The sequence below is a fragment of the Peribacillus phoenicis genome, assembly GCF_047238085.1.
In the GTDB taxonomy this organism is placed as follows: domain Bacteria; phylum Bacillota; class Bacilli; order Bacillales; family DSM-1321; genus Peribacillus.
In genome coordinates this window covers 1-57,671 of the sequence record NZ_JBDFMF010000008.1, presented here as the reverse complement: position 1 = coordinate 57,671, position 57,671 = coordinate 1, and the positions used below count along the sequence as shown (strand labels likewise).

The following is a 57,671-nucleotide window of genomic DNA, read 5'->3' as shown; positions in this document are numbered from 1 at the left end:
AAAAACAAAAGGATTGAAAACAGATCTAAAAATGGATTGTTAAACAAAACTCGAATAAACAGAACAAACGTTTGTATAATAAGGATAGCAAATGGTTCGAAAGGGGTAATTTTTTGTATGATTAGAGATCGAGGGAAAAATATCAAATGGCAAGGCTTTTTTATGCCGGAGCATATAAAAATGTTAAAAGATGCTGAGCAGGATTATTATAAAACTCCTAGACCTCAACTAGACGAAACACAAATAGAAGACAAGGCCAAGCTTTTATCGGAAAGCTTTGGCCAACAAAACATTTTTAGAAATCACTACATGGAAAGGTGGATTTTTTAATACAAGAATAGGATTTGTAAATAAAATTGTTCCCCTTAATAAAAAGATTCAGATCCAAGATGAATTAGATTCGTTAATAACGATCAATTTCTTTCAAATCATTAATGTAGTTACCAAATGAAGACCTCTTTCCTGAAGAAAGTAATGCAGGCTCAAGCCTGCAAGTTTTTAATGAATAACCCGAAGGATCTTTTTTACATACTCCAGAAATCATCATAATCCACGTTATAACCTGCTTTTTTTAATGCCTTTATAAGCTTTGAGGCGTTCTTCATAGACGGTTTATTTTCATCTGATTGTGTGATCCTGCTTATACTATTTCGATTTACCCCACTGACTTTACTGATCTCCTGTTGAGTAATCGCATTCTGATCAAGAAACCTCCCGAACTTAGACCTTTTCTTTCCTAACCCAAACATATGATGGATCAGCCTCCCGGTTAATTGTATGTTCACCAGTCTTGACTGATATTTTGGTCTTTATTCACATTTATGTGATTTTTGCAAAAGAAGTGTGAAATATGTACAAGCAGTCTCCATAGGCTTTATCAAGGTACCTAATTTGGTAGTTAGCAACTTCCGGCCAAAGTAATTACCAAAGTATCTATCAAGGTAAGCTTACCAAGGTAATGAACCAATAAAGGTTGATATAACAAGAAAACAAAAAGTGTTTAGAGAGAGCCGTAAGCCGAAAGACGAAGGAAAGGCGACCGATGCCCAATTTGCCCATTCTTTATACATGAAATGATTAAAAAAATAAAAAAAAGAGAGCGTAAAAGACACGTGTTCTTCCGAGGGTCCGAATGGAAATCAGCCCCTTTCAAAATGGTATATAAGTGGGCTATTTATTCTGAACCATCAAAGCTGGAAAGTGAAAATAAGGAGGGTTCGGAATGTTCATCAATTCGCCTTTTGTATCGAGGAAAGTTGAAACCATTGATTTTAAGACATTCATGAAGAAAGAACACAGAAAAAAAGGTTCACTATCGATTAAACCAATACCGGTTTTAGCCTTTATACCCTTGAATCCATCTGCAATGATTGATCCGTTATTTATTGCAATGGCTGCCGGCATTCTCTTGGTCGCTTTAATCGAAAAAGGTCTGGCTGACTCCGATAACGTTGGAATGGCTGCTTTTATCTCTGCTTTTCTACGTATCTCCTTTCCGATTGTCGGACTATCAGCTATTTGGTTTCTTGTAAATCAATTATCATTCTTCTTCAGGTAGGTGAGCATATGAAAATGTGGTTAGCAAAGCAACGTGCCAAGGCTGAACTAATGAAAGTGTTCCGAAATGGTGAAATAAGAATCCAGTATTCATACGGCCAATCCAATAACGGATTTACCTATCCGAAAATCCAAAACGTTTCTTTTAACTACAAGAAAAAAACGCTCACGTATGTTTTTACCCTTCCAACTGGGATGGATCCGAAGGAAATTAAGAAAAAGGAATACTGCTTCAAACAAGCGTTTGGGGAACGAATAGAAATCAAAGGAGACACCAAGAAATTTATTTTAACGGTTTTTACAGCTCCTATCCCAAATCTTATCCGTTACGATGCAGAACGCTTCAAGGAACAGGCGAAGAACGCAAAATTGCCCATTGTATGCGGAGTTGATATGAATGGGTTAAATGTGGTTTATGACATGGTAGATCACCCTCACTTATTGATTGCTGGAGAAACAGGATCGGGGAAATCTACTCAATTGCGTTCCATTTTAAGCTCATTGATTCAATATAAATCACCGGACCGTCTGAAGCTGTTCTTGTGTGATTTAAAACGCTCAGAATTCCCGATATTTCGTGGGATAAATCACGTTGAAGGCGTTTTTGTACAGCCAGCCGAAATGGTCCCGATGCTTAATTATTTACGTGAGGAAACAATTAGACGAGGCGACTTACTGGATGCACATGTATTAGCTCATATTGACGATCTTCCAGACCCGCCTCCTTATATTGTTCTTTGTATTGATGAATTTGCTCTATTGAAAAAAGAAAAGAAAATATGGAATTTGGTTGAAGAAATCAGTTCCATTGGAAGGGCTTTAGGAATCTTTTTAATATTGTCCGTTCTCCGACCTGATCGAAATGTTTTAGAGGGTGCGTTAAAAAATAATTTAACCGTTCGAATGGGTTTCAAGTGTGCTGATTTGATTAATGCGAGGATCATCGGTACACCAGGAAGCGAAAAACTAAAGGAGAACGGAAGAATGTTGTTAAAGTTGCAAGGTCAAGACGGATTGAAGGAAATTCAAGCCCCATACTTGGATTTAGACGAAGCGAAAATAATTTTGGAGAGTCATAAGTCCCCGATTACTAAAAAGTCATTTAAAGATCCTTCTATACGTTCTGATCATTCAGAAATAATAGAAGCGATATTCGAGGTGTTGGATTAATGAGAAAACGAGATTTAGCCATACTAGCCGACTTAGATCGGTTTCGCTGTATGACTCGAAATGACATTATGGACCTTCACTTTGCCGAATTGAAACACCCAGTTACATGCTGCAATACGGTTCTGAAGAGGTTACGAAGAGACGGCCACGTTGAAGTCAATACATCCCAGCAACCATACATCTACTTTCCTTCACCAGCTTCCATAAAAAAAGATTCTGCCAAAATTCTGCATTTCCTTAAAATCGTTGAATTTTATAAATCTCTCCTCAAATTCGAGGAACCAACAGCATTTACAGTCGAGCCCAAATACGGAAAAGGCTATATGGAACCAGATGCCTTCATGATCTGGAAGCGTGCACCGTTCTTTGTGGAAATACAACGTTCTGTCTATTCCGAAAAAGTTATGAATGAAAAATTCATGCGCTATGTCTCTTACTACATGAGTAATGAATGGCAGCAAGAAACTTGGCAACCCATAGATAAAAGGATCTTTCCTAAAATAATTCTGATCACAGACACCAGATATCAATTACCTCGGCATTCTGCTGTCCAATTCTTTCAAGTACAGGATATAAAACGGTTTTTAACCTTTGCCTCTAAAACTCGAGAAATTTCAAGAAATAAAAAAAAACCCTCCGAAGATGAGGGAATTCAGATAAATATCGGATGAAAAAATGGAGTCCTGAAATAGGGCTCCTTCCTAATTATAGGCCGTTTTTTTATAATTGACCTTATGTAATGTGTCTTTGATTATAATAACCAGGATAGAACATCCTATTGGCGGGGCTCTGACCCCTCATTGCCAGTCACTGGTCTTTATACGAGTTTATACCATTTAATTATCAAAAACCCACTTAGGCTTCAAGTGGCATAGGATACTTTTCATTTATAACTATATCAAAATATTTGTATTTGAAAATACTCATTGAAGATAATATATTAACTTTTTAACGATAGGATTTCCTGTTCCCTTGTTTTTAGCAATTCTATGTTAGAGGGAGATAATTCATCAAAGTGAATACTGTTAAGTAATACGAACGCTTCTTCTTTTGAATTGATATCTCGATAGGATACTAAACAGTTGTTAAACAAAGAAATTTTATCCTCGTGGCTCAAATTCTGTAATGTTTTAATCCCTTCTAAATATATGTTAATAGCTATTTCTTTTTCATTTTTCCAGCTGTGACTTAAACCAAGATTATTATAAAGTAATACAGCCAACGACTCTTTTATAAAATATAAATATGTCTTTAAGTGAGACAGTATTTTTATTGAATAATCTATGTGGCCATTGATATGTCAATGGAAGAATTGATAAGAATTTCAGTAATCTTTTCATGTTTAAAAAAATTATTTAATAAATATTCTTGTAAGTTCGAAAGGATGCTGTCAAGTTCATTTTTATCTACCAAGGTAACCTGTAGTTTTGATGCAAGATCTCTAGCACTTTTTGTGAAGGTCGATGGAGTAACAACTACTGCTTTATCGCATTCGTAAAAATATTTACCTGCAAACGCTTCTTGTACGGCTTTGTTACCAACCTTACCTGTAAACCTTTTGCATTGAACTCCAACTTTTTCGTCATCTTTATAAAGAATTATATCCAAACCTTGGTCACCGGTATTATTAGTTAATTCATAACTATATCCTTTTAAATTATATATTTCAGCAACAAATTCCTCAAAATATCTTCCATCCATATACAAGCATACATCGGAGGAAATCAGCAACAAAAACACCACCTAGCTGTAAAATTAAAATCAAGTTTGATTATTTATAAAAAGGGTATTTTATTATTCCAAATTCCTGCATGGCCTTTAATCTTGTCGAATTTCCTAATTTCCATAATCATACAACATATATAGATACTTCCGTAAGGTTAGTTTTAAATTTTGCTAAGTCACATCAATACCTTCAGTTACCTTTGTCGATTTCTACCCATTTCTTCACGCTTTCCAACAAGGCTTCGTAAAACTATGTAAGCAAAACCATAGGCAGACCTGAAGTCAGTCAGAACCAAAAGAAGTCCTAAGGGTAGAAGACTGACGGTAGAACCCACATCTTCATATATCATTTTAATGAGCTTAAAGAAGCTACTGTATCCTCTACAGCTACCCTATTTATATTTTAAAGAAGTTGCCGTACGCATATGCATCTGTCCAGTTGTTTGTGAGCTAAAGACATCATAATGAACGCTGCTATAGCATCACTTTCACTTGAGGGATTATATAGCTTAGGTGAGTGCGCTTGTGGATTCCGATACAAATAGCAGATTGCATTTAAAAGTGACTTTAATCCATTGTACTCACTAATTTCATCACTTGTATTTAATCGATTTTCCTGAATAATCAGTGCTGGATTTTTTATAACAAACGCTTCGTTTACAAGGGTATTCCCGTCCTTTGAGGATAATGTTAAACTCCTTATTTTATGAAATACGCCTTTACTAGCTTCGAAAATTGCGTGAAAGTAGTTTTCATCAAGTAACTCTGGAGAACAATATTTCAAAACATCATGGTGGATATTATGATTCTCAAGTTTTTCAAGCAGATTTTTAGAACGGCTTACAGCTTCAGAAAATGTCTTAGCTGCTTTTACAGACTTAATTTTCCCTCCATCTGTTAATTCGTAGCCATAAAAGCTTAGCGAGAAATTAATATTATTTCTATTTTGATCCCAATTTTCTTGTTCATTAATGAAATTTAGTGGGTCCATTATTTCTTCAATCATTGTAAAAAAGGGTTTAGGAGATTTAGCTTTGTTCATTTCTTCAATAAGAGAAGTATATATTCTTTTCCATTTTGTGCTAATTAATTTTTCGCCATAACTCGTATCATGGTCGACCCAATTGTATTTTGCAAAAATTTTAGTTATAACACTACCAGTTACTATTTCACCTAAGTATTTTGAAATAGTCTCAACACATTGATTATCAATAGGTCTCATTTACAAAGTTCCTCTCTAAAACCATTTAATTTCATACCATACTGAAATACTGTCACCCTCTATTATAACTGACTTTCTCTTTATTCTGTCTAGGTTTGAAGGAACGAGCAGAATTGAGAGTTGAAGCAATTAAAGATATAAAAAATGATAATTAACACCGTATTAATGTTACGGTGTTTTTTATTTGCTCAAGAGGTAATTGTCCTATTTTGGCGAAATAAGTAAAAGAAAAAGGAGAGTGCCAAATTGAATTTTTTTAAAGATATTTCCACCAATATAGGTCTTAATTTAGCAAACACTTTTGAAATTGCATCGGATTTAATACCTTTCGGTTCAGCACTTTACAATATTGAAAGAACTAGAAAGTTTAACAGGCTGGTTAGGAGAATAAATGAACATGAACCTGTATTAAAGGATATTAGTTATTATATTGGAATAAGCAAGTTCTCAAAAGCATTTATTGATGAAAAATTATCGCCTCTTGTTTTAACAAGTCTAATTGAAGAACATGAAGACGCTAAAATTACTTATCTTTTAAATGGGTATCGCAATGTTTTTATTGATGAAAACGATTATGAAAGCATGCTTTATAATTATATAGACACATTAAATAGTTTAAGATATGGGGATTTAAAAAGGCTAAACTATTTTGCTGAATTAGACACACCTGACGAATGGTATTATATAGGTAGTGAATATGAAATTTATATTAGGAGTATCGACTCTAAATTGTCTAATTTATATCTTATAGATATCATGGGGAGATACGGTGGATTTTCAGGACCAAGATTAGAAAACACGCTCGAAAATGTAAGGTTAAGTCCTTACGGAGCAAACTTTCTTAGGTTTATTAATTCCGATGAAGATATAAAAGAATACTTGAGTGATAAAATTACAAAATACTAAATTGCATCCTTTCGACGGTGTTTTTTTATGTTCAAGGTGGGAACGATTCGTTCGGACCTTCATCACAACCGCACCAGATATATCAGCATTGCGTTTTAATCAACTTTTGATCCCCTACGGAATCATAATAAAAACATCATATGGGACGACCAGTAATGTCATTTTCACGCCAAAAGTTTGATTAGGTCCCAGTGATGTTGAGCAGAGGTCAACTTGGTCCTCTCTTCTTCAGCATGTTTTTTCTTACACGGAGGCGGACGGGATATGTTAAAAAACTATTTATATACACTAATGGTTTATTTTCGAATATAGATATTCAACTTTTAGTCTGATATATGCAATACATAAACCAGCTACAGGTAAATACTTTTATGCAATTAATTCAGGAAATATCGAGAAAATATATGCAACAAACCTTGTAGAAACAACGATGTATAAAATCATGTATATTTGATAAAAATCGGAAGTCAAAAAACGTTGTTCCTATGAGGTTTCTGAAGGTGCATGACTTCCGATAGGTGGTATTATGCAAACTAAAAATCAATGTAATTAAAACTAGAACAACTATTAAAATAATTTTAATTATAATAATCTTTAATTCAAGGTATTATCTAAAACAGAAGTAAAATATACTGGATATTGTGAAAGATTTTCACGAAATTCCTTATGCTCTTTTTTAATCATTTTTATTAGGATTCTCTTACTTTTTGGAAGATCTTGATTTTTTAAAACTAAACATAAATCTAAAGAAATTACACGATCAGCGAATCCTAATTCATAAAACATAATACTTATTGAATTAGGTAAACCATATTTTAACCGTTTTTGTAATATCCTAAGGTCACCTATAATATCTTCAGTTTGATTGCCTGTTATGGAATCAGTTAATTCTGCTACGGCACCGATAAGAAGCATACCTTCGTATGAAAATGCATTGTCGCAAATTTCCACAACATGCTCTATTTTAAACTTTCTCCTCTGCTTTTTACTTCTGATTCTAATATCCTTTTCTTTAAGAATGTTAAATAACTCAACGTACGATTTGCCATTAATCCATCCTAAAGCTATATCCTTTAAGATTTCTGGTTTTTCACATTTATTAAAAATACTATTTTTAATATTCGTGGATAAGAGTGGCCATAGAACATTTAATAGTTCTTCAATGGTATTACAGCTCCTAAGCTCTTCTAAATGCATTGTAGACCATTTTTCAATCTCCATAGCTGTTTTTACTCCGTACAGCATCTTTCCAAACAGGTTCTTTTTTGAACTTTGGGGGATATTCACAGAAATGTTCTGAGCAAGTAATTTAAACAGGGCGACAATCTGTTCTTTTAACTGTTCATTAGCCAGAGAATAAGCGAGCGTTTCTTTAGCAAGTGCGCTTATATTAATTTCATCTATTTCTTGAGTGGTATCTTCCCAGTTGGCCATCAAATAACTTTCAATTGATGAGATAGCGTCTATCTTAGATATAACCTGTCGAGTCAGTCCATCCGTTGTGAATCCTTCAACAGCATATAATTTCGCAAGTCTTTCCAAGCCTTTGAAAACTTTATCAGGGTCCTCTAAATAAGCTTTAAAGAACTTCAGGTAATCAATTTCATATTCATACTTTTTATCATCGCTAAATAGGGGGTCAAATATTCTTAACAGTGAGCTTCCAATAGGCTCTGAGTTATCAGGATCTAATAAGTCCTTTACTTGCTGCCAACGCCACTTGTCTCTTCTACTGTTTCGTTTATCATAAATACCAGGATCTGCAAAAAGAATACTACCCTCTGTATGCATACCAGACCGACCGACACGCCCGATTAAATTATGAAAATCACGAACTTTTATTCTTTCAGTTCCTTGATAAAGGCTTGTTACAATAAGGTATCTGATTGGAAGATTAACTCCTTGCGCTAACGTTGATGTACATATAACAAATTTCGTCAAACCTTCTTTCATTGAATGTTCAACAGCAAGACGAATACCAGAAGGTATATTTCCATGATGTGTTAAAACCCCTAGTTCTGCACTTTTAGTAACTGCTTCCTCTGAACCAAGATGACACTTATACAGAAAATGCAGTTTCTTTATTTCACTTTTTTCTGAAAATTCATAGGGTTTTTTTAAGGCTAATCCCCGATCATAAGCATCAACAACTTTTTCACAAAGACTAGATGCACTGTTTTTCTTCCCACAAAATATGGCTACACTTCCATTTGAAATAAGCTTTAACCCTAAAAATAACGAAACAGTATTACCGTCGTTTTTTTCGGGAAAGATTCGTTCATTTTTTTCCCGTCCTTTTAGCCGCAGTTGTTGCTGTTCAATTATTCTTGGTACAAAAAACTCACCCTCTTCAGGATTTTCTTTATTTACAAATTCAAGCCTCCCAAGACGATCAAGCCAACTTGTAAATGCTACAGTACGATAAGTAGGAGAAAGATTAATTCCTGAAATTACTTTACTTTCTTCTCCATTAAGCCAAGAGCCTACAACTTCAGCATTACTTATTACAGCTGATATTAATACTTTTTGTACACTTTCTGGGACCATACCTTTTAATGATGTAAGAAGTAATTCATAATTAATTCCACGTGTTCCACTATCAAACTGATGACCCTCATCATAAATTAATAGCCCTATTCTTTTAGCCAACTCTGGAAAATGACGGAGCATGTAAATGAGCTTTTCTGGGGTAACAACCAGGATTAGTTCATCACTAAGTATTGACGCGAGTTCGAAATCAATTTGAAGTATATCAGACAACTCATCTATATTTATAGAATCATTTTGAAAAGACTTATTAAGACTGTCGCTAATTTCATGACATAAAGCTTTAAAAGGGGCTACAATTACAGCTAAAGATGTTCGATTTGATAGAAAGGCACTACGTATTATTACTTCTGTTGCTTTAGTCTTTCCTGCGCTGGTCGGCAACTGGACCACAGCTGATTCCCCTCTAAAAACACCATTTATCCCTAGTAGATGTTGAGCAGGCCAGAACTCTTGTATAAAACTCTTATTCTTTAAGATAGCTTCCCATTCTTCAACATCAAGACCAGAATAACTAGGTAAACATTTCCGGCTAGAATTTTCTATTCTTTTTTTTACTACTGCGCTAATTACATCAGCAAAAAGTAATTCTCTTGGAGTACCATACTGGTAAGCTTTATTCCTAAGAAGAGAAATAACTTGATGAATCTCCTGCTCATCACTACCTAAATCATAAAAATTACTTAGCAATTTTGAAATTTCTTGCATTTCACTGTTATATGTTCCTTCCATTGCCTCTAAATACGTTGAGAAATCTCCATTAAGAAGCCAAACTAGTAGAATATCTAAATTGGAGCACTCTAAGTTAAGATTATCTTTATTAACACGATTTACTAGAACAAAGGCGCTTCCTGGTAAGTCGCATAAATAATAAGAAGCTGATCCTAATAGTAAAAGGTATGTATCCAAATCAGTTCTAAGATTAGCTTGTAAATATGCATCGAAAAAATGCGCGGAAAATTGAAGGTTATCACGTAATTCCTTCACATGTTGCTCATTTGTATTCTCTGAATTTAACTGAGCAGATATATCACCTAGCAATCCTATTGCTAATGTAAAGAGAGTTGATGGATCTTTAGTAAGATTTATATAATATTCTTCTTCAACATTGTATTCATTCATCTTTGCTTTTGATCGAGTAGCACCTAACAGTTGTATGGATTGTCTCTCAGGCTTCATCTGCGGCTCTCCTATACAACTCATGAACAAGATTCATCATATCTTTACCATGAATAACTACTAGTTTCAGATTGTTATGATTTGGATGATTGTTAGTTGATGTTTTGGAAATTGCAGTAGGATCAACTAGGTTTGAAGAAAATAAAGCAACAGCTCCGGAAATTTCATTGTATGGACGATCAATCGGATTCTGAAACCTGTCGATACTGTTAGCCTCTTGAAGCTTTTTCTTATAAAATAGTTGTTGCTTAATTGCATTGAGAGATTCAGCTTTTCTAGTTTGATCCTTGACTGAATCATTAACAGCATCTTGAAGTCTCGGATTAGTCTTTTTACCAGAGAATTGCGCTTTGGCTTCAAAGATTGCTAGTGTATCCTCTGGTGTATCTTCTCCGTCTCTAATAATTTTAAAAGCTAGGGTATCGCAACCTTTAGTTGATTCATTACTAACTGTTTTTGAGCCGTACCGAGTACGGGGTACCCAGTAATTAAGGATAAACTCAAGATAATCAGCTACTAATATCTCACTAAAATCCCCAGCTCGTGTACTCGGACCTGGAGCACGAGAGGGGTCAGGAAATTTAATTTTATTTAGATATTCAGTTTTTGAGTAACCATAACCTTGCCTAAAGAAATCAATTTCATCATCTAAACAATAGTGTTGTCGAAAGTGTTTTGCCCAAAAAGATAAAACTTCTTCATCACTTTCATGTTTAAATTCCAAAACTTCGATATTTTCACCTTTAGAGGTTGTAATACTTTTACCCGTATTTGCAAACCATCTAATGTGTTCTGGTATAGTTGATATCATGTATGTCCATTCCTTATTAAATTATTTCGAAGATAGCATCGTTTAATTAACATTCTACCAAATAACTAAGACTATTGGTTTGATAATGGAAAAAATATGTATCTCTTTTGTTTAAAAAAGCATCCGCTTCTTTTTTTAGCAGACGCTCTATTTTAGATATGTTTCTTCTATGTCTTTCTGCCAGAATATTTTTTGGTAATGTCATACCATTCTTGAGGAATCTCTTTTTCGGCAGAATCTGATAAAACAATAAAAATACTTCGGACTTCATTTGTGAATCATCCCCATTAATCACCATCTCAAAAACGATGGTTTTTGACGCAAATAAAAAAGAGATGATTTTCCACCCCTTTTTTACGCATTATTTATATCAAAACTTATATCAAAATCTAACTATCTTATGGAGATTTTTGAAAACTAAGTATAAGAAACTATTCATCATTGCACTTTAATACTTTTATTGTAATTATCAATGAAATTCTTTCTATAATTCTCCATCTTATTAATTAGTTGGGAAACCAAGATATTAAGTTCTTCTAAATTGGCATCTAGAGTTTCATCTTTCCCATCTATTAGATGCCAAGCGCCATAACTGTCTTCGGTATATAATCTATCCCTTTGAGAGAAAAACATTTCTTCAATAATCTTTGAAACAACCTCATGAGCTTGTCTGATTTGAAAATATGTAAAACCATCCACATTTGTTGCTAAATCATACTGATCACTTAGATTATTTCTATCAATAATTAAAAATGGACCATTTTCCTTGTTCAATTTTAATTTAAAACCTTTGAGTTGAATTAATAGCTCATCTAACATTCTAATTTTCTCAGGAAATTCATTCACAAATTGTATATCATGCTGTTTACTAATAGTCCTATCAACAGCAAGTAACGTAAACGTCCCTCCAAGAATAGCACCTAGAAACGTACTCATAACGCTAACGATTATACCAGCTACAGTATCAGATAAATGATATAATTTTTGTGCTGAAACCGTTACAATTATAACAACAGCTATGAAAATCATCAGTAATGCAGCTATGACTACGTATATCTTGATTTTTTTTCTCATATATTCACCATTCCGATTCATGCAACCGTTCCTTGTTATGTTATAAACTAATGATTTACATAAATTTAATCTTTTTTTATGTACTATTGTGGGAGCTTTTTGCAGTAAAAAAAAATTAAAAGAGATTATATAAATAGAGGATCCAAAAAGTAAACCTTTCCACTAAAAAAAGTGGTACGGTTTAACTCGTTTTTTATGCTTTCTAACTTATAAAGTGGAACTGAATTTTCGGAAATGGAGTCATGCTCTTTTTGATATTAGGTATTACTAATATTGCAATAAGCAAATACAGCTTTTTTATTTTCACCTCGAAATATGCTGTGCAGTCTAGAGAAAATAAGATCAATATGAAAATTAATTACGGATTGATTCAATATTGATTATTGATTTAAAAAGAACTTCATGAAGCGAGTCCTTATTGTCAAATTATTGGTACATATCCTTTTCTTGTTACAGTTCATAGCAGTCTTACTAAATATGTTTTTATTCCTTAAATGTCTCTATTACATTATGTATATACATTCCTATTATTAAACGATCCTAAATAATTGTCTACAGTCCTAAATGCTTCTTCACAAAGGGATGCGAGCCACAATAGCTTTCAAAGTTCCGTATGTGAACATCAAACGGTGGAAGTTTCATATTGGATCTTCTCACCACTTCGTTATATTTTTCTTCCGCATCGGACCATCCTAACTTATCATTTCTAGCTGCCAAAATAAGTATATCCCAGAATGTTATAATGACTTTTTCATTCTTAGAATCAATTGATATTTGTTCTTTGGCGCCTTTATCATCACTAATAATTGCGTCAATCTCCATGCCCAATGAATAGGCATAACAATCCAATTCACCCGGATCCAAACTTGCTCTCAGCCTAGTTTTTGTTTGATTAACTAACTTTTTCTTTTCAGGCGGTAAACTTATAAAAAATTCCTTTGTTCTCTTCAAGAAAGATTTTCTATTAAGCCAAGGTAACAATTGTCCAAGAACTCCCTGATGTTTGTTCTTTAACTCTTCTTCTACTTTAGGGGGAATATATACGCTGTCAAAAATCATGGGAACTATATCAAAAAAAATTCCGCCCTTCACCATATGGACTATAATGTCCGTATCAGACATAACACCAGCATCGAATAAAGCACTCATTGACGGAAATCCTCCTCCACGTACTCAAGTATACTTGGCATCTTTAAAAGGTCTGCTAGATAAATTGCCTTCTTCCGTGTAATCCTTTGGTGCTTTATATTTTCAATAATACTGGCTTTAAACTTTGACGGAATACGACTTTCCTTGAGAGGAAGGATAAGTGACGGGTCGTAACCAGCATTTATTATGGCATCAAGTAATTGATTCGGATGCTCTTTAGAACTAATCTTATTTAACTCATCACGTTTACTTGCAGAGATGATATCATACTTATTGAGCATACGGGTTACTTGCCTGTAGCTTAGTTTAAAATATTCTTGAATACCCAATACCTCTTCCACTTCAATAGTTGAGAAATCCTTAATATTTGTAATATGTAAATGTGAAATCAAGGCTCTCTCTGGGATAAGAAAATAATCTGCAAATTTAAAAGCAAAATATTCCATTTTTTTAAATTCGATAGTTTTCTGCTCAACTGAATAATCTTCGATCTCTTTGATTTTATCTAAATCCCTTAAAATATGACAGTATTCATGCACTGCAGTATAGTATTGTCTCCCTAAAGGTTCTGATGCATTTAAGAAAACTGTATTTTTACCTTCCAATACACGAATAAATCCAGAAGTACTTAAATCTATAATTTGGAAAACAAGAATACCCTGCCTCTCCAGCAAGGGAATAACATCTACATAATCATTTTCAAGTATCCCTAACCTCTTACGCACTTCCTGAGAATACTCCCTAGCTTCTATCTCAATTTTCTTTTTTTCTAATTCTGAAAGATCATTAGTCCCCTCTGAGCGTTTAAACATCCTATTGCACCTCCCTTTGTTTATTGCAAAGCTCCTCTTGAGACAACAGTTCTCTAATTATATTTTCAGACCAATCGATTAGCTCATCCTCAGATAAATCATCTGTAACAAATCCTTCTTTTCGAAATAAAATAAGGGCTTCCAGTTCACTCTTATTTACATCAGTAAAATCTTTTAGTTCTAGGCCAAGAAAATTACAAATTTGCTCTGCATCTTTCAATGACAAAACCGTTCGTCCGGCCTCAATATTAGCAATTTGTGATCTAGTTAAGCCTACTCCTTCACCCAATTCTTCCTGGGAGATATCAAATTCTAAACGGGCTTGACGCACTCTTTTACCTATAACTTCATCCTTTAATTTAGTCATCATACATCGTCCTTTCAATTATAAATTTACTTCATTATACAACAATTACACAAAAAATGTGAAAAAATGTGTAATTATTGATCATTAGCAAATATTATGCTCATATAAATTAAGTATTATTCAAAAAATTCACTATTACCTTGTTTTTAACAACAAAGATGAGCTGCACTCAGCTTCTGATTGATGTAAAACTAACACAAAGACATGTATTTAATCATCTTGGGAAGTAGTAATAATAATCTCATCTTCTGTAACAGCAATTATGTTCATATTGAGCAGAGAGAGAACCATCCATCGTGCGGGCAGGCAGTCCATCCGTTATTATCCATTTTTATTTCGTATCCTCCGATATTTACCATTGGTTCAATAGTGAATACCAATTTTATCCCACATTGAATAATAGAATGCTGACCTGAATTAAACGACTTATAAAAAGCCGTCTTCTTTTTTAAATCTCTTTCGTATTCTTTAACCAACATATAAAAAGTCGTCTTTTTAACGTCTAATTCTCCCATTACTTTAACAGCTGTCACCTCTCCTACTTTCCAATGATTATATACTTCTTTGAATTCTTCTGTAGCCTGAACTTTTGGCCGACCAAACGTTGCGCCACTTCGTAAAGCCACATCAATTTCTTCGCGTTGCTGTTTCCGAATGCGATCTCGTTCTTCTCGTGCCATCCACGATAGAATCATCTGTAAAACAAGATCAGCAATGAAGGTGGTCAGGACTATCCTTAAATTGAGTCGTATCCAACAATGGCATATCCATATCCAAAACTACAATTATTTTTTGTGATGTCATTCCACTCCTGGAGAATCTCCTCTTTATTCCGACAGAAACGATCGAGAGAATGAATATAAAGAATATCTCCTTTACGGATAACTCATTTCAATAATTGGTACTGAACTCAATTGAAATCTTTTCCACTCTGTTTGTCCAAAAAGATGTCTCGTTCATTGACTCCTAATTGTTTGATGACTTCTAATTGTCCACGTTCACTTTGATCTTTACTGCTAACCCGTATGTAACCAAATTTACGAAAATCCATTTCATTACTCTTTATTCCATTCCCCCCAATTACTCTATCAAAAACATTCGTAAAATTGTATTTTCTAAATTTCATTAGAAATTTCTATTGGAAAGATTAATTTCAAAATCAAATGATTCAAATTGCTTCTTTTACTTTCCTTTTACAACTAATTAAGATTTGTATAAAAGTTGTAACTTCTAGACGCTAATGTTTAGAAGTTATTTTTTATGTATTTTTTAGTAGAAATCAGTCTAAAAGATAGTCTATAATCAAAGGTATAAAAGATTGTTAATTTATAGACAAAAGGAGCTTACTAATGAAAATTGGTTATGCGAGAGTCAGTACAGTTGGCCAAGATTTGGCCTCTCAAGAAGAAACCTTAAAAGAAAATGACTGCGAACGTATCTATGTAGAAAAAATTACTGGAACGACCACTAAAGATAGAAAAGAGCTAAAGAGGTTATTAGAAAATGTGAGACCTGGAGATACAGTGATGGTGACAAAAATAGACCGTTTGGCCAGATCGATTATTGATTTAAATAAAATTATAGCAACACTGCAAGAAAAACAAGTCGATATCCATTTTATCAAAGATCATTTATCTTTTAAGGTCAATGAAACAGCAAACCCTCTACAATCTTTATTATTCAATGTTTTAGGTTCTTTTGCGCAGTTTGAAAGAGATATAATCGTTGAACGAACATCTGAAGGTAGAGAAAGAGCAAAATCAAGAGGTAAACACATGGGTCGCCCTTCACAACCGAGAAAAAATATAGAAGAAGCTCTACGACTATATAATAGTAGAAACACGAATCGATTAAGTGTGAAAGACATTGTGAAACTCACTGGTGTGCCTAAAGCAACTTTATATGTAGAAATTAGAAAGAATCGTGCGAACAACCTAGAATAGTTGTTGCCCGTTTTGAATGTCTCAAATTACATCCATTACTATAATGCGTGTTCATATCATTTATTACTATGAAGCCCAACCGCCATCGATTTGTATCGTTTGATTCATTTCACCAGCTGAAATTCATTTGTTTTTTAGACAAGGATATAGTCACACCGAATATCGTTTGCTGTACATTTTTCTCTCTGAAAAAACGTTCGTAAAGGCACTTAACTAAAAGTGAACGTTCATAAAATATGTTTCAACTTTAATGAACGTTTAATCAATACAATTCCATCGAAAAATAACCCGTTCGTAAAAGTGTACTTTTACGAACTAATTCAGAAGAAAAACATTAGTTTTATTTAAAGTCATGGTTTCCCATAGTTTTAAAGGTGTTTATAAAGGTGTACTTTTACAAATGGGTAAATAGGGTCTTTATTTAGTTTTTACCAGCTTAGCTAGAAAGTCATTATTTTTCCCATTCTCTTTTTAGTGAGTGCATTTTCATTTAATCGTCCCTTTGTGAATCGATATTTGCATAAATAAAAAAAGACTTTCTACATCTGAATAATGTAGAAAATCTTATGTATTAAAGTGATTTCAAATGTTCAATACGTTTTTCTAATGGTGGGTGAGTAGAGAATAGTCTAGAGAATTTTCCCTTGCCACTAATTTTAAAAGCAGCAATAGACTTTTGGCTGTCATCAACCAAGCTAACGGTGTGTCTTAATGATTCTAATGCGTGAATCTTATTCGCCTTTCCACCTAATTCGGCAGCTAATTTGTCCGCTTTAAATTCACGTTTTCTTGAATGCCAAAAGATAATAGGACTGCTTAAAATGCTGAATAGAATCTCGAAAACCATAGAAGATACGAAGTAAACAATTCCAGCCACTTCTTCTCTTACAAAACTTGAAACAATTTTTGAAGCAATACGGGAGAAGAAAATAACGAATGTATTGATGATACCTTGCAATAGAGTTGTTGTAACCATATCACCATTCTTAATGTGTGCTATTTCGTGTGCAATAACCCCACAAATCGCATTACGATCCATCCTATCTAACATACCGCTTGAAACGGCTACTAATGAACGTTTTTTGCTTGGTCCAGTAGCAAAAGCGTTGACCTCCTGTGAATGATAAATACCAACTTGTGGCATAACTTTCAAACCAGCCATACGTGCTAATCGGTATGTTTCTTCCAATACAAAGCGTTCGTGATCGCCACGCGGAGAATGTTCATCAATTAATTGAACACCCATAACCCATTTCGCCATTATACGAGACATTGACAATGAAATGATGGAACCAGCAAAACCAGCGATGACACTGAAGGCAAGCAGGGAACCATAACCACCGCCACCAATATAACTTTCTACACCAAGCAACGTGGTGATAGTTGTAATGGTGATTAATACTAGAATGTTAACGAATATAAATAAGGAAATACGTTTTAACAATAAAGACCCTCCTGGTTTGTAATAAACTTTGTCCTAATTAGGTGATCACCAATAATGAAACCTACATTATATAACTATATACGAAAAAGTAAATAAAAAGTTTCAAAAAACAAAAAATATGTTTGTGATTTGGTTCTGGTGCAAAAACTTCAAGACAATTGCAAGTAATCTCTAAATCTTGGACATAGTGATACTATTACTCTAAAAAAGGTGCGTGATCAGTATGGAAAAGCAAAATTTATTCAAATGGAAACATTATTAGCCTAACATTATTTTGTTAACAGTGAGATGGTACCTGCGGTACAACCTGAGCTTTCGTAATGTAGTGGAGATGATGGAAGAACGTGGCTTATCGATGGCCCACACAACGATTATGCGTTGTGTTCATCAATATAGACCGGAAGTAGATGAAAGAATACGACGTCATCTTAAGCCAACAAATAACTCCTGGAGAATCGATGAAACATCTATCAAAGTAAAAAGTCAATGGATGTATCTGTATCGTGTAATTGATTCCGAAGGAAATACGATTGATTTTTATCTTAGTAAAACAAGAGACAAAAGGCTGTAAAGTGCTTCTTCAAGAAAGCTTTACGGTGGTCTTCTCATGTTTCAAAGCCTCGTGTTATAACAGTGGATAAAAATACGGCTTACCCTATCGCAGTCGAAGAATGGACAAAAGAAAAAACATGCCATCAGGCATGCAGCTCAGACAAAAGAAGTAGTTAAATAACTAATAGCGTAGAACAGGATCATCGTTTTATCAAGAAGCATGTTCGTTCTATGTTAGGGTTGAAATCTTTTCGTACAGCCACTTACATACTGAGTGGTATAGAAGCGATGCATATGATTAAAAAGAAACAGGTTTATCAAGGGGTGAAGTCTGCCCAAAATGAAGTGGAATTCATACATAGACTGTTCAGGATAACCATCTAAGGGGTTATCTGAAAGTGGACCTACAACTTTTTTCTATTTTGCCTTGGTAGTTGCACCAGAACCCTAAATACAATTAAGGTAAAATAAATCTTTTAATTCTAGATAGTTAATAATTTCTATTAGTGAAGCCTCTGCTTCTTGTGAAGTTTTAAAACCACTTTCATCAATGATTTCAAGAATTCTCCTGCTTTGATGAACAAGTTGAGGATGCTTTTCAATTACCATTTTATTAAAAATGATTGCATCCGGTGAAATATTTGGATTAATGTTTCTAAAATCTAATACTCTTTTAACGAACAAAGTCATAAGTAAAAATAAACCTGCTGGATTATTTCCTGTAATTTTCATTTGGATAGAATCAGATAATGTCAAATAAGATTCTAAATCAAAGTCAGATTTTAATAAACGCTCATTAATTATTGGGTCATAGACCATATCATTTAAATTCTTATGCATTATACTTTTGTTGTTGTGTTCAAGATTTTTAAATCGAACATGCTTATAACCTTCTGAACATAATACTAGATGTCCGATTTCATGCGCTACATGAATTGAATCCTCCACCTTTACTTGAGGATGTTTATTAACAATCATATAACCATCATCGTAAATACCAAATGAAGCTGAGGATTGTAAATTGTTGCTTTGCAAAAAGTAGACTCGTTTTCTAATTTTTTGTCTTTCAGAGAAATAATATTTATGAAAAGTTTTATCTTTTGAAAGTAACACCTTTAATGCAAAGGATTCATCATAATAATACAAGCCATTAGTTTCCAAGTCTTCCCACACACCAGAGACACCACAACAATTTTTGAATCTTTCCCCACTCATACAAGGACAAGGACTATTTCTACCAATCATCACGACAACCCCTCCTTTTCTGATATATACGACAAAAAAGGAGGAATTACCTTTTTTTAGTTACCGCACGGTTTCATCCAACTATTCGTTACACTACGGTTAAAACACGCCTTCGCTCGGTGCCCACTTGTGCAATCCTAAATTCGCGTGTTTTTCACTACTCATTTAATCCGCTCCCTTTTCGTAATTTTTGCGTCGGCATATTGTTCTTGCTCCAGTGTAAATTCCATTGATGCATACAAAAACTGGCGTTCTTTCTCTCCAAAATATCTGGCTTTGATAAAAACGAGCAGCATAAAGATATGCACCTAATTTTAATAAGCACAGGCAGCTAGTCCAGTATGTTCATAGAATAATAGTAATGTTTCAAAACTAAAAGTAAAGAGGTGACATATACTATGACTATTTTTCCTCTTGAAAGGCTTGTCAGTAATACAGGGGGTGTATTTCTTGGTACTGACAGGGATCAAGCTGCGATGAATGCAGCAAATAATACAGAAGATCATCCAGACCTTGTTGCCCGAAATCCTGGCTGGCCTTCATTGAAAAAATTTGATAATAATAGTGCTGTAAAATCTTTTTCCCCCTTCGGAAGTGTTTCCAACCCTGATTATATCTGGGATCAGCCTACATCAGATGGTCAAACAGCAGCTTTTGCTATTGCTTCTCAAAGATTTGAAGTTCCTTCACCAAATGAAATTAGCACATTTAGTGTTTTTTTGGTTGCCTTTACCGATAATTCCATGGAAGCAAAAATTGAACTTTTTGAAGAAATTGGAGGTACTTTTGTGAAGGTAGCCCCTCAACCTATTGGGTTAAAAGATTTTTTATTGGTGGCAGGCGATCCAAATACTCCTGCTGTCGGATTAACAATCGATAGTCCACCTTTTACCTTCCAGCACATTCGCGTTTATTCTACTCGTTTTTTTGCTCCTAGTGCCCCATCGAAGATTAGGACTTTTAAAATTGTTGTTTCATTTGAAGTAACCAATTACCTTATTAAACCTATTTATTCTTCCAATCCAGCCGGTTTGCAATTTATGGTCGATATCTATCAAAGTATAGACTTAGTTTAAACGTTTCAGTGAATGAAAAACGATTGTTGATACAGTCGTTTTTGTGTTAGTTAACATAATCGTAAATACAATACCGGAAGTGGTCAACAAACAAACGAATCCCTTGATATACATAAGATTCGCTTGTTTGTTTTTTTATCATTTATGAACGTTTTTATATATCGTTGATAAATCAACGTTTCAGGCTTCTTCAGAAGCCTCCCAGCTGCATAAAAAAAGAGAATTTTATGCAATCCTTGTTGAATTAACCTGCCAGTTGAATAAGGATATTTTTTGTTTAAAATGAATGTATGATTTAGCATAAGATCGTACATTCAAAAGGCCACCAATTTAGTGGCCTTCTTCTTTAACTGAAGAACCCTCGGATTCTCATTCAATTTAGGGATTTTCTAACGTAATGCAGTTGCATTCACAGTTAAAGGAAAAGGAACTGTATACTAGCCTAAAACATATATTGATTTGAAATCACTTTAGAGGAGATGATAATGTGTCTCGTGAACTTCGTGCCGTTTTGACTGGTCTGGATCCACAATACGCAAAAAGACTTGCTGATGCCCTTAATATATACTTGGCCAATCTTCATGTAGTTTCCGCCAAATTACGCAATTTCCACTGGAATGTGGTTGGTGTTGATTTCATTGATTTTCATGAAAAATTACAGGAGCTCTATGAAGAAGTTGCTCTTGAAATCGATCGAATTGCCGAACGAATCAAAATGTTGGGGTTTTTCCCTCTTGCCTCCATGCATGAATTCCTCCGTTACGCAACTCTAGAAGAGGCCCCTAGTTGTCCTTACAATACTTCGACTATTGCTTATGCTATTGTCAATGATTTCGCAGCAACGGCACGTTACTTGCGTGAAGTCGACAAATTCGTAAGAGAAACAACAGATGAATTTACAATAAATCTTTTCGGAGATGCAATGGGCTTTCTAGAGAAACATGTTTGGTTCTTCACAGCTTACTTAGAAAGAATGGATGGATTACGCGATTCTCAAAATCATGTAAATAAATAAAAACTATCCAAGATTAAAGAGTAGCTTTATCTGCTTTGTCACCATAACATGGAACTTTAGGAAGTGGCGATAAAACAAACCCCTTGGGCACCAAGGGGTTTGTTTTATACTATTCTCTTTAATTACTTATTTTACCTTGTTCAACTCTACTGCCACTTTAGTTTAGTTGGTCTTCCTCCGCAGTCCACGTATGGACAAAATCTCGGACAACTGATAAAGAGCCTTTAAAGGTTTGATCCAGATGTGAAGTGAACCAGGGAAGATTAACTTCTGTCAACAGAGCGGTTTCCACGGAGGTGATAATGTTTGCAGGCAAGGTAACTTGACTTGAGTCCCAAGGTACTCTCCGAAAATCTTGAGCTTTGTCCCATGGCAAGGAATCATGATACCCCTAATCTATTTTCTCTGATCGTTTTTTATGTTCCACATATAATTCTCAGATTTGGGGTTCTAACCTAAAATCCAAATGATTTGTAAGCAAGAGAGTACCTCCTTTATTAGTCCTTTAACTTATTGTATTAAACTGGAATTATCCCTTGTCCGGTCTAAAGACAAACGGATTTCTAAGTTTCCCTGCCTTCATTAATTCTTCAGCCTTTACTGTACAGTCGTTTATTACACTCTTAGGTTACATCTTTAGAGCCACTTTTTTCTTGTGAAGATGCCACTTAGATCATCCTTCTCCTATTTATTGAACCAGACTATCGAATCTTCTCTAACTCATACTGGAGACTATTTTATTTATTTTTCCATTGTAAAATTTCTCCATGTCTAATTTTTGATAATTTATACAAAGAAACAACTGGATTCTGACTAGACCCCATTCCTTTATTTTAGAGAATTCTCTTTTCCCGATTTTTACATATTTCTTGCTTAGGAGGGAATTTTATTTGTATCTAGAAAGTAAGGAGATGATCTTTATGAACTACAAACTATTTAAGTCAATCAATCAGCTTTCTGGACGTTGTTCTCCAATTGATTTGCTGATGATATTGATATCAAATAAGATTCGTTATGTGTTTATTTTTGTTTTGATTTTCATGTGGTTTAGAAATGATTCTTACAAAAAAGTGTCTTGCACTGCGGTGATATCTGTGGGGGTAACTTTGTTTATTAACGCTTTGATTAAATTGTTTTATTTTAAACCACGTCCGTTTGTGAAACGTCGGGTCGGCATACTCATTCCTTCAAAAATGGATTCTTCATTTCCAAGTAAACATACTCTGCTTGTATTTGCTATATCTACTTCTATCTTTCTTTATGAACGTGTCCTTGGTTCAATCATGTGGGTACTATCTGTGTTGACGGGCTTCTCACGTATTTGGGTAGGACATCATTATCCATCTGATATTATTGGAAGTGCCTTTATTGCTACCATGACCAGTATCATATTAGATAAAATTACCCGCTGCGTAAATTATTTCGCCCGTGAATAGCAGCTATATTTTAGTCGATATCATGTATGATTATTATTTATTTTTATACAGTAATCGGTCTTTTACCAAGAGAAAAATTTTTTCGTACGGCAGATGACTCTAATCCTAACCGAACACCAGAAGGGATTTTGTTACTTGTTATTTTTTTGTACGTAAAACGGAACAATATTAATAATATGTAAGACTGTTTCCTATGCTTATTTTGATTAGAATTTTACTTTATGGGGGGTCTTCGCTACATAGCCATTATGTTACCTTCTTATAACAAGGACAGGTGTATTTTTCCGCGTCGTACTCACGCTCTGCCAAATTATTGTATATCTTATTCATATTTAGTTAACATAATCATTCAATGCTAATTATCAAAAGTTCTCGGTTTGTCCCTTCTTTCCTCCATCCGTCTCTCATGTACAAACTGAATACATTCTTTAATCGTAGCTTTCAACTACACTTCATGTTCCTAGCTAATTCATCTAATAAATACATCGATTCAATCATTATTTTCAAGGTCATTCTCTGTAGATTTTGAGACACATAAGCCGAATTAGTCGGTGGGTTAGCCATTCTCTTCTTGCCTCCTAACTTTTGAAAATTCGAGACGAAGAGAATTTTCTCCTTTTTAAAAGGGGTACCTTTTAGATACCCAGCCCTTTGCAAATAGGATTTTCTCTAATAAATAACCTTTATCAAAAATAAAAGGCTACCATATAGGTAACCTAAGTGTGTTTCTCATTTTCATCAACTTTAACTACCGTTTATAGTCTGATACAAATTTTCTGATTTCTTGTATCGGTATTTCCAAATTAATAGCCATTTGGATGAGTTCAGCCCATTCTTTATCAAGTTCTTCTACTGTATCGTTTGCCTGACTTAGCATTACTATTCCCCTATCAGAACCAGAGGGCAACCCAGCTATCTTTCTCACATCAGATTCAACTTCTTCTTGATAGCCCTGTGATTCTCTATATAGCAGTTCCCACTGTTCATAAAGGTTTTTAGCTGTCTTATAGTCATCGAAGTCCACTTTTAAATCTGTCTGTAATTTTTCTTTTAATTCGTGGCATGACTCTTCCCATTTCTCTAAGCTTTTTATATCAAAGAGTTTTGAAAATCTTTCAGAAAGAAGTAGGCTAAGATTTGTGGTATGAAAAATGGAAATGAAAATTAAAAATATGGAAACGGCATCGGTGTATCGGTGATACCTTCTTCAGCGAGGACGTCTGTAATCATCATAGTCATCATAATATCCCTAGCCAAGTTGTTGCCTGTTTACTTGTTCTTCATCAGCTCGTGTTTTTTGAAAGTAACTTGTTTTAACTAAACGGATTGCTGTTTTAAATTCTTGAGTCTTTTATTATGTCAATGTGTTTGTTTGAATCAATTATGCTGTTAATTATCATTGCCAAGTGTAATATTAAACATCAGAAATGTTAATCCATCTTTAACCCGAAATATAAAGAAACACCCCCTTCATACAAGGCAGCTCCATTAGATAGACGAATGATTATTTTTGTAAACCTTATATGCATAAGGGCTTTATTTGCTTATTTAATGATCGGAAAACATACTTAATGTCTAATCGAGCTTATTAAACTAAAGTATTTCGAAGATGCTATTTTCCTCCTTTGGGGAGGCATTTTTCTATTTTAATTAATTCCACCCTTACTTTATCCCTTCCATTGTTAAAATTACCATCTAAAACCCACCCTTGAAAAACCGAACAAACATTTCTGAAATTGAACAATAATAAGAGCTGTTTTTCAACGAAACCGAATATACTTCACTTAAAATCATGAAAACTCCACCTTAGAAGCGAAAAATCCACTACATAATAACGTTGTTACGAAACCTCAAACGGTGTCTAGAATTATTTTTTATGGTTTGTCATATGATGTCTGTAACGTTCATTTCTCAGGGAGGGAAGAAAATGCAAATCCATGTAGTCCAACGAAACCAAACATTAACTGTCATTGCACAAACATATGGGACTACCGTAAATGCTCTTATCGAAACAAACGAAATTCCGAATCCAAATAACCTCGTTCCAGGTCAAACGATAGTCATTCCTATAATAGGAAGCTTTTACTGGGTTCAGCCGGGTGACAGCTTATGGTCGATCTCCAAGAAATTTAATATATCCGTTCAAGAGTTGGCTGCTGTTAACCGTATTAGTGTTAATCAGCCTCTTCAGATTGGGTTTCGTCTTTATATCCCGCCACGTCCAAAGGTTAGGGCTGAATTTAACGCCTATGTGGAACCAAGGGGTACGTCTGTTTCTCCAGAGTTAGAAAGCAGTGCCAGGAAAGCTGCTCCGTATTTAACCTATTTAGCGCCCTTTAGCTTTCAGGCACTGCGTGACGGTACCCTTAAAGAGCCACTTCTAAATAATTTCCCGGCTATTGCCAGAGCCAATAATAATGTACTGATGATGGTGATTACAAATCAGGAAGCCGACGGATTCAGTGATGAACTGGGTAGAATCCTATTGAATGATATAGCAGTTCAAGACCGTTTTATCAATAACATCGTAGATGCTGCAAAGAAATATGGGTTCCGGGATATTCACTTTGACTTTGAATACTTACGTCCTGAAGACCGGGAAGCTTACAACCGATTTTTACGTAAAACACGCGATCGGTTTAAAAGGGAAGGCTGGCTTATTTCAACAGCTCTTGCTCCAAAAACAAGCGCCGAACAAAAGGGCCGATGGTATGAAGCTCACGATTATAAAGCCCACGGAGAAATCGTTGATTTTGTCGTAATTATGACGTATGAATGGGGTTATAGTGGAGGCCCTCCTATGGCAGTGTCTCCAATTGGGCCTGTAAGAGAGGTATTGGAATATGCTATCACGGAGATGCCATCTTCTAAAATAGTAATGGGACAAAATTTATACGGCTATGATTGGACATTGCCGTTTGTTCAGGGTACGACTGCAAAAGTCGTTAGTCCCCAGCAGGCTATTCAACTTGCCGCACAGCATAATGTCCCAATCCAATATGATTATCAAGCTCAGGCACCGTATTTTAATTATGTTGATCAGGACGGAAAAAGACATGAAGTTTGGTTTGAGGATGCACGCTCAATTCAAGCGAAATTTAATCTAATGAAAGAATTAAGGCTTAGGGGTATGAGCTATTGGAAGCTTGGTATAGCATTTCCGCAAAATTGGCTGTTGCTTGTCGATAATTTTGAAGTAGTGAAGCGACCAACTTAAATACAATGAGGGCTGTGAATTTTTCACAGCTTATTTTATTAGAATAAAAATGGATCGATCATTTTTCTAAAAATAACCATATATAAAATAGTACCAATGTTAACTGCTGAACATCTCAAACAATGAATTGTTCCATTGGTCTAACGTAAATCCATCTTCTCAAAGGCCTTTTTTTCACTATATATTCCGTCTTCTTTATGCTAAACTTCGACCATTTCCCCATAATTTAAAACTAATCTATTACTGAATATTTAACTTTCCAACCTATTAGTCGTCATTTGAAAAGTACCAGCGCTCTTTCACTTTAAATTAGAAGCTGGCTTGATGTGCATACCCTATACAAAGTTAGTTTACATAACTCTTAGAGGGAATTAACCAAATCAAAACCCCTTGGCGCTCATGAGGACACCTATAGATGCTTCGAGACGGCTACATAGTTGCATGAGGAGTATACTCGCGACCTGTTGACTAAGCCATACACATAAAGCAATTAATTCTTGCGCTTGATATTTACTTGTACGTTGAACAAAACCAACTTCTTTAGCTAATTCTTGAAGAGAAGTTGAAGATAAGTAGTTTTGAAGTTCCTGAGAAAAGAGATTCATTTCGTCGGAAATAGAAAAACTCATAGACAACGCCATCTTTCCTGTATATTTCTACAAAAAGAATAGCGTTTTTTTGGTTATGGGGATACAAATTCACCTTAGCTTGATGGCGATGGGGTGCGTCCAACAATAATTTCAGTTCTTCAACGGTCAAGATAGTGATTTCACTCTCCGTGAACTTTACGTTATTCACGTCTTCAAAAGGATTATCTTTTATTCTTCTTTCTTCTATTTTTTATTTTTCTTTAGTAATTCACTTGGCGATTCATAAAATTTGAATCTTCCAAAGATTGGTGACCGTTAAAGACTGACCTCCTTTTTATTTTGAATATTACCATCTGAAAAATTACCAAATGTAGGTATAATTTTTCATAAAGTGGTAAATCTAAAGTGGTAAATCTAAAGTGGTAAATCAAGGAATAAGGAGGAACTGTTCATGCAACAGCAACAACCGAATCAATCTCAAAATCAGCAGCCGGTCTTTCAAGAGCCGCCACAGGTGATCACAGGGAAAGATTTTTATTACTTAACGGACATGCTTTCGTGGAACCTTTTAGGATTCAAAAAGGCACATTTTGCAGCAGGCCAGTGCCAAGATCAACAGATCGTAGCGGCCCTTGAAAAGGCATGCATGATGCACGAAAGACATTATCAGCGCATTTTGCAGCATTTGGAGCAAAATGGCAGCCAGATGAATCAATAAGGGGGACACATGAAATGAATAACAATCAAAACAAGATTCAAAATCCAGAAACACCTGTACCAAAAACACCTGAGATGAATGAGCGTGACTTCCTAAACGATATGCTTTCGTATGAAAAGTACATGACGGCATCCTATTCTACGGCAATGAATGAGGCAAGCCACGCTTCGCTATATCAGGACATTCACGCGATTTTTGACGAAACGAAGAATATGCAGCGTGAACTGTATAATCTGATGTTTCAAAAGGGATGGTACTCGCTTGAAGCGGAACAACCACAAAAACTTCAACAGGCCGCACAGCAGTTTACAGGGTACATGTCCCAGTTTCCGCATAATCCTCCAATGCAATAAGATCGCTCAAAAAGCTATGGTAACCAGTCCATAGCTTTTAGCTCATTCATTTTTCACCGTTGTAGAAAGTATACTTTGTGTATGTACTACCAAACTTTTCCGGAGGAGTGTTTTATAATGGGTGTGAACTGTTTATTTATGGTCGAAAGATTATAAATAAGTAATCAGCTATTCATGATAGTACAAGGTAAAATCGTTACGTGCTCGGACTATAACGGTCATTATGGGACAAAAAAGAGGTTGGGTACCTAAAAGGCGCCCAACCTTTTTAATTGCCGTTAAGGTGCTGAATTTTAGACTCCCTGCTGCTTAATTTCACTAACTTTCATTCTGGAATAATACACAGCATCAAACATATTATCAGACCTTTATGGGGTAGCATCACATCGCCATCAAGCTAAAAAATAAAAACATCCCAAAACGAAAAAAATGCTATTTTTTCTCTAAAATTAATAGAAAAGAAGAATTTTTTCGTTTTGGGGATACAAATTTATCTTAACTTGATGGGCATGTGATGGTACCCCTTAAAGCAGAAAATAAAAAAACGCTGCATTTAAGCAACGTTTTTACTCTGACGAAGGATTGGTTATTCCTAGCAGTATAAAGAATGTCACAAAACCAAAAATTAAGAATGCTTTAATTACATTTTCTACTATAACATCATACATTGGTATCCCTCCCGTTTTTTTAGTTTCCTATAGGTTGTTTTAAGCCATTGATAAACTTATCCTTTATTAAGTTACCCTATTTTTGGTTTCAAATTTATATGGAAAAACAATAAAACCCTTCAGGAATGAGATATTCTGATAAACATAAAGCCAACTCTAACCCAATATATTGGATTCAAGGAGGGACAAGTATGACTATTTTAAGAATGGTTTATTTTTTTCGGTCTATTTGTATTATTTTCTTTTTTATTTGTAATATAGATAAACTATTTCTTTTGGGTGTAACGAGTGATGCTGCATTAGATGTATTTATTACACCTTTCATTATTTATTGTTCATTTAAAATAGTAATACCATCATTAAGGAAAAGCTTTGCTTCTTGGTTTCTCCTAGATAAGAAGGAAATCCATCAAGCTGTATGTATATTCCTATTCTAGTAGCCAATATAGTTACTTTTTTGGTAAATATATATCGCTTCTTTCCTTATTGGTTAAGATTTGAACCAGTAGGAACTGGAAGAAATCAAGTAACCACTTTACAAGAAATTACGGACATTGGTTTAATGATTGGGTTGGTAACCATCGGTCCTATTAATGAGGAGTTCATATTCAGATACTTTTTATATGCTGGAATGATTTTGGCTTTTGCTGATATGGCTAAAGATTTTAGATGGACAGATAAGCTATTTAATCATTTGTTCGTATCGAGGACACCAATTTTCTGACCCTATTGCAGGAGCACTAAGGCAATACAAAAGTGTTTCTCTTAATCAACAAACTCACTTAGAACGTCTTTCTACTGGACTGCGAATAAATCGTGGCTCAGATGATGCTGCTGGATTACAAATATCTTCTCGTTTAACTTCGCAAAGTAATGAACAACTTACCTCCATTCCCCATCCTCCTTTACCTGCTTTTTAATCCCGACTGGCCACACTCGAAATTAACTTAATCCATTTTCAAACGTTTTTTCTCCTGTTCACAAAAATCTTCTACCGTAGATCTACTCCAATAAGGTGTTCCTGCAAGTTCAACATCAGCTTTCGGCATCTTTCCTCGGCTGTAGTAAACATTCAATTTACGTTTATCATAATTCAGTCCATTTTCTGATAAAAAATCAGCAAATTGTTTTTGGTTGAAATATTCATTGTTGCCTTTTCGAATGTGTGATTATTATTTGTTTTTATACAGTAATCGGTCTTTTACCAAGAAAAAAATTTTTTCATACGGCAGATGACTCTAATCCTAACCGAACACCAGAAGGGATTTTGTTACTTGTTATTTTTTTGTACATAAAACGGAACAATATTAATAATATGTAAGGCTGTTTCCTATGCTTATTTTGATTAGAATTTTACTTTATGGGGGGTCTTCGCTACATAGTCATTATGTTACCTTCTTATAACAAGGACAGGTGTATTTTTCCGCGTCGTACTCACACTCTGCTAAATTATTGTGTATCTTATTCACATTTAGTTAACATAATCATTCAATGCTAATTATCAAAAGTTCTCGGTTTGTCTCTTCTTTCCTCCATCCATCTCTCATGTACAAACTGAATACATTCTTCAATCGAAGCTTTCAACTACACTTCATGTTCCTAGCTAATTCATCTAATAAATACATCGATTCAATCATTATTTTCGAGGTCATTCTCTGTAGATTTTGAGACACATAAGCCCAATTAGTCGGTGGGGTTAGCCATTCTCTTCTTGCCTCCTATCTTTTGAAAATTCGAGACGAAGAGAATTTTCTCCTTTTTAAAATGGGTACCTTTTAGATACCCAACCCTTTGCAAATAGGATTTTCTCTAATAAATAGCCTTTATCAAAAATAAAAGGCTACCATATAGGTAACCTAATTGTGTTTCTTATTTTTATCAACTTTAACTACCGTTTATAGTCTGATACAAATTTTCTGATTTCTTGTATCGGCATTTCCAAATTAATAGCCATTTGGATGAGTTCAGCCCATTCTTTAACAAGTTCTCCAACTGTATCGTTTGCCATTACTATTCCCCTATCAGAATCAGAGGGCAACCCAGCTATCTTTCTCACATCAGATTCAACTTCTTCTTGATAGCCCTGTGATTCTCTGTATAGCAGTTCCCACTGTTCATAAAGGTTTTTAGCTGTCTCATAGTCATCGAAGTCCACTTTTAAATCTGTCTGTAATTTTTCTTTTAATTCGCGGCATGACTCTTCCCATTCCTCTAAGCTTTTTAAATCAAAGAGTTTTGAAAACCTCGGTTTCATACTTTCCCAGTGAAAATAAATGTTATTACACCATTCCAACAAATATTCAGGGTATTGTATTTGTTCTTCTATTTCCATACATCTCACTCTCTCTCAGGTAAATTTTTCACTCTTAATATTTTAAATAAAGGCCGGTATGTTTTGCTAATACATTAGGAAAACATCTGGGACAGTATTTCTGGTTAAGATGAAGTAAATCGTTTGGTAACATTGAAAGTTGAGCTTTCCAAAATTACCTTTCGCAAGAAGCGCATATTTCCATACTCCTCAAAAAACAGCTCCCTTTAATAATTTTTATCTTTTTTTGCGATGATTTAAATTTATACTATGTTCCACCATTGTCTTGGGAATAGGCATTTTTCCTATTTGGGCAAATTAAATTAAATTAAAAAAGCCCCCTTTAACAAGGGGGGAGGCTCCTTCGACACAGATAGACGATATGAATTTATTCCTTTGTGATTGTGATCGGGAATAACCACTATTAATTTATGCAAATCAACTGTTTCAAATGCGTGTTTATTTTACCTGGAATGCTCTGTTCTGAAGGTTCTCGAAGGTTTCGAAGGCATGGATAGATCTTTTTTGAGTAAATACAAATGTTTCTTTAAATTCTCTATCGTTGCTGTTTTCTTTCCAATTAATAACAATTTCTAACTCAGTTGCAGTTACTGATAAAGGAAAATTAGCGAAAGTAAATTCTTGTCCCCTTTGATTTACTTTAGCATCCGTAAGAATATCAAAAAGTCCAAATTTGGTTTTAGAATTCAGATCATTTCCAAATGCTTGAATATTTGCTTCACTAATATCTTTACCGATGTTTTTTACCTTGAAGCTATAAGTATCATATACTCCCTTTTTTGGTTTAACGGATTCCTGACTACCTTCAGCATCCCCTACTTCAACAGACCATTGCTTTGATGACTGTGTTACTGGCAGATCATCGAAGGTTAAAGCGTTCACTTGAGACGCTGGTCCAATAATTAAAAAGCTAAACATAGCTAAAACAGTTAAAACTTGATTCATTTGTTCACCTCCTGTTTCACTAACAGGTTTCCAAAAAACAAATTAAAGCATGATTTTAGATTATCCGGATCATAAAACTGGACTATATTTCCCCTGGGATAGCGGAAAGCAGGTAACCCGAAAGCATCCGCTTTTTTTCATGGAAAAGTATCCCCATCATTCAACATCACGTTCTTCCATATTCCCCCGATTCCTCGAGATTTCGATCCTCTTTGAACCCTGGCCTTCTCCTTTTGATGGGCTCAGTTTTTCACGAAACACACAGGTGACATGTCTTAAAAGGAGGAAGAAAAATTTGTATTAGCATACTTCATCCGCGTTTTGACGGCGGTACCCTACAAGCTGAAAGCTTACTCAAGGTGAGCTTTTACTCTTTTATAAATCTGATTTCTTCATTGGTATTAAATGCCTCTATTACCGTTGGTACATCGTTAAATTTCAAATTTTATATTTTACTGATATAGTTGATCACTTGAACCATGCTCAATTGGTGGATCAAATATCCAAAAGGTTTTCTTAAAAGTTTAGGGATGAGACAACAAAAACCAACTACCAGTATGACTTATTAAAATTCCGTCATTAGATGCTTTTAATTTTCAGTCTATTTTGTTCCAAATTCTAGTTAGATTCAATGGTACATATATTTTATCACCATGAATTTCTCTATGTATAATGGGATTCAAAAAATATTGATCTAAACTATCATATACTACCTTACGCCTGGCCCTTGGTGTTGTACCTAATATAGTTCCGAAATCATTTTCATTCATATATATACCTCGCTTTTTAAAAATTCATCCATATTCACTTTAATGACAGCTTCTTTTCGTTCCCTCGATAAGAGTAACTTTTATCAATAGTAGTATTTTTCCCTTTTCTCAACCTTATTCCACAGTCATTAAAAAAGAAAATTTAATTTCGTAATACAGCACATAACCCTTATTTAATTCATAAACACATGGCAAACAGCAAATTAAACTTACAAAGAGGTGAAAAGAAAGAGTCAACTAAGTGGTTAACTTGTTCACTCTGTTTCTCTTAACAACCTTATTATGAATGGTTTTCTCTTTAATATTCTACCAAAATTTACAGTGTATCCATTTCTTACATAAAAGGGATTATTAACACATGAGTGAGGTGAAGACATATATCAAATCGTAGTGGTGGTCGTAATCGTCTATTAGTACAAGGTGCAGAACAAGGACTTGATCAATATGTATTGCAAGCACTACACCACAGAGAATGGAAGTATGTATCGTTCTTCCACGGTAGCTTAATAAGAAAAAGACCGTTACAACAGTCTTTAATGACTAAAAAAACTTGTGTTAATTCTTACAAGTATCACGTAGCAGAACTACAATGTCCTGAGACAATTTTCATTTTCCCGTCATGGTATTGCCAAATACGAGTGTAACAAAACTCACCATCAATTGGTTCTCCACTTCCGACAGTGCCATTTAGAGCGACTCGCGTAATAATTATTGCTAACATATCCAAGAGTTTAACTCGTTGCTCTAAAACTTCGATACCAATAATTGTAAATTATCCTGTGCGGTGGGCTTCAATATCGGCTTCTTTCGTTAATATTTGCCCAAAATGATTGACGAAGCTAAGATCATCAGCAATTAATTCATCTAACAGCTCTACATTACTGGATAGCATTGCTGAACGAAGGAGTTCTTCACATTGAATGATTTTTGCACGATTCACAACAAAACCTCCTTTTCCTATTATTAACTACTATACATTTTGGATAATATTTGTTACCAAAATAAAATCTTCTCTTCGCTCTTCAACTATCCTCCCCTATAGTTAAAGAAGAGCAAATAAAAATCCCATATTCAGTAAAGAATACAGGATTTTTATCAATCTTTTTTACAAATGCTCAACCTTTGTTTTAAAGGATCGATCTTTTTTATAAACGATCACTCTTTATTTTAAGTCTACACATACTTTAAGAAAAACGTTTGGCTACTGGTTTTATAAGGAGACCAAGGATATCGCGATGCTGCAAGGGATTCTGAATCATTCGCACCCCTCCGTCACGTTGCGATACATTGGCATTATGGAAGAATAAACCAACAACGTACTAAAAACATTTATTTTTTTTAAATAAAAGGGGTATCCTAAATGTTCAACATATGCGACAAGGTAACTTACAAAGGAGAGAATTATGAGATTGTACATATTTACGAGTCTGGTTATATGCGGAAATTAAACCGATGGATTCGTATTACCAGATTGTGTTAGTGAAACTTTCAGATTTGTAAAAAGAGGAAAATCGGAGGAGAAAATAAAATGAAAGCATTAGCAGAAATCAATCAAGAATATCAGGAAATCATGAATTTAGTAAAAGAGCCTATGAGAAGCTGTCTACTGAGTGAGCTAATGACCGAAATGGAATCAGAATATAAAATCCCTATGATACGTACTGAAGACTGTGAAACCGCAAACAAAGCAGTTATAGCCCTATACAGAAAAATAAGTAAAAGTCGTTCATTATGAGTAGTCATTCCTACTACTCTTTTTCATTGTGCACAATTCTTTTGCTTAAGCAAAAAATGGCAGCCTTAAGGCTGCTGCGTTCCTCTATAAGCCATGCAGAAGCCAGTATAAGATCCAAGTTTTATTAATCCAATTTTTTCTAAAACGCCTTACAGACCCTCTAGCGCTCCAAATCAATGACAACCACCAGACGTTGCAGCACTCCCTTGAAAAAAACGTAGCGCCATCTTTTAAAAAGCTAAGAAGAAAAGCCCCAATCATATGAAGGGGCTTTTTTTCTTAGCTTTTTTTTGGGAAAAAAAAAACTTCACCCTTATTATGGCCGTTCGTCATCAAATTATACTTCTAACATTTACTATCATTCCGTTTCAAGTTCATCAATCTTTTGCTTCGGTTGTATACACTTCTAGAAAAGAACTGGCGAAAATCTCACTGATACGAGAAGAAAACAGTGTTCGATATTCTCGGTATCATTTACGAACGAAGCAGGAGCTCAAGAAAATCTGCATAACATGTAAAAAAACGTCCTATTCTGGATGCTTCATTGATATGCCTAATTTTTAGAGGAAAGGCCACATACAGCCTTAATTACAATGTGGTTAGCGTAAAGTTAAACAACTACTCCTACTTTAAACAGCCTTAGCTTGATGGGCATGCGGCAGGACCCCTACTACTGCCTTCATGGCTCGGGACTCTCACCCTATAGATTACATCCATGCTGGGCGCACTAAAAGAGCGAGTTTTAACTCGCTCTCTGTAATATACCAAGATGTTTTTACTGTTATTTTTAACAAATGAATCAATTCATAGAAAATATTTTGCGACATAAAGCTTCAGAATTGTTGATCTTGCAAACGTGTGCTTCATTTATTTTTTTTACGAGACTGGGCTTGTTGGTTTTGTTTTCTTACTTGTTGTGCATTATTTTGGCTTGCGAACTCGGTTCCGTATTGACCTTGTGATCCTTGCGTTCTGCCTTGGGAAGCTTGGCCACCTTGAGTAGATTGTGCGTTTTGTTTTCTTACTTGTTGTGCATTATTTTGGCTTGCAAACTCGGTTCCGTATTGACCTTGTGATCCTTGCGTTCTGCCTTGGGAAGCTTGGCCACCTTGAGTAGATTGTGCGTTTTGTTTTCTTACTTGTTGTGCATTATTTTGGCTTGCAAACTCGGTTCCGTATTGACCTTGTGATCCTTGCGTTCTGCCTTGGGAAGCTTGGCCACCTTGAGTAGATTGTGCGTTTTGTTTTCTTACTTGTTGTGCATTATTTTGGCTTGCGAACTCGGTTCCGTATTGACCTTGTGATCCTTGCGTTCTGACTTGGGAAGCTTGGCTTCCATCTTGAGCATATTGCGGTTCTTCTTGTATAATTTGTTGAACACGTGGTTCAATACTCTCAACAAGTGATTGTGTTTGTTGAGCAGCATTTTGGTAAAGTTGCTTGGCTTGTTCATTGTCTGTACCAAGAGAAAATGTCTCAAAGCTCGCCTGCGCACTTTTCAATCCTGCAAGAGTTTTCTTAACGTCATTGATTACTGTCATGAATAACGCCTCCTTATGTTTTTTTAACCTTTTTTAGAATGATGAATAAGAAGATTTTTTATTCATTCCAATTTTTCTGTTTTTAAATGACCAAAAACCCACAGTTATGTAATTATTTTTGACGAATGGCACCATTTCTTTAATAGTAGCCTAGTTTCCCTATCCCCATCAATTCCTCTATTTGACGTTGACTGTCAGATTGCCTTTTAAAACTTTTCTGTATTACATTTTTTATCTCCAATGCCTGACACCTTCCCGTTTTTTTTATGATTTATACTTTTCGATAATAAATAGATCCTCTAAATTCTTTTTAAAAGGGAAATTTTGAAAATCATACATATAGGCCCCTACTGTTTGGTGAGTAAGGGCCTGAATATTAATGTTGTTAAGTTAAAAAGTTGTTAAGTTAAAAAAGTGACGGGTTTTTTAAACTGGTCGCTTCATGATTTAAAAGAATTGTACTAGGGTCAATGCTTCAGCCAATGGGAAATTTATTAAGAGAAATATTCCGAAAGAAGAAAAAATCAATGGAAAGACAAAAGATCCCAATCCCTCGGAAGGAAGAAAACGTATTTGTTGAAACTCTCGCAAAAATTTTATATTGAAATATATGGATGAAGATGTGTTTCATAGTATTTACAGAATAACTCCTATGAACTTTAATGAGCCTTAACCGGGGTGACTTATACAACATCATCGTGGAAAGTTCTGTGATTGAAGATAAAGTTGGTGCTGTAAGTTACAGTGTTCGTATAAAAAGGTGGAAAGTAGAAGATATTATTAAAAGTGAAAAACCAATAGAGAGGACGATAAAAATGAATTTTAAGTGGGTAAGGCTATTAACAGCAGTTTTTCTATCTGCCATCATGTTAATGGGGTGTAATAATGTAGAAGATGATAATAATCCACCACCTGAAGTGGATGTAGGTCCTGATACAGAAGAACCAATTGAAGATCCTAAAGATGCAAATGACCCGGATAGTAAAGATGAAAATAAAGATGATGAAACTGATTTAGTGCCTGATTTAGTGCCTGATACAGAAGAACCAATTGAAGATCCTAAAGATGCAAATGATCCGGATAATAAAGATGAAAATAAAGATGATGAAACTGATTTAGTGCCTGATACAGAAGAACCAATTGAAGATCCTAAAGATGTAAACGATCCAGATAATTTAGATGAATAAAGATTAAAATAGGTATACAGCAATAAGTTTCAACACCGTTTGTTTTCAAACAGTGTTTTGTATGTTTCAAATTGAACTTAATGATATATCCTAAAAAAAGAGTGACTTTTCCAATGTGATAAATCTTAATCCCCAGTATTATGGAGACTAGCTCTGTATGGAGAGGATAGAGAGCTAAAATAATTAATAATAATACACTGGAGAGTATGAATAAAAAGGGTATGCCAATGGATAGTACGGATAAGGAGGGTATGGGTATGGGTATGGGTAGTATGGATAAGGATAATATCTATATCTACTCAATAATGCACCAGCCAATAATCCACCTAATACTCCTCCCAATACTCCTCCAAAAAAAGGCCTCCAAAAAAACGGTCTAACAAAGTAAGGTCTAACAAACCTAATTGGTCTTCTCCCAAAAATTCTTGTGTCAGATTGCTTTATTTCGTTTTCTATAGGAGACAATTGCATGTCTTCATTCATAAAAACAGTCCTCATTTCATTTTTTATGTAATAAAGATATGCGATTACCTGTCTCGATTCTTGGGCAAGTATCCTATTTAATACAATTCTGTTGCACATTGTTATGTAATACGAAAACTCAAAAATATGGTAGCCTAAAAGTCGATATAGGATTTTCTGCATAACAAAAGCATATGAAAAAACGCTGATCATGGTCAGCGTTTTTTCAGTTTGACTTTATTTTGATTGTTGAGATAACTGAAGAGACCACTTTTAACTTCCTTTCTTATATTGAGTATATTCAGTTTTATCTTATGTTCCTCAATTTCCCAATAATAGACATTTGCCTACCCACCCCCTAAATTAGAAGATACCAAATTTCTAGGAAATTATTAAACCGTAAAAAGCGTTAAGCTTCTTGGAATCTTAAATTATGTTACAGGTGAAGTCTTTTGGTCGTTTTACCCAATTAGGACGAAAAGGAACCTTTTAGCCCTATATAGCAAAGTAAAACGAAACCCCTTTTTGTTTTTCCACCCATTCCCATCGTTAAAATTCCTGCAACAACAACAAGCTAATAATAAAATGATTTAGGGGTGTCTCATGAGAAAAATACCAAGGTCCTTATTGGTTACTGTTTCCATACTTTTTCTTTTATCCATCGGGTTACTATTTCTGTTCCAAAATACAAGAAACACACAGAATCAGGAAAATGAAACGGAAACTGTCAACAACAGATTTAATCCCCCTATTACCAGAGTCCAAAATGTTGAAAACGAAAGAAATGTTCTTCAAATAAACAGCCTTTCCATGGGTGAAACCATAAAGAATCACTTAAGAAATGATCCTTCCGTTTTTCTCATTAAACACAATGAAAAAAATGAGAGCCATTATATTAAGAACGAAGTAACCGTCAAGTTCAAGATTCATCCAACGACGCAGGATTTAAATCGGATGGTAAGGGAGATAAATGGCAATATCATTAAAAATCTGAATTCGACGATTGCTTTTCATTCCAATGAGTTTACGACTTTGGAACTGATTGAATATTTTAACGAACGGACTAATGTTGAATTTGCTGAACCCAATTATCTTTATCTGCAAAATCAAGTTGAATTTCCTAATGATTTACTGTACCACGAACAATATCAATGGAACCTGCCAGTCATTCACACAGAAGCAGGCTGGGGTATTACAAGAGGGGATGAACATATTATTATTGCTGTTGTAGACAGCGGCGTTGATCTAAACCATCCTGATTTGAGAAGACGTTTAACAAACGGATACAATGTACTAGAGAATAACGATTTCCCTGATGATGACAACGGCCATGGCACCCATGTCGCCGGAATCATTGCATCGGAAACAAACAACCGAGAAGGCGTTGCTGGCATCACCTGGTATAACAAAATAATGCCTGTTAAAGCAATGAGTGCTGAAGGGTATGGGACGACCTTTGATGTAGCAAAAGGGATTATTTGGGCAGTGGATCATGGAGCAGATGTAATCAATCTGAGTTTAGGCAACTATCAGCCCTCTTCCTTGTTGAAAGAATCAGTTGACTATGCCTACGATCATAACGTCGTCCTGATTGCTGCTGCCGGAAACGAAAATACCAGCCAACCGAGCTATCCAGCTGTCTATCCTGAGGTTCTAAGTGTCGCCGCCGTAAGTTACACGGGACAACGTGCCCCATTTTCAAATTATGGAGATTATATTGATGTCACAGCTCCTGGTGTCCAAATTTCTAGTACCTATTTTAACCAGCAATATGCAGCCCTGTCAGGCACATCTATGGCTTCGCCTCATGCAGCGGGACTAGCAGGCCTTTTACTCTCTGCGAACCCTGATTTAACTAATAGAGAAGTAATTGACATTATTAAGAATACTGCTTATGACCTGGGAATCCCTGGAGCTGATAGCGATTTCGGCAGTGGCTTAATTGATGTAAAGAATGCACTGGAAGCTGCCCAAATTCAATAATCGGAAAACTCTCACCCTGTAGACCCCATGCCAGGCAAAAGGCAATGAACCTTTAGGACTGCCTTTTGCTGTTAAAAAACACCCTACAATTTCCGTACAATAAATGTGTCCCAAGTAGTTCCCAATTCTGAGGAACAAGCCAGTCACGTGCATAAATTTGAAAGCCCATTAAGATTTTGTTTGTTGGAATCACTGTAACTGTATAGTTAAGGACACGCTTGATTTGATTAATGGGAGAGATAGCCTGTGGCGGTCCCTTTTGGTAACCCCATTCATATGTCATCAGCACAACGAAGTCGAGAAGCTGTCCGTGCACAGGGTAATCATATGCTTTAACTAATAATCCCTTTTGATCGGAGCTAGTTTTTGGGGCAAGGAGGAAGACACAAAATAGCCTTCAGGATGCAATCGATCCCCTGCCCTTTGGAGAAAGCGATTGTAGAAATCGCGGTCCTCTGGTGCTACACTTTCGAAATCTATATTCAATCCACGGTAACCTTTATTTCTCATAGTATTTATGACGTTGGTCAATAATTTTTCCACTAAACTTAAATCAGAAAGAATCGTATGTGCAAGCTGTGTTCCCGCTTCTATAGCGGAAAAATTCGTTATGCACATCACGGGAACAACCCTAGTCGAATGCGCCGCTTGTATGGTCGGGTTGTCATCAATGACTTCCAAGCTTCCATCTTGCCTCATTCTATAATCAAATGGACTTACGTATGTCAAATCGTAGGCTACCTCACGTACCTGCTCCGCACCGGCTTGCCCATACACGTTTGTAAAATCATTCACATCAATGGTGGTTTTCAGTTTTTGGGGAATCTTTAATATCTGACCGGGATAAATATTAGAAGGGGGTCTGTAATTCGATTGGTCTGCATAATCCTTGAACAGTCGTTCCATAACGTCTTGCTATGTCATAAAGGGTATCTCGTTCCCTTACTGTATGATAAAGACCGGAATGGTAAGTCTTTGGCCTGTATAGATAGTAGAAGGATTTGTGAGGTGATTCGTTTGCATGATTTCCTGTATGGTTGTTCCAAACTGATTCGCGATTTTTTGGATAGTATTCCCTGGTAGAACTCTGTACTGAAGATAAGGTTCAGGAATTAAAAGTGCTAGGCCAATCACTAGCTTATCGGGATTTTCAAGGCTATTGATCCTAACAACTCGGTTGGTGCTGACACCAGATTGCTGGGAAATCCTCCACAAGGAATCCCCCCTATTCACCACATGGATTTTCACATGCACGGCCCCACTTTCCTTCATAGTATTCCATTCATTTTATTCCTGTAAAGCCCTTTTATGCTTCATGGCGTTCGGTATTCCATAATTCTGAGTTTTTCACTCTTCTAGCTTATAATTGTTCCCCAAAAGGTGAGCCCATCATATATATCTAAACAATTCCTTCGTATTCTAAACGTATACTCGCTACACAGGTTGTACATATTAAGAGAAAAACAAGGGAGTGATTTCACTTGGAGTGGATCTATAGTCTGTACCTGTTAAATACGTTCTTTATGTTATTCATAGCAATTTGGGAAGTTCGTCGTCCTGCCAAAGCTTTAAATTGGATAACAATCGTCCTTATTTTGCCTGTCATTGGCTTCTGGCTATATCTTAGCATATCAAATCCTAAGCTTATTCATCGGAAAAGATTAACCTCTTCTCATAATAAGTCTGATAAATTGCCTGATACATATAGTGATTCAGCATCGGTAATCGCTGATGCTTTACGGCATTTCACTGTTCATGGGCTTCGAGTCGGCAAAGTTCAAGTACTAAATAATGGAATAGCAAAATATGAACAACTAATCGAATCCCTACAAAAAGCCCAAAAAACAATTGATCTGGAATATTACATCTATCGGAATGACCAAATTGGTAATCGCATCACAGAACTGCTGATTGAAAAATCAGTAAACGGAGTCCGGGTTCGTTTTATTAGAGATGGTTGGGGGAGTAAAAAATTCCCGCGTCAAAAAATCCTTCAGATGGTAGAAGCAGGGATAGAATGCCGGACAATATTTCCTTTACGCTTTCCCTGGATTATGTCCAATTGGAATTACCGAGATCATTGTAAGATTGTCACCATCGACGGAAAGGTATCTTTTACTGGTGGTATAAACGTGGGATATGAATATACAGGATTAAAGCCAGACGTAGGATTCTGGCGGGACACTCATTTGCAAATTATAGGGGAAGCAACAGCTGATTTGCAGACTGTCTTCGACGTTCATTGGAATATCGCTTTGCCGGAACGGATAAAGTCGAAAACAAGTTGGAAAACAAAATCTGAGATAGCGAAAAAGCCCACTAAATTCCCCAAAAATAAATCACAGGAAATCAATCCAACCAGTAGCGTAGATCTTTTGAGATGGTCTGCCGAATGGGGATCTGAATTGAGTGCCTTAGATGGTAAAGAGAAAGACAAATCCCCAAAGACAGGGACATTGCAAAAAGCGTACATCCATACGTTGGAAGGAAATCCTGGTATTCCTACTCCAGTCATTCGGCAAGCTTACTTTATATGTATAACACAGGCGACCAAGACGATTGATATAACAACACCCTACTTTGTACCAGAAACAGATATTATCATGGCATTAAAGACAGCGGTGGCTCGTGGTGTGCGCGTAAGGTTGCTGGTTCCTCGCCACATTGATCAAAAAATCGTGGGCCTTGCAAGCCGTACCTATTACGGGGAACTTATAGAAGCTGGAGTCCATATCTACCAGTACGACAAAGGAATGTTGCATGCGAAGCTGATGATCATTGATGAGGAAATTGCAGAAGTAGGCGCTGCAAACTATGACATGAGAAGTTTCCGTCTGAATTATGAAGTGTGTCAAGTCTTGTACAGTGCTCATGTGGCGAGGGAACTCACACAGCAATTCGAATACGATCTTACTGATTCTGTGTCGTTGCACATAGAAGATTTGCTGAAGCGTTCCCTTTCACAGCGTATTATTGAGCAAGGAGCTCGTCTGCTTTCTCCATTGTTATAAATCCTGTTTTTCTTGTTCTATTCTAAATGTAGATTTAGAAGTTTACACCGTTTTTAAATATTACTGAATTGTTGAAAAAAGTCGTAAACTCGTGTTAAAAACTTCTAGCACGTTTTTTTCTTATTTACGATGAAAATAAATCACCGGAAAATGGTAATAATAAAAAAAGGTGGCGCTAATAGTTAGAATCGTTTTTATTTTTACAAAAATATCTGTTTGTAAAAATACTTTTAATTTAAATATAGGAGTGATATCAATAGATGATATATTTAAAAATCTAAAGGAAATACGTTTATTAGAAGATAAGCATTGAATATACAGTTCCAACCATTTTAAGGGATAACTCAATTTCTTAGTTAAACAGTTCTTTCCTTCTAATGTGTTGCCGATATAAAAAAATTCGTAATATTTTCATCTAAAAACAACCTCCGCACTACTAAAAAAATTTGATACATTAGCCATAATTTGATTATGGGACTCAGAAAAAGTACAATTTAAACGGGAGGAAAAATGCCTTGGGAGAAGTTAATATTTGGTTACTGACGATCAAAGTTGTGGTAGGTTTTGGCACTTTATTTTTTATCATTATCATAACAGGCAGAACATCCATCTATCAATTAACCCCGTTTCACTTAGTTTTTGTGTTAGTGCTTGGGGATTTTTTAGGAAATACCATTTATGAAGATAAGGTAAGGACTTTCCATTTTTTATATGCAATCGGATTGTGGACGCTTCTCATGTTAGGTATAGAGTTTATAACTCTAAAAAATAAATCGACACGTTCTCTCTTATTAGGCAATCCTAACATCATCATTCGGGATGGTGGCATGGACCGAAAGTTACTTAAAAAGAACAAATTGGATGTAAATCAAGTATTGAGTTTGCTTCGACAAAATAATGTTTTTTCAGTTCGCGAAGTCAAATACGGTATACTGGAAGCTAATGGGCAAATAAGTATATTATTAAAATCCAAGTATCAAAAACCAGACAAGCAAGATCTCAATCTTTCAGAAAGTCCAGTAGACCTCCCAACATCGTTAATTATAGATGGGGAAATTTCATGGGATAATTTACATGAACTCGGATTTGATCAACAGTGGTTAGATAACCAATTAACTGCCAATGGATATGATAATGAAAAGCGTATACTCTACGCAGATTGGCTTGAGAGTGAAGGCATACATATAAGTCCCAGATAAAACTTCTTCATTTTAAAACCTGAATACCTAAAACACGTAACTGTAACTTAAAATCTAAACAATTTTATAACTCCGATAAAAGGTAATATAAACCATACCCAAGTTGCTAATCGCTTCCGCCAAAATACGATAACCGTGTAAGACCAACAAAAATACGGTGAACGAGATAACACAACTACGATACACCATTATGTTCAAACGAGAAATAATGTCCATGCATCTTTTTATCTCCTAGCCATCAAAGAAGTAATCATTCCTATAATACAAATAGTTAAGAAAGAAAAAAGGAATGCTTTTAACTCTAACGTATTAAACGCCGCTGTTACAATTAGACCATCTATCATGAAAATAACAACCCCTATATTTATGGAAAAAGCTTTCGAAATAAATTGGGCTAACAAGTCGGTTCCTCCGGTACTTGCTTCATATCGAAGCATGATCCCTACTCCTATTCCAATCAATCCCCCTCCTAGTAACATACTCGAAAAAATAGGTAGGGAAAATTGGTTTCTTAAAGGCGCTAGCCAATCAATGAATATAGAAGCAACAATCAATCCTAGAAAGCTATTATAAAAGAATGTTCGTTCATAGATCCACGCGTATATGCATAGAGGGATGCTTAAAAGAAACATAGCTAAACCTGTAGGAAAATCAAAGTAATAATGTAGGATAAGAGCAATTCCCGTAATCCCTCCGTCTAACAAATGATGGGGTATTAAAAAACCGTTTATTCCTATACTCAATAATAGACTACCTATAAGTATAGCCGCTGCTTTCTGAAAAATATAAATCACCTTCATTTGTTTACCGTTAATATATGTACAAGCATGTTATTTCAGAAGGAGGATAAGATTTGTAACGAGTTCTGTATAGCAATTCCCACTGTTCATATAAGCCTTTTAACTGTCTACAAGTCATGAGAGTCCCTTTTACTGTAATTTTTCTTTTAATTCGCGGCATGATTCTTCCCATTCCTCTAAGGTTTTTATATCAAAGAGTTCTAAAAACATCGGTTTCCTACTTTCCTAAAGAAATAAATGTAATTACACCATTCCACCAAATAATCAGGGTAGTATTTTGTTCCTCTGTTTTTAAAACATCCCTCCTCTCGGAAAATTCAAGGCTTATTTTAACTACTTCGTTTTTCGTGCATGTATAACCTAAAAAGAGATGTACTGTCATTCGATCTTAGTCTTTTCGTGAGATTATAAAACATAGAGGCGGGAAGGAAGCAAACAAACTACTTGGATTAGTCGTTAACATCAATTGTATTAACTGTTAATGAATTGTCGGTATCTCTAACAGAAGCGTAAAATATATCTTTGATTTGATGATTTCCTTTTGCCTTTAGTTCCTGCTTTAACCACTCTTCGTTCTTGTTGATTAATTTTAAATTATACTTTTGAACTTTCCCTTCAATCACAACGGCAATAGGTAATCCATGGTATTTCACTTTCATATGTAAATGCTTTGGAGTAATAGGAACTAACTCTTCCTTAGGTAAAATGCTAATTTCACCAGTTGCTTCCAAAATCGCATATTCAATATTCTGAATATCTGGGTATCCTGATGTTCTTAGATTCGATAATAGTTCAGCTAAAGGATATCTACTTTTCCTTAAATTTTTATATATAATTTTGCTATGTTTAATTAGAATAGTCGGTTTCCCAATAATAAAAGGGTTTAACCAATTTAATAAACTTAATTTTGATATAAATAGATGGACGCATGTTATAACAATGATTCCAATAACCCCCTCCATTACTCCTTCTATTTTAATAGACCCAAAAGCTAAATAAGATAAAAAAAGAATGGCTCCAAAATCGTGAGGGGTAAGTTGTGCTAGGGCCGATTTCCCTAAAATTTTCACTGCTAAAACAAACACAATATATATAAAAATTGATTTAACTAAAAAAATAAACACTGCTAACACCTCTAAGAAAGTTTACCTTAGTCCGAAATCGGACTAAGGGTTTTAAACTTTTTGCCATCTATTTGAATACAGGGGTAATGAATCAAAAATTCAAGATCTAATTTTACCGATTAGATAAAATATTAATTTTTATTTATCTATTATTAAACCTATTTAGGATGGGTTGTACGGTTGTTTGTTTTATTTTATTCCTGCGTCCTCTTGTCATTCCATAAACCGCAACAGCTCCGACTCCTAAACCTAATAACGAAAGCATCCTACCCCTATTTTTACGTCTATTTCCAAACATCCATCTGTTATCGCGGATAAAATTGAATAAGGAAGTTAACCAACGTACGTTGTTTATTTTTGTGAGCATCTCCTTGATATTTATGTGAAAGAAAATGTTCTTCCAATGAGGTACAGTTCATTTATTGAGAGGCTTTTTTTCTTTTTGAAAACGATATAACAACTTAATTACTTTCCTCTCTTTTCTTTTGATCGCCTTGATCGTTAAAGAAATTCAAGGCAATATACTGTGAAAGTAAGCCATTAGCAAAATAAAAAAGCATCCACTTCCAGTCTTCCGAATCCGGACGGCCTACATTCGGATAAAACATACTATGTAAACCTATCAACATTGCACATAAAAACGAGGCTGCTGAAGATACTAAATAAACCCCTTTGCCTATTCGCTTATTCATCCATTACCACCTTCTTAGTATTTATGTTGTCCAAAACTTATGGTGTCCAAAAGAGCTCAAAAATGTAGTATATTTTTGAAAATTCGACTAAGGTATCGTGAAAACTGATCCTTTTTGATCGTGCATCACCATGTAAATGAAACAACCATTATCCTTTTAAAATAGGGGCCACTTTATCAATGGCTTCTTGTAATTTTTCACTATTTTTACTATACATCTGCTTCGCTTCTTTTGATTCAGTTCCAAGAGCAAACAACTCCAAATCCGCTTGACATTTTTTCATGGTTGCCAGAATTAAAGGCCTTTCTTGAGGAGATGGAACTTGCAGCTGATCATCAAAAAGGTCAACTGTTAATTCCCCATAAGAATTTACCTGCCCAAGAAAAACATTTTCAATCGTAACCCCTAGTTTTTCCAGTTCTGTTTGTAACCAACCTCGATTTCTCCCAATAGTGGAAAGTGGCTCATCCAATATTTCACCGTCCATAATGACGGTCTGTGGTTCCTTAACGGAAGAAACAGCGATGTTCAAATCCTTTGCCGTTAAAGGTTGGTTCTCCTTCTTCAACAGTACGGATAAATCTCCAGTTGCCTCTAGTACCGCGAATTCCACGTCAGAAACCTGATAGACATCTTTCTTTCGAAGCAAATCCAACAACTCGTCCGTTGTGTATCTTTCCTTTTTTAAATTATCTTCCATAATTTTTCCATCTTTAATAAAAACAGTCCCTTTTCCTTCAATAAAGGTACGGAAAGATTTACTTTTCAACGAAATATAACCAGCAATAAATGGAATGGCCGCAAAAGTTAAAATCCCCACTATTCCTAAATGGATTTGTCGTTCAAGACCCGTAACCACTTCCGCCCCAATACTCCCTATTGTAATTCCAATGACATACTCAAAAAAAGAAAGTTGTGATAGTTGCTTTTTACCAAGCAATTTTGTCACAAAAAACAGGACAATTAGAAACAAAATGGAACGAACAATTACATCCAACCAATCAGGCATGATCTACTACCTCCTCTTATCTTAAAATCCTTTATACTGGAATTCCTCTCTCTCCAATTCTCCAACCCTTTTTTTCAAATCTCTCACGATCTCGTTTACTACCATCATGGTTTCATGCAGGGTACGTTTCGATTCATCATCTTGAGTTCGTACTGCTAAACTGGAAAAACTGGCTTCTATGCCTTTGAGACTGGCAAGACATTGTTTTACTTCCGATGCAATGGTCATCTTAACACCCTCCTTATCCCTTTGGTTTAAAAATCAAAGCTCCCAACACACCGAAAATGATGGCAGCTGAAATGCCGGAACTTGTCACCTCGAACATCCCGGTAAGGACACCGACCAACCCGTGTTTTTCGGCTTCCTGCATGGCCCCATGTACAAGTGAATTCCCAAAGCTTGTAATCGGAACGGTAGCTCCTGCCCCAGCAAAATCAATAAGTGGTTCGTATAACCCGAAGCCATCTAAAATAGCACCAGCGACTACAAGAGTAGTTAATGTATGTGCCGGTGTAAGCTTAAAAACATCAAACATAATTTGCCCAATGACACAAATCGAACCACCTACGACAAAAGCCCAGAAAAAAATCATAGCTATTGTTCACCCCCGTATTCAATCGATACCGCATGGGCAATACAAGGAATCGTTTCGTTTTGCTGAAAGGATAGGGGGGATAATAAGGCTCCTGTTGCCACCACTAGCATTCGTTTAAATTCACCTTTTTTCATTCGGTTTAATAGATGACCATAAACCACCGTTGCTGAACACCCCGCACCACTAGCTCCTGCTAGTACCGGTTGTCCCTCCCGGTAAATCATCAGCCCACAATCCTGGTATTGCTCTTCCTTGATAGGGGTTCCATGTTTTTTAAATAAATCAAGTGAAGCTGCGTGTCCAATCTTACCAAGATCCCCGGTGACGATTAAATCGTAATAAGATGGATGAATGTTTCGTTCCTTTAAATGAGCTTCAATGGTATCAACTGCAGCCGGAGCCATCGCCCCTCCCATATTAAATGGATCGGTCATTCCCATATCAATGACACGACCGATTGTTGCAGAAGTAACACGCGGTCCTTCCCCGGAATTACTTAGCAAAGCCGCACCAGCACCTGTCACCGTCCATTGTGCAGTAGGTGGTTTTTGTCCACCGTATTCCGTTGGATAACGAAACTGTTTTTCAACGGCTGTATCATGACTGGAAGCCCCTGTTAATAAATATTTGGCACCGTTTGTATTGACAATATAGGCCCCTAGAGCCAATCCTTCCATGGAGGTAGAACAGGCACCAAACAATCCAAAATAAGGGGCTCCAATTGTTCGGCTCGCGAAACTTGTCGGGGTAATCTGGTTGATCAGGTCTCCTGCGAGGAGAAACTGAACCTGTTCCTTTTGAATCCCCCCTTTCTCCATTGCTTTTTGACAAGCTTCTTCAAAAAAGACTTTATGTGCTTTTTCATAGGAATCCTGTTCGAGCCATAAATCGGAATGTAGAAGATCAAAATCTTCTGCGATCGCTCCATCTGCCTCAAATGGTCCTCCAACTGTACCGGTAGAAATAATCACCGGCTTTTGTTCGAAGATCCATGTACGATGACCTGCTAACATCACAAACCACCCCACTGTATCAAAATCGTTTTAATCAAAGCAATCACAAACGCGGAAAACACGCCAAAAACAATCACGGGACCGGCTAATTTAAACATATTTCCCCCTACACCTAACACAAACCCTTCGGTTCGATGTTCAATGGCAGCTGAAATGACTGCGTTTCCGAATCCAGTAACCGGTACAGCTGACCCGGCTCCTCCAAATTGTGCAATTCGATCATACACTCCGAAACCTGTAAGAAGCATAGCAATAAAAACTAACGTTCCCACTGTTGGATTCCCGGCCGTTTTGTCGGTAAAATCAAAATAAGTAATATAAAACGTTTGGATGACCTGACCAATAAGACAAATAAGTCCACCCGTCAAAAACGCTTTTATGCAATTTTTAACGACTGGTCTTTTTATTTCATTTTGTTTTTGAATACCTTGATACTCCTGTTGAACAGGTGTTAATTTTTTCTTTTTACTATTGGACATGGGTACACACGCTCTTTCTCTTTACGTTTGTTCCTTCATAAGGGTTTTGATTTTATTGAAATCCTTTTCTAATTTCTTCATATTCGTGTTATCCTTTTGGAGTTTTTGTTCTAATTGTTCCAGTTCCAAATACATTTTTTGATCGGTAGAAACGAGGACTTTATGATCTGGAAAGCTTTTTTCTAAGTCAGATTTTACTTTCTTTTCAATTTTCTTTAATCGAAACCGATCAAATTGATCAACTTTTATCGCTACTAACAGCTCCTTATCTGTATTCACTGCCTTCACATCCCAAGTCTCTTCCTCCGTCATCACCTTTACTTTCGCTCGGTTGGCAACAGATTGGCTGATAGGGTTGATTGTATGTACTTGTGAAATGCTCAAACCCTCACTGTCATCACCCACCTGATTTTGATTTTCGGTACATCCCGAAGCTAAAATGATAACCATTCCTACTAAAAGACAAGTGTTTATTTTGAATTTCATGAAATCACCTCTGTGTTTATCTTTAATTGAAGGTGTAAAAAAGGTTGGTTGACACTCAACCAACCTTTCTTCTTACATTACTTATTGTTGTTTGTATTGGGGTTCTTCTTGTTGAATTTGATCCATTCTTGTTGTAAGACTGTCAACAATCGTTTGTGTTTGTTTAGCAGCATCTTGATAAAGTTGCTTGGCTTGTTCATTGTCTGTACCCAGAGAAAATGTCTCAAAGCTAGCCTGAGCACTTTTCAATCCTGCAAGAGTTGTCTTAACATCATTGATTACTGTCATGAATAACACCTCCTTATGTTTTTTAATCGCACGTATTCAGAATGGTCAATTAGAGGATTTTTATACTTTCTAATTTTATTCATTCCCCCCCGCGTGCCACTAAAAGATAAGAACCACACAACCAAACCACACTAGTTACACGGTTATTTACTTACTTTTGGCGAGTTGTACCATTTTTTCTATAGTAGCCTCGTTTCCATATCCCCATTAATTCTTCTATTTGACGTTGATTATAAGATTCTATTTTAACCCTTTTTTGTACGACATTTTTTATCTCCAATTCATGACACATCCCTCTTCTTTTGAAAAATCTTTTTTTATTGTCGACATTAAAATGAAATTAATGACGAATGAATCCCAAGGTATTTTCACCAATTTTTCCCGGTTTATCCTTTCCTAGTATTGAAGAAGCCTTAGTAAAATAGAGCACCACTCCTTTGTCGGTGACCCCATTTTCAAGACAAATCTTTTAGAATAGTAAACTTAACAAACTCATCACATAAGGTCATTGTTTGGAATTCGTAACAACCCAATAATCCTTTAGAGAGGTACCCGACATTTCGTGAATAATGTACGTTTTTCGCGTTTTGTCTGCACTGTGTGCTGCTTAGTTACATGCTGCTTTAACTTAACTAAGCAGAATCTATTCCTTAAACAGGATAAATGCCTAGTCATAGGACAATAGCGGAGCATAGTATGGATTGAATTTATTTATGAAGATAAAAATTATAAAGGGAGTGGTTCTTTTGAAGAATATTGGAATATGTGCTTTTTGTGAAAGATACTTTTGGAAAGGTCAACTTTCATCGTTACCAAACGATTCGCTTCACTTTAACCGCAAATACTGTCCAAGATGTTATCCTGAGGTCTTAGACGAACATACCAAACTTTATTATGGGTTTAGACTTTAGAGGTTATTGGAGTTTCACAAACATTTTAACATTGTCGGTGCTACACCATGCCCATCAAGCTAACAATATGATTTCCTAGCTATGCAACGATTTTGCCTCCGTTAATAACGGTTGCTGGAAAAATGGGCATGTTAAATACGCCTCTAAAAAAAGGCATTTTTTTCTTTTTCACTAGGCAGCTTGTTTCTGCTTCATCGTTGATTCATACACGACACCAAGAATATCAAAAACGGTCATCTTCTTATACCGATGACATTTACGTCCATTTTTCTTAAGCAGTTGATAGAGGCGATGCAGAATCGTTACAAGTTCATTTGGGCCACCTATCATTGCCCGAAACAGTAACGGAAAGTAATCCTTAATCATGTAAATCGCTTTGTATTCGCTCAGCTCTTGTTTTTTCTTTTCCAGCAGGAGCTGTCGCATTTGAAACATGGTAGAGGAACAAAGAAGAATGCCGATTAATTGCCCATATAAATGGCACTCTAGGCGTTCTCTCTTGACGTTCTTACACTTATCAATTTCAAAAAACGACTTCCACGTTTTAAATAAAATTTCAATCTGCCAACGTAATGAATACAGAGCGTGCACGTAATCCATCGGCACTTCTTTTGGTAGTGTGTTCGTGATATATACGTTGATACCCATTAGCTGCTTACTCTTGTCCTTCATAACAATGCCTTTCTTTTTCTCACGTACGGCTTGGTTTTTCAGACGTGTTTCGGTTTGAACATTCGTTAATCGGTGGACGATTACACGTGTCGGTAATTTCTGAATCTGGCCAATGTAAGCTTCCGAAATTTCAAGTGTCTCACCCGATTCCAGTTCTTTCATGATCTGTGCCATATCGAGCTGAATATATTCGGTCTGCTTCTTCAGTGTACCGTTTTTGAAATACTCTGGTTCAGGATTTTTCACATAAATACGTGTATTTAATTTCAATCGAGATATATAATAGGCTCTCAACTCATGAATCGTTTGTAAATCTCGTAGGTCAAAATAACCTAAGTCACGCAGGCATAAATCACCTGCTTCAACGCTTTCAAGACAAGTCGTGCCATAGGTTTTGTCATTATTTTTCCCTGGCCCTAGCTGCACGTTTAAAAATTGGCCACTCAGTAAATCGTATTCCAATTGGATTTTCACCCCCGCAGTATTACTACTCCCTCCAGAGCCTTGATAATCAGTGGCGAAGGAATCAGGTAGCTGAAACACAGTTGCATCTAAAATCCGAATACGTTCGAAAGCAGAAATCATGTGTGAAGATAGCGATTGTGTCGCACAGAGTTTCTGTGTTAGGAGCGAAGTAAAGACTTCTCGGAGGAATGCGACAGCTGCTGGATTAAAACGTTGATTGAGTCCCTCTTGGCTCATTAGTACGCCCGTCGAAGCCTCTAACCGACTACATAGTTGCGTAAGCGATGTACTAGCGACTTCTTGACTGAGCCAAACGCAAAGGGCGATGAGTTCATCTGCTTGATACTTACTAGATCGCTGCACAAAACCAACTTGTTTGGCGACTTCTTGTAGGACTATCGGAGATAGAAAGCGTTGTAATTCTTGTGAGAATAGATGTAATTCTTCAGAAAGCGAGAGATTCATAAAAAAAACGTCATCCTTTTGGAGTACTTTATTGAAAGAATAACGTTTTTTTATTTTGGGGGAAATTCGTTTCGTTAGCTTGATGGGCATGGGGTAGCATCAGGAAAATGCGGATTTACAACGATAAGGAAGTTTCAATCCATAAAAAAAGCCGATTTCCAGTCTCAAGGAATCGACTTTTTTTATGGATTCTTGTTCAAGTAAAGCACCCGATAGTTTAAGTGTAATATTTTACAATCTTTCTTGGGTAAATACTATTACTAAAAGTTTTATTTTAGTTTTTATAAATATTCGAATCTTGCCTCAAATAGCAAACTTGTCATCTGCTATAAACACTTTCACATGTTCCAGGCGCTGGTTCATAAAAACAATGTTCTTTAAATTGACCAGAAAAAGGTTGGTCGTACCATGTTGGAGGACACGGACCATATGGATTAAAGTACCAAAGAGCATATTTCGCTGGGTGATCTCTCCAATATTCCAAATTCCGTCTTGCTAATCTTCTTTCAGATTCTCTTGCTCTTTGATAAAATACATTGCCTTTTTGAACAGCTTCAAAAGAGAAATTTCCTCCTTGTACTTGAAAAATGACTTGTTTAATTGTTCTCAATTCATTAAAGTCAAGACAATCTGCTACAGCACGGTTAACAATTACATTTCCAACATATAGCATTCCTTGTTTTCCTTCGCCTTCAGCTTCTGCTCTCATCATCCTTGCCATTAAGTCAATGTCTGCACTTCGGTAAGCTACTCTTGCCATTTTTCCACCTCCAAAATACAGTATGAAAAAAAGCATACATTCATGTCCTTGTTTATAAAATAAGAATGCTTAGTTTTTAAGTAAAATGAAAACTACGGCATTCTTTTTATACCTTTATTCAACTAAACTGCCAGTTAGTTTAAGTAGAAACCTTCACAATCTCAATAGAGTAGGCTCTATTGAGACAATACCCATAACCATTGGTATGATTCGACGAAATTTACGCGTGTTGGGTTCGGAAAATAAGGGGAAAACAGCCCCATAATCCGGATTTACGTTCTTACGTTTCCTCCTAATTCCTCGAGATTCCGATTCTCTTTGAAGCTTGGCATTCTGGGCCAGTTTTTCACGAAACTCTTAAAAAAGAGGAAGAAATATTTGTATTGCATACTTCATCCGCATTTAACGGGGGTACCCCTTTTTCATTGTTATTTTTGATCCTTTAATTTTTCAAGTTTTTTCAATTGTTCTTCAGACTGCCGTTTAAGTGCTTCATTTGCTTTTTTCAACAAGAAAAACAATCCCCACAGCAAAACGCTAAGAATCACAAAAAATAGGGTTTTATAAATAATTAAAAAAATTACTGAAATAACAGAGATAACTAGCAAAAATATTTTGGTTTTCTTATCTTGGTTTTCAAAAAGTTTTTTGCCCCTTGATCGATTGACTGGCCGCCTTAGCTTCCTGCTGGAAAGGTTCGGGTGTCCTACCGGCTGGAAGGTTAGCCGGCCTGCGCTGTTTTACGATTCGGAAGGCAAAGGGAAAAAATAAAAAAAAGCAGCCGCACGGCTGCTATCCTTATGACCTTTTATTCTTTTAATCTCTTAACTTACGGTCTTCGGCTCGTTCGGTATGGCGGCGGTAGCCTTAAATGGAACGTACAAACATTTGAGTAATAATATTAGGTGTACTACAGAATAACGGAATGTTGGTGGTATGAAAAAACTTGTTGAACTAAAATTTCAAAAGCACAATTATATAAATAAAAAATAATCTGGAGACCATCTCATCTCCAGATTATTTTTTTACACTATTATAAATTTTTATATTTATTTTATTTAACGACTTCTTTTAATTCCTTACCTGGTTTAAAAGCTGGAACTTTAGAAGTAGCAATGTTTATTTCTTCACCAGTTTGTGGGTTACGGCCAGTTCTTGCTAATTGGAGGATTATTGTGTTGGAAATTTAAAAACTTAACAACAGGTTGACCATTCGGGTTGAATTCTTTGTTATTTAAAATTGGTTCCACACCAAGCGTTATTGTATCAATTCCTAAAGGCTTTGCTTTCTCTTTTGGAACAAATGCAGAGTGAGTTAAGACAGTAAATTTCAATATATAGCTAGAACTGTATTCTCGTCCTGGTTCACTTTGTAACAATTCAACAACATCGTAATTCTTATCCCACCAATCATATCCAATGTTTATTGAGTCAGTATTATAATAATCCTTTACTGCTGTTAAAATTTCTTCCTGGTAAAGTTGAACGAAAAAATTATCAAAGATTTGTTCCTGTCCTTTAGAACTATGTTGATGATTTTTTTCAGCTTGAACAGGCAAGATATTAGTGCCAAAAGCAAGTAAAGCTACAAAAACACAAATTAATTTTCTCATTTAAATTCCTCCAGTATTTAATTATTTGCTATTATCCGTAGTTGGAGAAAGTTTAATACTGAGAAATAAATATTTAGGTCACAGTACGAATACACTGTACTTGTGATACTATCCTGACGGTACAACTAGTAGCAAGGGGGAAAAACCACCAGAACCACAAAATAAGTCAAGAACAAGTACTAAAATTGCAAAGGTGACGAAAAAACCGCATAATATTAATATAAATAAAAAGGCTTAAAGTGTCCCTCAACACTTCAAGCCAGAAAATTATTAAACTGCTAAGTTGATGATAGAGATAATAACAGTTAAAAGAGCGCAGACCGCAATTACTGTATCTTTGTCCATTTAATCACCACCATTTTGTGATAAAGGTCTATGTACTAGATAAGTGCATAGGCCTTTTTTCTATAAATTAATTATAAGGTACAAAAATCGCTAATATCAAAGTGATAACTAAAATAATATTATTCCTTTTTGCATTTGTATCATATTGCGTCGACAACTTTTAAAGTATTATTCTCAAACAGTGGTAAAGGCGCACTTCTGTTATTAGGATTTTAATATACTCTCATTGTTGTCCTTTTTTTAAATTTTATACATGAATTTGCTCATTTTTTTATAATAAAAAAAGCCGATAGGATCATCCTCACTTTTTCTTTATTGATTAGGAAACCTATAGTAAGGCTAACAATTTTAAGTTTTGGATGTTTCTATACACAATAAGAAAAAGGAAAAGATTCATATTGGATAGAATGTTATAATCCTAGTTGTAATTTATAGATGAAAGGGGGGCTTTTACCGTTATGGACGATACGGAACAAATAGAAAGGCTTTATACTCCTGGGGAAGTAGCTGATTACCTGGGTATAGAAAGACAAACAGTAACCAAATATGCGCGGCTCCTGGAACAAAACGGCTATAACTTCCTGAAAGACGAAAAAGGAAACCGTAATTATACAGATTCAAACATTATGATGTTCAAAGAACTTATAAAGCAGCGGAACCGCCCAGGCATAGCCCTTGAAACGGCTGCAAAGTCTATTGTAGCAATATATGAAAGTAAGTCTGTATTTCCCACCGATACGCTTATACCCTCTGATATAACGCGCCTTGAACAAGCTACAGCGGATAGATTGGACCAGCAAGACAAAACCATGGAAAAGCAATCCGAACTGATCCGCGTTTTATTGGAACGGCTAGACGAAAAATCTAAATATGAAGAAGAACGAGATAAAAGGTTTAATGAGCGATTAGATAAAATAGTCGCTGAAGTATCCGCTTCCGTAATAAAGCAGCTGGATCAAAAAGAAAATCAACTTTTACTTACGGCTAAAGAAGAAGTGGAAATCACTAAAAAAGAAGTGGCTTCGGCTAAAGAGGAAATAGAAGCAATCAAAGCAGAAAAAAAGGCTTCTTCTCTCGACTTTTCGGAAAGTGAGGAAGAAGCCCTTACACGCTCTTTTTCTATGCCATAGACTAAAAAGGAGTATGACAACCCGCGATAGTCGTTTGCCTGCCATCACATTTGGAACCTCCTGTCCTTTGCTAACATATACTTTAATATAGGGTTCAAGTATTAATATCCTTTCGGAGCAGTAACTATCTTTGGCCTGGATAGTTTCTTTTTTTGTAGGTTTGTGTCTGCACATCACCCTCCTTATTAGGCACATGAATTTATATTTTTCTACATATACTTAAATATGGTTCATACAAACCTCCAATAAAATCACATCTTTCCCTGAGTAACTATTTTTCCTGTAATAGTTACTTTTTTGTGTAGAGTATCTTCGAACTGTGACATAAATATCATTGTTTATTGGATTATTCTGCTCGTGGTGCATATACTGGATTGTTCCTTTAAACAAGGGAGTAAATAACATATCTAATCCTTTTTTCCTCAGAAGATAAACTTTTAATGAAGGAGAGTTTAGCATTGGAAACTGCTCAGGTAACTACTTTGGTTAGTTTTCCATTCCCATCAGTATGGGGTATCCACGCTGCTATAGCTGGCAGACCGATTATTTGGGGCACACTTATCATTAACTCTATTACAGATAACAAGGTAATTGGTACGGTTAATTTTCGTGGTATACTATTCCGATTAATGGATTTTGGAATGAAAGCACCAAACAAATCACATTTGATGATTCACCTTATGCCACCTTCTCTAGCAACTTAACCATATTTGATGAACCCAGATTAGAATTCGACATTTTATTTTACGTGGACGTCTTCTTATGAAACCTCCCTCTCTACAAGCAGGTGAGTATGGAACGTGGATTGCTACAACTGATATAAGCCTGAATTAATATCTTATTAATGGTAATACCTATACCGAGCAATTGCCTCCTGTTGGCG

The 57,671-nt window shown here is 35.5% G+C and carries 55 protein-coding genes and 7 pseudogenes; 23 read left to right on the top strand and 39 right to left on the bottom strand.

The genetic code is table 11. The annotated features are described in order from the left end of the window. Positions 1-117: 117 nt before the first annotated feature. Complete coding sequence (locus ABC374_RS28370) at positions 118-330, top strand: YolD-like family protein (RefSeq protein WP_413020735.1); 213 nt, start codon at positions 118-120, stop codon at positions 328-330. Then, a complete protein-coding gene (locus tag ABC374_RS28365; protein ID WP_413020657.1) occupies positions 278-451 on the top strand; it encodes a YolD-like family protein in 174 nt (57 codons plus the stop codon). Before ABC374_RS28370 ends, ABC374_RS28365 begins: the two co-directional genes overlap by 53 nt. Positions 452-524: 73 nt before the next feature. Here ABC374_RS28365 and ABC374_RS28360 read toward each other — a convergent pair whose 3' ends face one another. Then, the gene (locus tag ABC374_RS28360) at positions 525-749 is read right to left on the bottom strand and encodes a helix-turn-helix domain-containing protein (RefSeq protein ID WP_413020656.1); all 225 of its coding nucleotides are present in this window, start codon (positions 747-749) and stop codon (positions 525-527) included. A 473-nt stretch (positions 750-1,222) separates the two neighbouring features. Here ABC374_RS28360 and ABC374_RS28355 point away from each other — a divergent pair, with 473 nt between their 5' ends. Genes ABC374_RS28355 through ABC374_RS28345 form a run of 3 tightly spaced genes read left to right on the top strand, consistent with a single transcriptional unit; the run spans position 1,223 to position 3,398 of the window. Continuing rightward, positions 1,223-1,558 carry a hypothetical protein gene (locus tag ABC374_RS28355; protein ID WP_413020655.1) on the top strand — a complete coding sequence of 112 codons (336 nt, stop codon included), beginning with the start codon at positions 1,223-1,225 and terminating at the stop codon, positions 1,556-1,558. Between the two features lie 8 nt (positions 1,559-1,566). Next, the gene (locus ABC374_RS28350; protein ID WP_413020653.1) at positions 1,567-2,727 is read left to right on the top strand and encodes an FtsK/SpoIIIE domain-containing protein; all 1,161 of its coding nucleotides are present in this window, start codon (positions 1,567-1,569) and stop codon (positions 2,725-2,727) included. Further along, entirely contained in the window at positions 2,727-3,398 is a 672-nt protein-coding gene (locus tag ABC374_RS28345; protein ID WP_413020652.1) for a replication-relaxation family protein, read from the top strand. The genes ABC374_RS28350 and ABC374_RS28345 overlap by 1 nt, the downstream gene beginning before the upstream one ends. Positions 3,399-4,008: 610 nt before the next feature. On the opposite strand, the gene ABC374_RS28340 is transcribed toward ABC374_RS28345, so the two are convergent. Continuing rightward, complete coding sequence (locus ABC374_RS28340) at positions 4,009-4,461, bottom strand: restriction endonuclease (RefSeq protein ID WP_413020650.1); 453 nt, start codon at positions 4,459-4,461, stop codon at positions 4,009-4,011. A gap of 394 nt (positions 4,462-4,855) precedes the next feature. Then, the gene (locus tag ABC374_RS28335; protein WP_413020649.1) at positions 4,856-5,674 is read right to left on the bottom strand and encodes a TIGR02391 family protein; all 819 of its coding nucleotides are present in this window, start codon (positions 5,672-5,674) and stop codon (positions 4,856-4,858) included. Between the two features lie 246 nt (positions 5,675-5,920). Between ABC374_RS28335 and ABC374_RS28330 the strand changes: the two genes are divergently transcribed. Next, positions 5,921-6,580, top strand: a complete 660-nt coding sequence (locus tag ABC374_RS28330) for a hypothetical protein (RefSeq protein ID WP_413020647.1) — start codon at positions 5,921-5,923, stop codon at positions 6,578-6,580. A gap of 594 nt (positions 6,581-7,174) precedes the next feature. Here ABC374_RS28330 and ABC374_RS28325 read toward each other — a convergent pair. The 8 genes and pseudogenes from ABC374_RS28325 to ABC374_RS28290 all read right to left on the bottom strand — a co-directional run. After that, positions 7,175-10,306 (bottom strand): DEAD/DEAH box helicase, encoded by a 3,132-nt coding sequence (locus ABC374_RS28325; protein ID WP_413020646.1) that lies wholly within the window; start codon positions 10,304-10,306, stop codon positions 7,175-7,177. Then, entirely contained in the window at positions 10,296-11,117 is an 822-nt protein-coding gene (locus ABC374_RS28320; RefSeq protein ID WP_413020645.1) for a Hachiman antiphage defense system protein HamA, read from the bottom strand. The genes ABC374_RS28325 and ABC374_RS28320 overlap by 11 nt, the downstream gene beginning before the upstream one ends. 46 nt (positions 11,118-11,163) lie before the next feature. Beyond that, entirely contained in the window at positions 11,164-11,388 is a 225-nt protein-coding gene (locus tag ABC374_RS28315) for a hypothetical protein (RefSeq protein WP_413020644.1), read from the bottom strand. A 167-nt stretch (positions 11,389-11,555) separates the two neighbouring features. Further along, positions 11,556-12,212 carry a hypothetical protein gene (locus ABC374_RS28310; RefSeq protein WP_413020643.1) on the bottom strand — a complete coding sequence of 219 codons (657 nt, stop codon included), beginning with the start codon at positions 12,210-12,212 and terminating at the stop codon, positions 11,556-11,558. 531 nt (positions 12,213-12,743) lie between these two features. Then, entirely contained in the window at positions 12,744-13,340 is a 597-nt protein-coding gene (locus ABC374_RS28305; RefSeq protein ID WP_413020642.1) for a hypothetical protein, read from the bottom strand. Continuing rightward, positions 13,337-14,152, bottom strand: a complete 816-nt coding sequence (locus ABC374_RS28300; RefSeq protein WP_413020640.1) for an ImmA/IrrE family metallo-endopeptidase — start codon at positions 14,150-14,152, stop codon at positions 13,337-13,339. Before ABC374_RS28300 ends, ABC374_RS28305 begins: the two co-directional genes overlap by 4 nt. 1 nt (position 14,153) lies before the next feature. Beyond that, entirely contained in the window at positions 14,154-14,522 is a 369-nt protein-coding gene (locus ABC374_RS28295) for a helix-turn-helix domain-containing protein (protein ID WP_413020639.1), read from the bottom strand. Between the two features lie 455 nt (positions 14,523-14,977). After that, positions 14,978-15,570, bottom strand: a pseudogene (locus tag ABC374_RS28290) (recombinase family protein); the annotation flags it as partial. 298 nt (positions 15,571-15,868) lie between these two features. Between ABC374_RS28290 and ABC374_RS28285 the strand changes: the two are divergent. Next, positions 15,869-16,462, top strand: a complete 594-nt coding sequence (locus ABC374_RS28285; protein ID WP_413020638.1) for a recombinase family protein — start codon at positions 15,869-15,871, stop codon at positions 16,460-16,462. A gap of 571 nt (positions 16,463-17,033) precedes the next feature. On the opposite strand, the gene htpX is transcribed toward ABC374_RS28285, so the two are convergent. Beyond that, entirely contained in the window at positions 17,034-17,906 is an 873-nt protein-coding gene (gene htpX / locus ABC374_RS28280; protein ID WP_413020637.1) for a protease HtpX, read from the bottom strand. 268 nt (positions 17,907-18,174) lie between these two features. Between htpX and ABC374_RS28275 the strand changes: the two are divergent. After that, positions 18,175-18,842 (top strand): annotated as a pseudogene (locus tag ABC374_RS28275) (IS6 family transposase). Between the two features lie 63 nt (positions 18,843-18,905). Here ABC374_RS28275 and ABC374_RS28270 read toward each other — a convergent pair. Further along, positions 18,906-19,703, bottom strand: a complete 798-nt coding sequence (locus ABC374_RS28270) for a YecA family protein (protein ID WP_413020733.1) — start codon at positions 19,701-19,703, stop codon at positions 18,906-18,908. 161 nt (positions 19,704-19,864) lie between these two features. Beyond that, a complete protein-coding gene (locus ABC374_RS28265; protein ID WP_286185151.1) occupies positions 19,865-19,999 on the bottom strand; it encodes a hypothetical protein in 135 nt (44 codons plus the stop codon). 102 nt (positions 20,000-20,101) lie between these two features. On the opposite strand from ABC374_RS28265, the gene ABC374_RS28260 reads away from it, so the two are divergent. Together ABC374_RS28260 and ABC374_RS28255 are read left to right on the top strand one after the other, a co-directional pair. Further along, entirely contained in the window at positions 20,102-20,779 is a 678-nt protein-coding gene (locus ABC374_RS28260) for a hypothetical protein (RefSeq protein ID WP_413020635.1), read from the top strand. A 487-nt stretch (positions 20,780-21,266) separates the two neighbouring features. After that, a complete protein-coding gene (locus tag ABC374_RS28255; RefSeq protein ID WP_207441023.1) occupies positions 21,267-21,794 on the top strand; it encodes a Dps family protein in 528 nt (175 codons plus the stop codon). Between the two features lie 166 nt (positions 21,795-21,960). On the opposite strand, the pseudogene ABC374_RS28250 reads toward ABC374_RS28255, so the two are convergent. Next, positions 21,961-22,221 (bottom strand): annotated as a pseudogene (locus tag ABC374_RS28250) (acyl-ACP desaturase); the annotation flags it as partial. A 493-nt stretch (positions 22,222-22,714) separates the two neighbouring features. Between ABC374_RS28250 and ABC374_RS28245 the strand changes: the two are divergent. After that, a complete protein-coding gene (locus ABC374_RS28245; protein ID WP_207441024.1) occupies positions 22,715-23,230 on the top strand; it encodes an undecaprenyl-diphosphatase in 516 nt (171 codons plus the stop codon). A 748-nt stretch (positions 23,231-23,978) separates the two neighbouring features. Here ABC374_RS28245 and ABC374_RS28240 read toward each other — a convergent pair. Then, positions 23,979-24,254, bottom strand: coding sequence for a hypothetical protein (locus ABC374_RS28240; RefSeq protein ID WP_207441304.1), 276 nt, complete (start codon positions 24,252-24,254; stop codon positions 23,979-23,981). Positions 24,255-25,157: 903 nt separating this feature from the next. On the opposite strand from ABC374_RS28240, the gene ABC374_RS28235 reads away from it, so the two are divergent. Next, entirely contained in the window at positions 25,158-26,447 is a 1,290-nt protein-coding gene (locus ABC374_RS28235) for a glycoside hydrolase family 18 protein (protein WP_207441305.1), read from the top strand. Between the two features lie 386 nt (positions 26,448-26,833). Here ABC374_RS28235 and ABC374_RS28230 read toward each other — a convergent pair. After that, a pseudogene (locus ABC374_RS28230) lies at positions 26,834-27,076 on the bottom strand (IS4 family transposase); the annotation flags it as partial. A gap of 412 nt (positions 27,077-27,488) precedes the next feature. Here ABC374_RS28230 and ABC374_RS28225 point away from each other — a divergent pair. The 3 genes from ABC374_RS28225 (at position 27,489) to ABC374_RS28215 (ending at position 29,696) form a co-directional block, all read left to right on the top strand. Next, positions 27,489-27,755 (top strand): hypothetical protein, encoded by a 267-nt coding sequence (locus ABC374_RS28225; protein WP_207441307.1) that lies wholly within the window; start codon positions 27,489-27,491, stop codon positions 27,753-27,755. 14 nt (positions 27,756-27,769) lie between these two features. Continuing rightward, positions 27,770-28,108: a spore coat protein gene (locus ABC374_RS28220; RefSeq protein ID WP_207441308.1), complete on the top strand. Its 339-nt coding sequence runs from the start codon at positions 27,770-27,772 to the stop codon at positions 28,106-28,108. Positions 28,109-29,420: 1,312 nt separating this feature from the next. Next, positions 29,421-29,696, top strand: coding sequence for a flagellin N-terminal helical domain-containing protein (locus ABC374_RS28215; protein ID WP_396020889.1), 276 nt, complete (start codon positions 29,421-29,423; stop codon positions 29,694-29,696). 968 nt (positions 29,697-30,664) lie between these two features. Here ABC374_RS28215 and ABC374_RS28210 read toward each other — a convergent pair. From ABC374_RS28210 to ABC374_RS28200, 3 genes are all read right to left on the bottom strand, one after another. Beyond that, positions 30,665-31,108 (bottom strand): hypothetical protein, encoded by a 444-nt coding sequence (locus ABC374_RS28210; protein ID WP_207441328.1) that lies wholly within the window; start codon positions 31,106-31,108, stop codon positions 30,665-30,667. Positions 31,109-31,546: 438 nt separating this feature from the next. Continuing rightward, positions 31,547-32,053 (bottom strand): hypothetical protein, encoded by a 507-nt coding sequence (locus tag ABC374_RS28205; protein ID WP_207441329.1) that lies wholly within the window; start codon positions 32,051-32,053, stop codon positions 31,547-31,549. Between the two features lie 1,542 nt (positions 32,054-33,595). Next, positions 33,596-33,763, bottom strand: a complete 168-nt coding sequence (locus ABC374_RS28200; RefSeq protein ID WP_309487768.1) for a nuclear transport factor 2 family protein — start codon at positions 33,761-33,763, stop codon at positions 33,596-33,598. 235 nt (positions 33,764-33,998) lie between these two features. Between ABC374_RS28200 and ABC374_RS28195 the strand changes: the two are divergent. Together ABC374_RS28195 and ABC374_RS28190 are read left to right on the top strand one after the other, a co-directional pair. Continuing rightward, a pseudogene (locus tag ABC374_RS28195) lies at positions 33,999-34,130 on the top strand (tyrosine-type recombinase/integrase); the annotation flags it as partial. Between the two features lie 221 nt (positions 34,131-34,351). Beyond that, on the top strand, positions 34,352-34,558 hold the full coding sequence (locus tag ABC374_RS28190) for a hypothetical protein (RefSeq protein WP_207441330.1): 207 nt from the start codon (positions 34,352-34,354) through the stop codon (positions 34,556-34,558). Positions 34,559-35,421: 863 nt separating this feature from the next. On the opposite strand, the gene ABC374_RS28185 is transcribed toward ABC374_RS28190, so the two are convergent. After that, a complete protein-coding gene (locus ABC374_RS28185) occupies positions 35,422-35,949 on the bottom strand; it encodes a gamma-type small acid-soluble spore protein (RefSeq protein ID WP_413020732.1) in 528 nt (175 codons plus the stop codon). Beyond that, positions 35,947-36,099: pseudogene (locus ABC374_RS28180) on the bottom strand (DUF1657 domain-containing protein); the annotation flags it as partial. The pseudogene ABC374_RS28180 and the gene ABC374_RS28185, both read right to left, overlap by 3 nt. Positions 36,100-36,809: 710 nt before the next feature. On the opposite strand from ABC374_RS28180, the gene ABC374_RS28175 reads away from it, so the two are divergent. Then, on the top strand, positions 36,810-37,286 hold the full coding sequence (locus ABC374_RS28175) for a hypothetical protein (protein WP_413020633.1): 477 nt from the start codon (positions 36,810-36,812) through the stop codon (positions 37,284-37,286). Between the two features lie 183 nt (positions 37,287-37,469). Here ABC374_RS28175 and ABC374_RS28170 read toward each other — a convergent pair whose 3' ends face one another. Continuing rightward, positions 37,470-37,769 (bottom strand): hypothetical protein, encoded by a 300-nt coding sequence (locus tag ABC374_RS28170; protein ID WP_396020882.1) that lies wholly within the window; start codon positions 37,767-37,769, stop codon positions 37,470-37,472. A gap of 582 nt (positions 37,770-38,351) precedes the next feature. Here ABC374_RS28170 and ABC374_RS28165 point away from each other — a divergent pair. After that, entirely contained in the window at positions 38,352-39,731 is a 1,380-nt protein-coding gene (locus ABC374_RS28165) for a S8 family peptidase (RefSeq protein ID WP_413020632.1), read from the top strand. A gap of 336 nt (positions 39,732-40,067) precedes the next feature. Here ABC374_RS28165 and ABC374_RS28160 read toward each other — a convergent pair whose 3' ends face one another. Together ABC374_RS28160 and ABC374_RS28155 are read right to left on the bottom strand one after the other, a co-directional pair. Next, positions 40,068-40,637 carry a glycoside hydrolase family 18 protein gene (locus ABC374_RS28160; protein ID WP_286185149.1) on the bottom strand — a complete coding sequence of 190 codons (570 nt, stop codon included), beginning with the start codon at positions 40,635-40,637 and terminating at the stop codon, positions 40,068-40,070. 36 nt (positions 40,638-40,673) lie between these two features. Next, complete coding sequence (locus tag ABC374_RS28155) at positions 40,674-40,946, bottom strand: LysM peptidoglycan-binding domain-containing protein (RefSeq protein WP_413020631.1); 273 nt, start codon at positions 40,944-40,946, stop codon at positions 40,674-40,676. A 266-nt stretch (positions 40,947-41,212) separates the two neighbouring features. Here ABC374_RS28155 and ABC374_RS28150 point away from each other — a divergent pair, with 266 nt between their 5' ends. Together ABC374_RS28150 and ABC374_RS28145 are read left to right on the top strand one after the other, a co-directional pair. Continuing rightward, a complete protein-coding gene (locus tag ABC374_RS28150; RefSeq protein ID WP_207440992.1) occupies positions 41,213-42,742 on the top strand; it encodes a phospholipase D-like domain-containing protein in 1,530 nt (509 codons plus the stop codon). Between the two features lie 515 nt (positions 42,743-43,257). Then, positions 43,258-43,941, top strand: a complete 684-nt coding sequence (locus ABC374_RS28145) for a DUF421 domain-containing protein (RefSeq protein ID WP_413020630.1) — start codon at positions 43,258-43,260, stop codon at positions 43,939-43,941. Positions 43,942-44,165: 224 nt separating this feature from the next. Here ABC374_RS28145 and ABC374_RS28140 read toward each other — a convergent pair whose 3' ends face one another. The 14 genes and pseudogenes from ABC374_RS28140 to ABC374_RS28075 all read right to left on the bottom strand — a co-directional run bounded on the left by ABC374_RS28140 (position 44,166) and on the right by ABC374_RS28075 (position 55,313). Continuing rightward, positions 44,166-44,741 carry a YitT family protein gene (locus tag ABC374_RS28140; protein ID WP_207440994.1) on the bottom strand — a complete coding sequence of 192 codons (576 nt, stop codon included), beginning with the start codon at positions 44,739-44,741 and terminating at the stop codon, positions 44,166-44,168. A gap of 449 nt (positions 44,742-45,190) precedes the next feature. Next, positions 45,191-45,865 carry a DUF421 domain-containing protein gene (locus ABC374_RS28135; protein WP_413020629.1) on the bottom strand — a complete coding sequence of 225 codons (675 nt, stop codon included), beginning with the start codon at positions 45,863-45,865 and terminating at the stop codon, positions 45,191-45,193. 461 nt (positions 45,866-46,326) lie between these two features. Continuing rightward, positions 46,327-46,557 carry a hypothetical protein gene (locus ABC374_RS28130; protein WP_207440996.1) on the bottom strand — a complete coding sequence of 77 codons (231 nt, stop codon included), beginning with the start codon at positions 46,555-46,557 and terminating at the stop codon, positions 46,327-46,329. A 148-nt stretch (positions 46,558-46,705) separates the two neighbouring features. After that, positions 46,706-47,566 carry a DUF421 domain-containing protein gene (locus tag ABC374_RS28125; RefSeq protein ID WP_207440997.1) on the bottom strand — a complete coding sequence of 287 codons (861 nt, stop codon included), beginning with the start codon at positions 47,564-47,566 and terminating at the stop codon, positions 46,706-46,708. 21 nt (positions 47,567-47,587) lie between these two features. Further along, on the bottom strand, positions 47,588-47,794 hold the full coding sequence (locus ABC374_RS28120; protein ID WP_207440998.1) for a DUF1657 domain-containing protein: 207 nt from the start codon (positions 47,792-47,794) through the stop codon (positions 47,588-47,590). Positions 47,795-47,807: 13 nt separating this feature from the next. Then, positions 47,808-48,158, bottom strand: coding sequence for a stage V sporulation protein AE (gene spoVAE / locus ABC374_RS28115; protein ID WP_207440999.1), 351 nt, complete (start codon positions 48,156-48,158; stop codon positions 47,808-47,810). 2 nt (positions 48,159-48,160) lie between these two features. Further along, entirely contained in the window at positions 48,161-49,174 is a 1,014-nt protein-coding gene (spoVAD, locus tag ABC374_RS28110) for a stage V sporulation protein AD (protein WP_207441000.1), read from the bottom strand. Further along, on the bottom strand, positions 49,174-49,653 hold the full coding sequence (spoVAC, locus tag ABC374_RS28105) for a stage V sporulation protein AC (protein ID WP_207441001.1): 480 nt from the start codon (positions 49,651-49,653) through the stop codon (positions 49,174-49,176). The genes spoVAD and spoVAC overlap by 1 nt, the downstream gene beginning before the upstream one ends. 21 nt (positions 49,654-49,674) lie before the next feature. Next, positions 49,675-50,139: a YhcN/YlaJ family sporulation lipoprotein gene (locus ABC374_RS28100; RefSeq protein WP_207441002.1), complete on the bottom strand. Its 465-nt coding sequence runs from the start codon at positions 50,137-50,139 to the stop codon at positions 49,675-49,677. A gap of 81 nt (positions 50,140-50,220) precedes the next feature. After that, positions 50,221-50,427, bottom strand: coding sequence for a DUF1657 domain-containing protein (locus ABC374_RS28095; protein WP_207441003.1), 207 nt, complete (start codon positions 50,425-50,427; stop codon positions 50,221-50,223). 1,082 nt (positions 50,428-51,509) lie between these two features. Further along, positions 51,510-52,940 carry an IS4 family transposase gene (locus ABC374_RS28090; protein WP_413020626.1) on the bottom strand — a complete coding sequence of 477 codons (1,431 nt, stop codon included), beginning with the start codon at positions 52,938-52,940 and terminating at the stop codon, positions 51,510-51,512. Positions 52,941-53,259: 319 nt separating this feature from the next. Next, a complete protein-coding gene (locus tag ABC374_RS28085; protein WP_413020624.1) occupies positions 53,260-53,700 on the bottom strand; it encodes a cell wall hydrolase in 441 nt (146 codons plus the stop codon). 1,054 nt (positions 53,701-54,754) lie between these two features. Continuing rightward, positions 54,755-54,859: pseudogene (locus tag ABC374_RS28080) on the bottom strand (HU family DNA-binding protein); the annotation flags it as partial. Continuing rightward, entirely contained in the window at positions 54,843-55,313 is a 471-nt protein-coding gene (locus ABC374_RS28075) for a DUF3888 domain-containing protein (protein ID WP_063596883.1), read from the bottom strand. The gene ABC374_RS28075 and the pseudogene ABC374_RS28080, both read right to left, overlap by 17 nt. An 803-nt stretch (positions 55,314-56,116) precedes the next feature. Here ABC374_RS28075 and ABC374_RS28070 point away from each other — a divergent pair. Continuing rightward, a complete protein-coding gene (locus ABC374_RS28070) occupies positions 56,117-56,788 on the top strand; it encodes a MarR family transcriptional regulator (RefSeq protein WP_063596884.1) in 672 nt (223 codons plus the stop codon). 458 nt (positions 56,789-57,246) lie between these two features. After that, entirely contained in the window at positions 57,247-57,492 is a 246-nt protein-coding gene (locus ABC374_RS28065) for a hypothetical protein (protein ID WP_331262960.1), read from the top strand. Positions 57,493-57,671: the final 179 nt, after the last annotated feature.

Coding starts and splice junctions, on each gene's coding strand:
- ABC374_RS28095 (WP_207441003.1), bottom strand. CDS start 50,427: ATGACAGTAATCAATGATGTTAAGACAACTCTTGCAGGATTGAAAAGT.
- spoVAD (WP_207441000.1), bottom strand. CDS start 49,174: ATGTTAGCAGGTCATCGTACATGGATCTTCGAACAAAAGCCGGTGATT.
- ABC374_RS28130 (WP_207440996.1), bottom strand. CDS start 46,557: ATGAATAAGCGAATAGGCAAAGGGGTTTATTTAGTATCTTCAGCAGCC.
- ABC374_RS28325 (WP_413020646.1), bottom strand. CDS start 10,306: ATGAAGCCTGAGAGACAATCCATACAACTGTTAGGTGCTACTCGATCA.
- ABC374_RS28210 (WP_207441328.1), bottom strand. CDS start 31,108: ATGGAAATAGAAGAACAAATACAATACCCTGAATATTTGTTGGAATGG.
- ABC374_RS28350 (WP_413020653.1), top strand. CDS start 1,567: ATGAAAATGTGGTTAGCAAAGCAACGTGCCAAGGCTGAACTAATGAAA.
- ABC374_RS28305 (WP_413020642.1), bottom strand. CDS start 13,340: ATGAGTGCTTTATTCGATGCTGGTGTTATGTCTGATACGGACATTATA.
- spoVAC (WP_207441001.1), bottom strand. CDS start 49,653: ATGTCCAATAGTAAAAAGAAAAAATTAACACCTGTTCAACAGGAGTAT.
- ABC374_RS28320 (WP_413020645.1), bottom strand. CDS start 11,117: ATGATATCAACTATACCAGAACACATTAGATGGTTTGCAAATACGGGT.
- ABC374_RS28315 (WP_413020644.1), bottom strand. CDS start 11,388: ATGAAGTCCGAAGTATTTTTATTGTTTTATCAGATTCTGCCGAAAAAG.
- ABC374_RS28125 (WP_207440997.1), bottom strand. CDS start 47,566: ATGCCTGATTGGTTGGATGTAATTGTTCGTTCCATTTTGTTTCTAATT.
- ABC374_RS28270 (WP_413020733.1), bottom strand. CDS start 19,703: ATGATTGGTAGAAATAGTCCTTGTCCTTGTATGAGTGGGGAAAGATTC.
- ABC374_RS28085 (WP_413020624.1), bottom strand. CDS start 53,700: ATGGCAAGAGTAGCTTACCGAAGTGCAGACATTGACTTAATGGCAAGG.
- ABC374_RS28090 (WP_413020626.1), bottom strand. CDS start 52,940: ATGAATCTCTCGCTTTCTGAAGAATTACATCTATTCTCACAAGAATTA.
- ABC374_RS28260 (WP_413020635.1), top strand. CDS start 20,102: ATGACTATTTTTCCTCTTGAAAGGCTTGTCAGTAATACAGGGGGTGTA.
- ABC374_RS28345 (WP_413020652.1), top strand. CDS start 2,727: ATGAGAAAACGAGATTTAGCCATACTAGCCGACTTAGATCGGTTTCGC.
- spoVAE (WP_207440999.1), bottom strand. CDS start 48,158: ATGATTTTTTTCTGGGCTTTTGTCGTAGGTGGTTCGATTTGTGTCATT.
- ABC374_RS28355 (WP_413020655.1), top strand. CDS start 1,223: ATGTTCATCAATTCGCCTTTTGTATCGAGGAAAGTTGAAACCATTGAT.
- ABC374_RS28165 (WP_413020632.1), top strand. CDS start 38,352: ATGAGAAAAATACCAAGGTCCTTATTGGTTACTGTTTCCATACTTTTT.
- ABC374_RS28120 (WP_207440998.1), bottom strand. CDS start 47,794: ATGACCATTGCATCGGAAGTAAAACAATGTCTTGCCAGTCTCAAAGGC.
- ABC374_RS28295 (WP_413020639.1), bottom strand. CDS start 14,522: ATGATGACTAAATTAAAGGATGAAGTTATAGGTAAAAGAGTGCGTCAA.
- ABC374_RS28245 (WP_207441024.1), top strand. CDS start 22,715: ATGAACTACAAACTATTTAAGTCAATCAATCAGCTTTCTGGACGTTGT.
- ABC374_RS28285 (WP_413020638.1), top strand. CDS start 15,869: ATGAAAATTGGTTATGCGAGAGTCAGTACAGTTGGCCAAGATTTGGCC.
- ABC374_RS28335 (WP_413020649.1), bottom strand. CDS start 5,674: ATGAGACCTATTGATAATCAATGTGTTGAGACTATTTCAAAATACTTA.
- ABC374_RS28170 (WP_396020882.1), bottom strand. CDS start 37,769: ATGAATGAAGACATGCAATTGTCTCCTATAGAAAACGAAATAAAGCAA.
- ABC374_RS28235 (WP_207441305.1), top strand. CDS start 25,158: ATGCAAATCCATGTAGTCCAACGAAACCAAACATTAACTGTCATTGCA.
- ABC374_RS28160 (WP_286185149.1), bottom strand. CDS start 40,637: ATGGAACGACTGTTCAAGGATTATGCAGACCAATCGAATTACAGACCC.
- ABC374_RS28070 (WP_063596884.1), top strand. CDS start 56,117: ATGGACGATACGGAACAAATAGAAAGGCTTTATACTCCTGGGGAAGTA.
- ABC374_RS28310 (WP_413020643.1), bottom strand. CDS start 12,212: ATGAATCGGAATGGTGAATATATGAGAAAAAAAATCAAGATATACGTA.
- ABC374_RS28225 (WP_207441307.1), top strand. CDS start 27,489: ATGCAACAGCAACAACCGAATCAATCTCAAAATCAGCAGCCGGTCTTT.
- ABC374_RS28360 (WP_413020656.1), bottom strand. CDS start 749: ATGTTTGGGTTAGGAAAGAAAAGGTCTAAGTTCGGGAGGTTTCTTGAT.
- ABC374_RS28370 (WP_413020735.1), top strand. CDS start 118: ATGATTAGAGATCGAGGGAAAAATATCAAATGGCAAGGCTTTTTTATG.
- ABC374_RS28140 (WP_207440994.1), bottom strand. CDS start 44,741: ATGAAGGTGATTTATATTTTTCAGAAAGCAGCGGCTATACTTATAGGT.
- ABC374_RS28220 (WP_207441308.1), top strand. CDS start 27,770: ATGAATAACAATCAAAACAAGATTCAAAATCCAGAAACACCTGTACCA.
- ABC374_RS28300 (WP_413020640.1), bottom strand. CDS start 14,152: ATGTTTAAACGCTCAGAGGGGACTAATGATCTTTCAGAATTAGAAAAA.
- ABC374_RS28190 (WP_207441330.1), top strand. CDS start 34,352: ATGAAAGCATTAGCAGAAATCAATCAAGAATATCAGGAAATCATGAAT.
- ABC374_RS28265 (WP_286185151.1), bottom strand. CDS start 19,999: ATGCTGCTCGTTTTTATCAAAGCCAGATATTTTGGAGAGAAAGAACGC.
- ABC374_RS28205 (WP_207441329.1), bottom strand. CDS start 32,053: ATGAATCAAGTTTTAACTGTTTTAGCTATGTTTAGCTTTTTAATTATT.
- ABC374_RS28100 (WP_207441002.1), bottom strand. CDS start 50,139: ATGAAATTCAAAATAAACACTTGTCTTTTAGTAGGAATGGTTATCATT.
- ABC374_RS28075 (WP_063596883.1), bottom strand. CDS start 55,313: ATGAGAAAATTAATTTGTGTTTTTGTAGCTTTACTTGCTTTTGGCACT.